Origin of the sequence: Delftia sp. K82, from assembly GCF_002193035.1 — a bacterium.
In the GTDB taxonomy this organism is placed as follows: domain Bacteria; phylum Pseudomonadota; class Gammaproteobacteria; order Burkholderiales; family Burkholderiaceae_C; genus Comamonas; species Comamonas acidovorans.
Genome location: NZ_MYFL01000003.1, coordinates 824,260 through 881,930 on the forward strand (window position 1 = coordinate 824,260; position 57,671 = coordinate 881,930).

The following is a 57,671-nucleotide window of genomic DNA, read 5'->3' on the forward strand; positions in this document are numbered from 1 at the left end:
CCAAGGTGGACAGCGCCGACACTTTCGAGCGTCCAATCTACGCAGGCAACGCCATTGCCACGGTGCAAAGCAGCGACAAGATCAAGGTCATCACCGTGCGCGGCACGGGTTTTGACGCAGCGGCCACCACGGGCGGCAGCGCCCAGGTGGAGCAGTTGGCCGCCGCTGGCGACAACGGCAAGAGCAGCTTCGTGGGTCGCGAGGTCACCAAGAACGACCGCCCGGAACTGACGGCCGCCAAGATCATCGTCTCCGGCGGTCGCGCGCTGGGCAGCAGCGAGAAGTTCAACGAAGTCATGACCCCGCTGGCCGACAAGCTGGGCGCCGCCATCGGCGCTTCGCGCGCAGCGGTGGACGCAGGCTATGCGCCCAATGACCTGCAGGTCGGCCAGACCGGCAAGATCGTCGCGCCCCAGCTGTACATTGCGGCCGGTATTTCCGGCGCCATCCAGCACTTGGCCGGCATGAAGGACTCCAAGGTGATCGTGGCGATCAACAAGGACCCCGAGGCACCGATCTTCTCGGTGGCCGACTATGGCCTGGAGGCCGACCTGTTCCAGGCCGTGCCCGAGCTGGTGCAGTCGCTGTAAGAACGCAAGGCACCGCACCGGGAGGCGGTGCCAGCGGGCCCGGGTGAAGTATCCGGGCCCTGGCCAGAGCGGCACACAAGGCATGTGCCCCGGCCCCACCTGGTTCAGAGATGCAGGAGACAGATATGCAGATTTCCATGGGCCGCCGCAGCCTTGCGCTTGCGGCTGTTGTCTTTGTGGCCACCACGGGCGCCAGCGCACCGGCATGGGCCCAGGCCAGCGACTTTCCCACGCGCCCGATCACGCTGATCGTGCCCTTCCCCGCAGGCGGCTCCACCGACCGCCACATGCGCACCCTGGCCGACATCGCGGGCAAGCAGCTGGGCCAGGCCATCATCGTGGAGAACAAGCCCGGCGCGGGCGGCACGCTGGGCCCGGGCAACATGTCCCGCACGGCCAAGCCCGATGGCTACACCATCACCCAGTTCCCCATGTCCATGCTGCGCATGGCGCACATGCAGAAGACGGCCTGGAACCCGGTCACGGACTTCACCTACATCATCGGCGTCTCGGGCTACACCTTCGGCTTCACGGTGCGCTCGGACTCGCCCTACAAGAGCTTCAACGAGTACATTGCCGCCGCGCGCAAGAGCCCCGGCAAGATCGAGTACGGCTCCACCGGCATAGGCTCCTCGCCCCACCTGCTGATGGAGGAGCTGGCCGAGAACGCCAAGGTCACGCTCAACCACGTGCCCTTCAAGGGCAACGCCGACCTGCAGCAGGCCCTGCTGGGCGGCCACGTGGCCGCGCAAAGCGATGCCTCGGGCTGGGACACCTATGTGGATGGCGGCCAGATGCGCCTGCTCATGACCTTCGGCGAAAAGCGCACCCAGCGCTGGCCCGAGGTGCCCACGGCCAAGGAGCTGGGCTATGGCGTGGTCTCCACCTCGCCCTACGGACTGGCCGGCCCCAAGGGCATGGACCCGGCCGTGGTGCGCAAGCTGCACGACGCCTTCAAGAAAGCCATGGATGACCCGCGCCACATCGAGGTGCTCAAGCAGCTGAACCAGGACGCCTGGTACCGCTCCGGCGCCGACTATGCGCAGTGGGTGCGCGAGGCCTATGCCAAGGACAAGGTCCTGATCGACCGCCTGGGCCTGGCCGCCAAGTAGGCCTGTCCTCCAATGCGCCCGCAGGGCCAGGGGCTCGCGGGCGCAGTCCGCTTGAGATTCGTGAATACGTGAGTTCGTGAAACGGAGTCCCTCATGACTGTTTCCCTGCCTTCCCCCGATGCGCCCTTCACCACGCTGGCCGAGCTGATCCGCAGCCACGCGCGCCAGCAGCCGGCCCATGCCGCGCTGCGCGACGACCAGCAGACGCTGAGCTACGCGCAGCTTGACGCCCTCATGGACCGCGTGGCCGCCGCGCTGCAGCGCGACGGCGTGCAGCCTGGCCAGGCGATTGCCATCTGCGCGTTGAACTCGGTGCGCTATGCCGCCCTGTTCCTGGGCGCCTTGCGCGCGGGCGTGGTGGTTGCGCCGCTGGCGCCGTCCTCCACGGCCGACAGCCTGGCCTCCATGCTGCGCGATGCCCAGGCGCGCCACCTGTTCCTCGACAAGGCGGCCCAGGACCTGGTGCCTGCCGACGGCGCCCTGCAATGCATCTCGCTGGACGGTGCCGCGCCCGGCCGGGCCTTTGACGACTGGCTGGCGCCCGAAGGCGCGCAGCCCGCGCCCGTGAGCGTGGAGCCGGCCGCGCCGTTCAACATCATCTATTCCTCGGGCACCACGGGGGTTCCGAAGGGCATCGTGCAGTCGCACGGCATGCGCTGGGCCCACATCAACCGGGGCAGCGTCTACGGCTATGGCCCCGAGGGCACGACGCTGCTAGCCACGCCGCTGTACTCCAACACCACGCTGGTGGTGTTCTTCCCCACGCTGGGCAGCGGCGGCTGCGTGGTACTGATGCCTAAATTCGACGCGGCCCGCTACCTGCAGCTGGCCCAGCAGCACCGCGTCACCCACACCATGCTGGTGCCCGTGCAGTACCAGCGCATCATGGCGCTGCCGCAGTTCGGCGAGCATGACCTGTCCAGCTTCCGCGCCAAGTTCTGCACCAGCGCGCCGTTCCGGGCCGAGCTCAAGGCCGACGTGGTGGCGCGCTGGCCCGGCAGCCTGACCGAGTTCTACGGCATGACCGAAGGCGGCGGCACCTGCATCCTCGAAGCCCATCTGCACCAGGACAAGCTGCACACCGTGGGCAAGCCCGCCGAGGGCCATGACATCCGCCTCATCGACGAGGACGGCCGCGAGGTTGCCCCGGGCGAGGATGGCGAGGTCGTGGGCCATTCGGCCAGCATGATGACCGGCTACCACGGCCAGCCCGCCAAGACGCGCGAGGCCGAATGGTTCGACCCCACGGGCAAGCGCTTCATCCGCACGGGCGACGTGGGCCGCTTCGATGCCGATGGATTCCTCACCCTGTTCGACCGCCGCAAGGACATGATCATCAGCGGCGGCTTCAACATCTACCCCAGCGACCTGGAAACCCAGCTGCGCGCCCACCCGGCAGTGGACGACGTGGCCGTGGTCGGCGTGCCGTCCGAGCAATGGGGCGAGACGCCCGTGGCCTACGTGGTGTCGCGCGCGGGGCAGCCGGCCCTGCCCGAGGACATCATGGGCTGGTACAACCAGCGGGCCGGCAAGACCCAGCGCCTGGCGGACCTGCGCTTCATTGCCGAGCTGCCGCGCAGCGCCATCGGCAAGGTGCTCAAGCGCGAGCTGCGCGACCAGTACGCGACGGGGCGCTGAACCGGCGGATGCTTTCTCCAAACGATGTCCACCACGATGTCCACCAAGAGGTACACCCCATGAGCAACGACACCACGATGTCCGAGGTCCGCCGCCAGGTGACGGCCGAGGAATGGCAGACCCGCATCGAGCTGGCCGCCGCCTACCGGCTGGTCGCCCACTTCGGCTGGGACGACCTGATCTTCACCCACATCTCGGCGCGCGTGCCGGGCCAGCCCGACCAGTTCCTGATCAACCCCTACGGCATGCTGTTCGACGAGATCACCGCGTCCAGCCTGGTCAAGGTGGACCACGAGGGCCGGCCGCTGATGGAGACCGAGTACGACGTCAACCCGGCCGGCTTCGTCATCCACAGCGCCATCCACGACGGCCGTCCCGAGGTGCAGTGCGTGCTGCACACGCACACGCGCTACGGCGTGGCCGTCTCGGCGCAGAAGGAGGGGCTGCTGCCCATCTCCCAGCAGTCCATCTTCCCGCTGGCGCGCCTGGCCTACCACGACTATGAAGGCGTGGCCCTGCGCGACGACGAGAAGCCGCGCCTGGTCGATGACCTGGGCGCCAGCAACTTCCTCATCCTGCGCAACCACGGCCTGCTGACCTGCGGCCGCAACGTGGCCGAGGCCGTGCTGGCCATGTACACGCTGGAGTCGGCCTGCCGCATCCAGATCCTGGCGCAGTCGGGCGGCGGCGAGCTCACGCGCATCCCGCAGGACATCATTGCCGACGCGGTCAACCAGTCGCGCCAGGTCACCAAGGGCAAGGGCGCAGGCCTGGCCTGGCCCGGCCTGCTGCGCCGTCTTGATCGAATCGATCCTTCTTACAAGCAATAGCACCCCCTGAGTCGCTGCGCGCCTTCCCCCGTTGCACGGCGCCTCTCTACTCGCTGCGCGAGGGAGGGGGACGACACCCTCGCGGCGGGGCGGCGCGGCCGGCATAGGCCCTTGCTCGGTGTCCCGCGCTGGGGCTGCTGCCGTTTCGCAGGCAGCGAACAGTGCTCAGATTCATGGAGAAATCAATGGGAATTCTGGTCAACATCCATCCGAGCATGGGCGCGCCCATCATCGACTCGCTGCGCGCGCTGGCGCCCGGCGTGCAGGTCTGGGGCCACCGCGAAGAAGCGCCGGCCGACGCGGTCGAGGCCATGCTCGCCTGGAGCCTCAAGCCGGGCGTGCTGCCGGCCTATCCGGGCCTGAAGCTGCTGTGCGCGCCCAGCGCGGGCGTGGACAAGCTGCTGGCCGTGCCCGACCTGCCGGCCGGCCTGCCCGTGGCGCGCACCGTCGATCCGCAGCAGCATGTGGAGATCGCCCAGTACGTGGTGGGCACCGCGCTGCGCCACACGCGCGAGCTGGACCTGTTCGCGCGCCAGCAGCAGGCCGGCGACTGGCTGCGCCGCCCCGTGCGCGCCAGCGCAGACTGCCGCGTGGGCATCCTGGGCCTGGGCGAGGTCGGCCGCTTCGTGGCCGGCGCCATGCAGGCCATCGGCTACCCCGTCGCAGGCTGGAGCCGCAGCGCCAAGAGCATTGCAGGCCTGGCCACGCACAGCGGTGCCGAAGGTCTGAAGCAACTGCTGTCCATCAGCGACATCCTGGTCTGCGCCTTGCCGCTCACGCCCGAGACGCGCGACCTGCTGGACCGCCGCACCCTGTCCCAGCTGCCGCGCGGCGCCTACTTCATCAACGTGGGGCGCGGCGAGCAGGTGGTGGAAGACGACCTGCTGGCCTTGCTCGACGAAGACCATCTGGCCGGCGCCGCGCTGGACGTGCTGCGCGACGAGCCGCCCCAGCCCGGCAACAAGGTCTGGGGCCATCCCAAGGCCTTCGTCACGCCGCACATCGCGGCCCAGGCCTCGGCCGACACCGTGGCGCGCCAGTGCCTGGAGAACCTGCGCCGCCTGCGCGCGGGCGAGCCGCTGCTCAACCTTGTGGATGTGGCGCGGGGGTATTGAGCCTTGTTTTCCATCCGACGCTGCGCTGTTGCGTGGCGTTTTTTCATCGCCGGGCCGCCCCAAGATGAAAAGCGGCCCCCTTGGGGGGCAGCGGACCTTGCGCAGCAAGGGTAGCGTGGGGGCCATTTTTCAACTGAGAAGAATCCAGAGACACCATGCCTTCGACTTCCCGCCGCGGCTTTTTGCAATCGACCGCTGCCGCCGCTGCAGCAGCCACCACCGTGCTGGCTCCCTCGGCCTGGGCCCAGAGCCCCTGGCCCTCCAAGCCCATCCGCATCATCGTTCCCTACACGGCAGGCGGCTTCACCGACCAGATGGCGCGCCTGCTGCAGGCCGGCCTGCAAAAGGCCCTGGGCCAGCCCGTCATCGTGGAGAACAAGCCTGGCGCCAACAGCATCATCGGCGTGGACCAGATCGCCAAGGCCGCGCCGGACGGGCACACCTTCGGCGTGGTCATCGCGGCCTATGCGGCCAACACCACGCTCTATCCCAAGCTGCCCTACAACCCGAAGAAGGACCTGGTCGGCGTCTCGCTCATGGGCGTCTCGCCCCTGGTCGCTGCCGTGGCCATGAACGCGCCCTTCAAGACCACGCCCGAGCTGATCGCCTATGCCAAGGCCAATCCCGGCAAGGTGGGCTTCGGCTCCTCGGGCAGCGGCTCCAGCGCCCACCTGACCACCGAGCTGATGAAGCTGCTCACCAGGACGGACATGGTCCACGTGCCCTACAAGGGCGCCGCGCCTGCGCTGGCCGACCTCATGGGCGGCCAGATCCCACTGTTCCTGGACCCGCCGCCCAACCTCATCCAGCCCGCCAAGGCCGGCCGCATCCGCCTCATCGGCGTGGCCAGCGACAAGCGCCTGGCCGCGCTGCCCGACGTGCCCACCTTCGTGGAGCAGGGCTACGACGGCTTGCTGGGCAGCACCTGGGCGGCCATGATCGCGCCGGCCGGCGTGCCGCGCGAGATCGTGCAGCGCATGTCTGCCGAGGTGTCGCGCATCATCCGCAGTGCCGAGGTGTCGCAGCGGCTGGAGCAGGTGATGGGGACGTTTGCGGAGGGGTCCACGCCTGAGGAGTGCGATCGGTTCATTGCTGCCGAGACGGAGAAGTGGGGGAGGGTGATTCGGGAGGCGAAGGTGACGGTGGACTAGGTTTTGCTGGTCCGTTGACCCTTTTGTTCGTCGGTCTGTTTTTCTGTTTTTGCCCCTGCCGGGTGGTTGTTTTTCGAGGCCGGGTTTCGGCCCGGCGGCCGACCCGCTTTCTTGTCGCGCGACAAGAAAGCGGGGCAAAGAAGCGCGCCCCGAACTGCCCACGACCCTTCGCTTCGCTGCGGGCGACCTGCGTTGGGCGGGATGCGGGGTGCGCCGTGAAACTCGTTGCGCGCTGCGCGCTTCACTCAAACATCACGGCGAGCTAGACAACGAAGCAAGCCTGTCCTTCGGCAGGCTTGCCACCCCGCATCCCGCCCAACGCAGGCGTGGGCAGAAGGGGGGAGGCTGGGGGGCAGCCAACAGCCAGAAATACAAACAGCCGATGCGCATTGGTGCGCTCGGCTGTTTTCATGGAGTTGGGTGCGGCGTCAGGGTTCGGGCCTGGCGGTGTTGCGCAGGACGTGGATTTCGTCGTCCATGGAGGTGGCCAACCGTTCGGCGCTGTGCTGGATGGTGCGCAAGGCGCTGATCACCACATCCGGATCGCGCAGGCCTTCTGGCGTCTGCAGCCATGACTGCGCGAGCTGGGATAGTGCAGAGACCTCGTTGCAGCCTGATTGAACCATGGCGTTCATCTCGGCGACGGCCATGGTCAGTTGCGTGGTTCTGGCGCTGCTGGGTCGGAATTCCTGCTTCATGGCATGGCCCTCCATGTGAATGTGAGGGCGCTCTGAATCATCGGCGCTGTATGCATGGTTCCGTGCTCCTTTGAGAGACTTGAAACCACCAATCCGCGTTCTTACGCGCAGACAGGTGGACGGGATGTTAAGAACACGCTCAAAGCCGTGCGGACGCCCTTGCGGGTAGCCCCATCCCGTCCATAACCGTAGGGACGTGGGCGTACACCCACGATCCGGCAATGCAGACGTGACAAGGCCTCGTTAACGGGGAGGCCGCACCGCTTTGAGAAAAGGTGTTCTTACGCACCAGCCCCTGTACTGGGGGCCACTCGGAATGATAGAGGCTTTGAATGAAAGCGAGGCCAAAGTCCCAGGCCGAGCGCAGCGACCGCCACGACGCAGGTTGCCCGCAGCGAAGCGGAGGGTCGCGGACATTCGGGTCGCCTTCTTTGATCTGACCTCTCTTGGCGAATCAAGAAAGGGCAGTCGGCTGCCGGGCCGAGACCCGGCCTCGAAAAGACCCCCCCGGCAGGGGCAAAAACAATCAGGCAGCCCCCACCCTCCACCGCCTCCTGGGCGCCCTCAACGCATGCCTTTCCCGATAGGCAGCAGGCGCCATCCCCACATACCGCAAGAACACCCGCCGAAACGCCGAGGCATCCCCATACCCGCAGGCCAGCGCCACGGACGGCACGCTCTCCAGCGTGATCTCCAGCAGCACCCGGGCCCGTGCGCATCGCAGGCGGTGCAGGTGGTCCAGCGGGCTGTGGCCCAGTTCCTGCTGGAAGTGGCGCAGCAGGGTGCGCGGGCTGGTGGATGCCGCGTCCGCGAGGGCCTGCAGGTCATAGGGCTGCTCCACGCGCGCCTCCAGCCAGGCGATGGCATGGGCCAGCACGCTGTTGCGCGTGGCGGGAATGCGGCGGTCCTGCAGGGCGGCCCGGGTGGCGCGTTCACGCTGGGCATCGGGCTGCAGCACGGCGGCCAGCGCTGCGGCCAGGTCGTCGCCGAAGGCATGGCGTGTGAGCGCGACGGCCATGGGTGCCAGGGCCTCGGGGTGGGAGGCGCTGAGCCAGGGCCTGTCGTCCATGAAGGGCTGGCCCTCGGCCAGCTCGATGCCCGGGAAGTCCAGGCCAAAGCCGCCCATGAAATACCAGGGCAGGGCCACGCGCCGGCCCTGGCAGCGGCCGCCGGCTGCCGCAAACCAGGCGGCGCTGCCCAGCGTGCATACGGCCAGGCCCTGGTCGAAGGCCGTGGTGATGCGCCGGGTGAGGGCAGGATGCGCGGCGACGATGTCGCGGATGGAGGGAATGTCGGGGCAGTGCAGCGCGCTCACGAAGACGGCCTGCGCGGGTCCCTCGGCTGCCGCGCCTTCGGCCGCATGCGGCATGGCAGGCAGGGGACGGCCCTGGCCGTCGACCCAGCGCCAGCCAAAGCGCGGTGCGCGCCGGCCCAGGCGCAGGCTGGCGACCAGGTTGGCGCTGCGCAGCATCTCCACCAGGTGCGCGGCATGGCCGATGGCGCTGTGCTCCAGGCAGGGCAGCTCGATGATGAAGGCTCGGGGCATGGCGGTTCTGGCTCCTCGAATGGCGATTTTGACGTGCCCGTCATACGTGCTTCACTTTTAGCATGGCTGCTTGTGCCACTTTCCAGGACCACGAAGATGCTCCACACCAGCGCCGAGACAAAGCCTTCCTCCTTCCCGCGCACAGGCCTGCGCTCCATCGCCCTGGCCGGGCTGCTGGCCTGCGGCCTGCCACTGGCGGCCAGCGCCCAGGGGCTCGATGCACAGGGCCTGGCGGCCCTGGATGCCGCCATCCAGCCGCTGGCGCCCAAGATGGTGGATTGGCGCCGCGACATCCACCAGCACCCTGAACTGTCGGGGCAGGAAGAACGCACGGCCAAGCTGGTGGCCGATCACCTGCGCCGCCTGGGCATGGAGGTGCAGACCGGCGTGGGCGGCACGGGCGTGGTGGGCGTGCTGCGCGGCGGCCAGCCGGGCAAGACCGTGGCGCTGCGTGCCGACATGGATGCGCTGCCCGTGGCCGAGAAGACCGGCCTGCCCTTTGCCTCCAAGGCCAAGGCCCAGTACATGGGCAAGGAGGTTTCGGTCATGCATGCCTGCGGGCACGATGCCCACGTGGCCATGCTCATGGGCGCGGCCGAGGCGCTGGCCGGCATGCGCGCGAAGCTGCCCGGCACGGTGAAGTTCATCTTCCAGCCCGCCGAGGAAGGCGCCCCGGTGGAGGCCGATGCCCACGGCCATGTGCCCAGCTTTGGTGCCAAAGCCATGGTGGAGGCCGGCGTGCTCAAGGACGTGCAGGCCATCTACGGCCTGCACATCACGGCCAACCTGCCCTCGGGCATGGTGGGCTATCGCAGCGGGCCGCTGATGGCGGGTTCGGACAGCCTGAGCATCCAGGTCGAGGGCCGGGGCGGCCATGGCTCGTCGCCGTGGAATGCGGTCGATCCCATCGTCGCGGCCAGCCAGGTGGTGCTGGGCCTGCAGACCGTGGTCAGCCGCCAGCTCAACATCAGCCTGGAGCCGGCCGTGCTGACGATCGGCTCCATCCAGGGCGGCACGCGCTACAACATCATCCCGGACAACGTGGAGATGCAGGGCACGCTGCGCACCTTCGACGAGGACATGCGCCAGGAGGCGCACAAGCGCATCACCGCCACGGCCGAGCAGATCGCGGCCTCCAGCGGCGCCAAGGCCAAGGTGCGTTTCGGTCCCGTGGCCTATCCGGTGACCACCAACCCCGCCGCGCTGACCGAAGCCTCGCTGCCCGCGCTCAAGCTGGCCATGGGCGGCAAGGCCATGGTGATTCCCAAGGTCAGCGGCTCCGAGGATTTCTCGGAATTCCAGAAGGTGGTGCCGGGCTTCTTCTACTTCCTGGGCGCGCCGCCGGCAGGCCAGGACTTTGCCAAGGCACCGTCCAACCACTCGCCGCTGTTCGACATCGACGAGAAGCAACTGCCCACGGGCGCGCGTTCACTGGCCGCGCTGGCCGTGGACTACCTGCAGCGCAACCCATAGTTATTGGACTCCCCGGAGCGGCGGACGCCGCTTCCCGTTGCACGGCGTCCCCTCTCTCGCCGCGCGGGAGGGGGACGGCACCCTCGCTGCGGGGCGGCGCGGCCGGCGTAGGCCCTTGCTCGGTACCCCTGGCTTGAGATCGAGTCCGTGCGAACCGCGTCGGCTTTATTTGGCGCTAGCGATTGCCGATGGGCCTTTCCACCACCGGGCGATGGCGAGCCGGAAGGGCAGCAGCAGCGCCACGCCCAGCACCAGCTTGACGCCCAGGTCGCCCAGGGCCCAGGTCACCCAGGGCTCGGCGGCGCCTGCGAAGGCGATGCTCCAGAACAGGAAGGTGTCCAGGCAGGCGGCCAGCAGCGTGGCCACCAGGGGTGCACGCCACCAGCGGCCTGCACGCAGGCGGTGGAACACGCCGATGTCCAGCCACTGCGAGGCAATGAAGGCCGCGCCCGAGGCCAGCGCGATGCGCGGCGGCGCCAGCACCAGCGAGGCGGCAACGGCCACGGCAAAGCCCACCCAGGCCACGCGCCGGGCCTGCTGCGGGCCGAAGCTGCGGTTGACCAGCTCGCTCACCAGGAAGGCGAACGGATAGGTGATGGCACCCCAGGTCAGCCAGTCGTTGATGGCGTACTGCACCAGGATGTTGGACGACAGCACCACCACGCCCATGGCCGCAATGGCGGCCAGCAGCTGGGTGCGCGAGGGGGCGGCGAAACGGTGCGGACGCGGTGTCATGCTGCGCCACCGGAGCCGCGTGCGCCCGACGAGGGCAGGGGCAGCCCGAGGATGGCGCAGGCCACGGCCTCGCCCACCTTGACGCCGTCCACGCCGGCCGACAGGATGCCGCCCGCGTAGCTGGCGCCTTCGCCGGCCGGGTACAGGCCGCGCGTGTTCAGGCTGTGGAAGTCCGCGCCGCGCTCGATCTTCACGGGCGAGGAGGTGCGCGTTTCCACGCCGGTGAGCACGGCGTCGTGCATGTCGTAGCCGCGGATCTTCTTGCCGAAGGCGGGCAGCGCCTCGCGCATGGCCTCGATGGCGTAGGCCGGCAGCACGTGGTGCAGGTTGGTCAGCGTGATGCCGGGCTGGTAGGAGGGCTCGACCTCGCCCAGCGCGGCCGATTCCTTGCCCGCGATGAAGTCGCCCACCAGCTGGCCCGGCGCGTTGTAGTTGCGTCCGCCCAGCAGGTAGGCCTTGGTCTCCAGCTGGCGCTGCAGCACGATGCCCGACAGCGGGTGCAGCTCGCCGTCCTTGAGGTCTTCCACGCCATGGGTCTTGCCGTCGAAGGCCCAGGCAAAGCTCTTGGCATCGCGCGGATAGTCGGAGGGGTCGATGGCGCAGACCATGCCGGCGTTGGCATTGCGCTCGGCGCGCGAGTACTGGCTCATGCCGTTGGTGACCACGCGCTCGGGCTCGCTGGTGGCCGCCACCACGGTGCCGCCCGGGCACATGCAAAAGCTGTAGACCGCCCGCCCGTTGCTGGCGTGGTGCACCAGCTTGTAGTCGGCCGCGCCCAGCAGCGGGTGGCCGGCATGCCTGCCCCAGCGCGCCCGGTCGATCAGGCCCTGCGGATGCTCGATGCGAAAGCCCACCGAGAACGGCTTGGCCTCCATGTGCACGCCGCGTTCGTAGAACATGGCGAAGGTGTCGCGCGAGCTGTGGCCCAGGGCCATCACGGCATGGTCGGTCTCCAGCCACTGGCGCTCGCCGCTGTCCTGGTCCAGCACCTCCAGGGCGGTGAGATGGCGGTCCTCGCCCTCGCCCTCGATGCGCATGTCACACACGCGCTGGCCGAAGCGGATCTCACCGCCCAGGCGGATGATTTCCTCGCGGATGCCCTCGACCACCTTCACCAGCTTGAAGGTGCCGATGTGCGGGTGCGCGGCATAGAGGATCTCGGGCGGTGCGCCGTGGGTGACGAACTCCTGCATCACCTTGCGGCCCAGGTGGCGCGGGTCCTTGATCTGGCTGTAGAGCTTGCCGTCGGAGAAGGTGCCTGCGCCGCCTTCGCCGAACTGCACATTGGACTCGGGCACCAGCTCGCGCTTGCGCCACAGGCCCCAGGTGTCCTGGGTGCGCTCTCGCACCGAGCGGCCGCGCTCGATCACGATGGGCCTGAAGCCCATCTGCGCCAGCACCAGGGCCGCAAAGATGCCGCAGGGCCCGAAGCCCACCACCACGGGCCGGCGCTGCAGGTCGGCAGGCGCCTGGCCCACGGCATGCCAGCGCATGTCGGGCGTGGGGTTCACATGGGCATGGCTGGAGAACTGCTCCAGCAGTGCGGCTTCCTGGCTCTCGTCGGCCAGCGTCAGGTCCACGATGTAGACCGCCAGCAACTCGGACTTGCGCGCATCGAAGCTACGCTTGTGCACGTGCACGGAGGCAATGGCCTCCTCGGCAATGCCCAACTGGCGCGCGGCCAGGGCGCGCAGCGGCTCAAGGGGCAGATATTCGGTGTGGCTGTCGGGGTGGTATTGCACCGCCGACAGGGGCAGTTTCAGTTCAGAGACGCGGATCATGGCTTGTACCTATCAAGCAGAGGGCCGGCGATGGTAAGGCAAAGCAGCGCCCGGCACAGGCGGCGGCGGCTACATCCATGGAGCGTGCTCGGGTTCGCAAAGGCCAGGCGGGCGTGCGTGCGGGGCAGGCGGCCGGCGGGCCTGAAACACTGAAACACCAAGGGACTGGGACCGGGCCGCAAACCTTCGATGCATTGGCCCAGGCTTGCGGGAAATGCAAGGCATGCGAATGCATGTGCCCGATGACTGCAATAGTCGCTTTGCTGGTGGTATCAATAGCATGCCAATCAATAGGCGAACTCCTGATTCTTACCATGAGAATCAGAAAATTCCTAGAAGGAAAATCCCATTGTCAAAAAAGGTGTATTGGCTGAATCGGTGATTTCCTTGATCATTTGCTCCCTCCATCAGTTTCCTGCGGGCATAGCCGGAAGCTTTTGGGGCTTTTTCAAGAGAGGGTTGCCGGCAAGGGAAGCCATATGCGGGCAATGGAGTTCAACCAGATTGACATGCTGGCCTCAATTCCGGGTGCGCGGGTATTGAGGCTGGTTACGCCATATGAAAAAAACAATGGGAAGCGCCGCGCTCCGCGGCGCATTGGGAGTCATAGTCTGCGGGCTGGCAGGGGTGGGTACCGTCTGGTCGGAAGTGGTATCCCGGGTCACGGCCCTGCCAGATTCCGCCACGCGGGTGAACATGGGTGATGGTGGCCGCGTGCAGGTCACGCCGGCCCAGGTCACGGACGGTGTTTCATACAACGGCTTCAGCCAGTTCGATGTGGGCAAGGCTGGACTTACCTTCTTGAATGAGGGAGTCAAGGCGCGGACCATCGTGGCCGAGGTGTTTTCCGCTGCGCCCTCGCATATCACAGGAACCATCGATGTCAATGGCCCCCGCGCCAATCTGATTTTTGCGAATCAGAACGGCATCCGCGTCAATGGCGGCAGCTTTGTCAATTTCGGCAGCGTTGCGCTGACCACGGGCGCCGTGACGCTGCGCGATCAATTGCAGCCCTCGGGTTATGTCCAGCGGCTGGTGGATGTCCATACCAGGCAGGGCGAGATCGTGATTGGCGAGCAAGGGGTGTCAGGCAATCTGATCCGTCTGGAGATGATTGCCAAGAGCATTGCCCTGCAGGGTGCCGTCACCAACGAGTTCTCATCATCAAGCGCCCTGGTCCGCATGGTGGCCGGGGAATCCACGGCCCAGTTCGATACGGCGGCGTCGCCAACGGACAACTTGACGCCATGGGTCTACTACGAGGGAGGGAAGGCGCGCAGCACCGCATTGGCGGTGGACCTGAATGCGGATTCCAAGGTCACCTCCGGGCGTATCGAGATTCTGGTGACCGACCAGGGCGCCGGTGTGCGCAACCAGGGGCAGATGGTGGCCTCGGCCGGGGATTTCCGGCTGACCAGCACGGGACAGCTGGAGCAGATCGGCGGCAAGGTGCAGGCCCAGGGGCAGGTGGACATACGCTCCCGGGATATCGCGCTCGTTTCGCGCGGCGACGAGACCAGCCTGCTGGCGGCCGGCAGCCGTGTCCGCCTCCAGGCCGAAGGGGCCATCCGCAACCTGGGCGGCGAGATCTCCGGCCAGCAAGGCGTGGGCGAGGCAGAGGATGCCCATGCCGTCGTGCTCAAGGCCGGTGGCGGCATAGAGCACAGGACGCCCGTGGGGGCCGCGAAAGCCGCGCTGATCTTCGGCAGGGAAGGCTCCGTGCTGCTGGACAGCGGGCAGGGCGTGGATTCCATCAACGCACGCATCGTATCCAACAGCGATCTGGTCATTCGGGGAGCTGCGGATGTGCGCAACGAAAGCGTGCACATCGCCGGTGCCGGCCTGGAAGATTGGGCATCGCACAGCGTCTTCAAGCGCAGGAAAGGCTACAGCGTGGACATGGGCGAGCTGGCCGATCCTGCCAACCAGGCCTACTGGGTGGCGCAAGGCGATGTGCAGGTCAAGGCACGCAACTTCACCAACCTGGGCGGCCATGTGTTCTCCAACCAGGGCGGGATCAGGATAGAGGCAGACAACAACGTCCTGACCCAGGCGCACAGCATTGGCGGATTCGAGTACCGGCAAAGCTGCTTCCTGTTCGTCTGCAGGCGCACGGCCTCTTCCAACGAGGCGCTGGTGGGCGGGCAGATCATGGGTGCCGAATCGGTGGACATCCGTGCCGGCGGGCAGATCCTCAACGATGCCGGCCAGGTCTACGCAGGCAAGGGCATGACCCTGGAGGCTCCCGAGATCATCGCGCGAGGGCGCCCCGTGCATACCGTCATCCTGCGCGACAAGGGCCTCAAGGCCCTGTTCGGCGACACCTGGGCCAGGATCTATGCCACGGACCAGGGCGGCAGCTACACCGTCCAGCAAGGACGGCTGGTTCTGAAGGGGCTGGCATACCAGGACGGCGGGGTGTTGCAAGCCTCCGAAGGCGTGGACGGCGCCATCGAGGTGATTCGCAAGCCTTCCCGAGATGCGGTGCGCATCGAGGACCACCTCGGCATCTTCTGGTGGTGAACCGCATGAGCCACTGGATCTCCGCCGCGGGCATCTGCGCGCTGGCCCTCAGCCCGATGCTCGTCCATGCACAGTCCGTGTCTGCGCGCGACCCCAACGACCAGATCATCCGCGAGCAGCAGGAAAAACTGCGCGAGGAAATGCTGCGCCGCTCCGCACCCGCCAGCATTGAATTCGAGCAACCCGCTGCCGCAGCCGCAGGCATGGAAGACCGATTCCCCGAAGGCCTGCAGCCCCAGGGACCGGCCTTTCCCATTCATACCATCAGGCAAGACGGCATGGCGTTGCTGCCGGAGGCTGTCTTTGCCAGGGTCACCGCGCCCTTTGTCGGCCGCTCGATCGGGGTCGAACACATCAACGTGCTGCTGGAGCGTGTCAACCGGGCCCTGATCGCTGCGGGCTACACCACCTCGCGTGCCTACGTGGGCAACCAGAGCCTGCAGGAGGGCGTGCTGTCCCTCACCATCGTGCCGGGCCGCATCGAGCAATTGCTGTTCAACGGCACCCCCGTCGGTCCCGGCGACGATCAGGCGCTGGGCGTGCATCTGGCCCTTGCCATGAAGCAGGGCGACGTGCTGCGCCTGCGCGACATCGAGCAGTCGGTGGACCAGTTCAACCGCCTCAGGCGCAACAACGTGCAGGTGCAGATCCGCCCGGGCACGCAGCCGGGCGGCTCCATCGTCGAGTTCGTCAACCAGGCGGGCCAGGCCGCGCGCTACAACGTCTCGCTGGACAACCAGGGCGCGGCCGCCACCGGCCGCCTTCGCGTGCAGCTGGGCCTGGATGCCGGCAATGTGCTGGGCCTGATGGAGTCGCTGGGCGCCGGCCTGACCACCAGCACGGAAACCAACGCCCTGTATGGCACCTTCTCCGTGCCGCTGGGCTACGCCACGCTGTCGGCCATGGCTTCCGTGTCGGAATACCAGAACCTCATTGGCGACACCGCCCTGGTCCACGGCACATCGAAGACCTACACGCTGTCGCTGAGCCGCCTGCTGCAGCGCGACCAGAACAGCAAGACGGCCATGGACCTGAGCTTCTCGCACCGCAAGTCCGAGCGTTCCGTCAACAACATCTCGCTCAGCCCGCAGACCCAGGCCGTGCTGCGCCTGGGCATCAACCGCCTCACGCGCTTTCAGGCCGGCGAGGGGCTGGGCCAGTGGACGGTGGATGCGGGCATCTCGCGCGGCATGCCCTGGCTGGACACCAACCGCGACCCGGCCGACCTGCCCCGGGAGGCCGCCCGCTACCGGTTCACCAAGCTGGAGCTGTCGGCATCGGTGGAGCGGCCGTTGGGCAGCCTCCTGACCTGGCGCTCGCGTGCGTTGGGCCAATGGAGCCGGCATCCGTTGTACTCGTCCGAGCAGATCTTCGCCGGAGGCGTGGGCAGCGTGCGCGGATTTCCCGAATCGGCCGTTGGCGGCGACAAGGGCATGGTCTGGCGCAATGAATGGGCGTTGCAGCGGCCGCCCCAGATCCTGGGCGGGCAGATCCGCTACGAGCCTTACCTGTTTGTGGATGCGGCGCGGCTGTCCACCGTTGCAGACAGCCGTTCGCATGCCCTGGCCAGCGCGGGAGGCGGGCTGCGCATCGCCTTCGCGGGCGGCTTCGCCGAGCTGATCGCGGGCAAGCCGTTGCGCACACCCAGTGAAATGCCCAAGCCCGGCTGGCGTGTCAATGCCAGCCTGGCCTACCAGTTCTAGCGCTGTACCGCCCGCACAGGCGCACCGACCGCAAGACAGCAGCAACACAGAGACAGACAAGACAGAGCAATGAAGAGGGAGCCCAGCATGCATGCACCGACCATGAGCCAGCAAAACCAACAGTCCTCCCCTGTGCCCGAGGAATCGAGAACCGCGCACCGCGCCCCTCGTTGGGCCCGGCGCACGGCGGCGTTCATGGCCGCTGTTTTTTGGCTGACTCAACTGCAACTGGTCATGGTTGGCACCGCGCAGGCCCAGCCGCAGCCGCCGGCCGGGGCCATCGCAGGCCCATTCGGCGGGCCCATTGCCGACCCGCGCGCGCCGATGGCCTTCCAGCCGGGCATCCAGTCGCTGCCGGGTGGTGGTGCCCTGGTCAACATCACGGCGCCCAATGCGGCCGGAACCTCGCTCAACCAGTACGAGCGCTTCGATGTGCCCACGTCCGGAGTCGTTCTCAACAACAGCCTCATCGGTGGCACCCCGCTGCTGGGCGGCAATGCTGCTGCCAATCCAAACCTGTCCGGTGGACGCGCGGCCAACACCATCGTCAACGAGGTCACCGTCACCGGAACACCCGGCCAGATGCGGGGCACGGTGGAAGTCTTCGGCGCGCCCGCCACCGTCATCATCGCCAACCCCAACGGCATTACCTGCGATGGTTGTGGCGTGGTCAATACGCCCAGGCTTACCCTGAGCACGGGCCGGCCCACCTGGCTGGATGCCAGCGGCCAGGGCAGCACGTTCCAGGATGCCAGGAAACAGGGCTTCGACGTCACCGGTGGCCGCATCGAAGTGCGCGGCTCGGGCATCGAAGGCACGGTGGGACAGCTGGACCTGATCGGCGAGATGCTGAGCATCGACGCTCCCCTGCGCGCCCACTACCTGAACCAGGACATCTCCAGCATCAACCTGACGGCTGGCAAGACGCCCGCCATGCCGGGCTCCGCGCGTGCCGCTTCCGAATCCCCGCAGTCCCCGCAGACCCCGGCTCCGGCGCAGTCCGGCCGGGCCCTGGCCATCGATGCCACGGCCCTCGGTGCCATGACCGCAGGCCAGATCCGTGTCATCTCCACCGATGCCGGCATGGGCGTCAACCTGCAGGGCCCGCTTCTGGCCTACCAGCGCGACGTGGAGATCCAGAGCGCCGGCCGCGTCAGCACGGGTTCCCTGGCATCGGCGCGGGACATCCGCATCGACAGCGATGGCTATGTCAGCGTCGGGGGCGAAGTCTCCGCCGGCAAGCAACTGCAGGTCAGCGGCCGCGACGGCATGCAATTGAACGGGCCGCTCCAGTCGCAGGGCGACATCCAGCTGCAAAGCGGCAAGGGCGGCATTGCCGTGAACGGCGATCTCGTGACCGCCGGCAGCCTGCAGGCGCGTGCGGGTGGTGACCTGCAGATGGGTTCTGGCGCAAGCACCGTGCAGGTTGCGGGCGCCACCACACTGGGTGGCAAAAACGTCCACCAGACCGGCAAGCTGCTGGTGGGTGGCGACCTGGCCATCGACGCGGGCGAAGGTGCGTCGCTGGGCGGCGTCACCGCAGTCGCGGGCAACCTGGACATGCGGGCCGGCCAAGGTGCGTTGCTGTCGGGGCAGTTGCAGGTCAACCGCAGCGCCAAGGTTTCGGCCGACACCATCGACGTCACGGGACGCAGCGTCGTTGGCGAGAACTTCCAGCTCGACGGTGTTCGATCGGTTGACCTCATCGGCAGTGCCCAGGTGGGCCAGTCGCTGAGCATGAAGGCGGGCACCGTGGGCATCAACGGTGACATCTCGGCCGGCGAGACCAATGTGGACGCCAGCCGGGTCGATCTCGGCAGCATGGAAAAAGGCCTGTCCATCGGCGGCGACCTGAACCTGCGCGTCGGCGACTCCCTGCATGCGCGTGGCGATGTCAGTGTCACGGGCAGCGCGAATCTTTCCAGCGGGGGCGACGCCCGGTTCGACGGTGCCATCACTGCCGGGCGCGACCTGGGCCTGAGCGCAGGTGGCGACCTGACCATGGCCGGCCCGGTCACATCGGGCGGCAAGGCCAGCTTCAATGCCGCAGGCAATCTCACGGCGCACGGCGACATCCTTGCGGGCGGCGGCATCACGGGCAAGGCGGGCGGGGACATCCGCCTGGGCGGGCAGGTGGGCTCGGCCGGTTCCCAGCAATGGAGTGCGGGCGGCGACTTCTCCGCCGACAAGGGCATGGAGGCTGCGGGCCTGTCCGTCGAGGGCCGCAATATCCGCATTGCCGGTGATGTGCTGTCGCAAGGCGCCGTCAACATGAAGGCAGGCCAGAAGCTCCAGCTGGGAGGCGACTTGCGCTCGGCAGGCAGCACCACCCTGAGCGCCGGCGCCGAAGGCATCACCGCCAAGTCCATCCTCACCAACGAAGACCTCGACATCCGCAGCCAGGGCAACATCTCCCTGGAGCAGGCGCAGGCCGCGCGCGACGTGCGCCTGGAATCCTCGACGGGCAGCATTGCAACGGGCAACCTGCTGGCCGGGCGCGATGCCGGCGTGACTGCGGCGGGCAATGTACTCGTCGATGGAACACTGCATGCCGGGCGCGATGCGCGCATTGCCGCCAAGGGTGATACCACCGTGCGCGGCGATGCCTTCGCCGGGCGCGACGTGGCGCTGTCAGGCAGCTCCATCAGCCTCGACAAGGGCCTGCAGGCCGGTGGAGGCATGCAACTGGAGGCCGGGGATGGCGGCATCGCCAGCCGGGGCCAGCTGGTTGCCAACCGGGGCATCACCGCCCTGTCCGCAGGCCAGATCGACGTCCAGGGGCCGGTGCTTTCCGGCGAGAACCTGCAACTGCGCGCAGGCCGTGACATCACGGTGGCGGGCGACATCGCGGCCATGGGCACCATGGACATCCGGTCGGCACAGGCCCTCAAGGCCGAACGCCTGCAGGCCGGTGCCGATCTTGACGTTGCGGCTGCATCCGTCCACACCCGCAGCGTGCTGGCGCAGGGCCAGGCCACGCTGCGCGCCGACGATGCCCTGCGCATCCAGGGCGACCTGATGGGCGCCGGCATCGACGCCGCGGCGCGCACGGGCGCCATCACCATCAGCGGCACGATCGCCACGCCGGGGGCGCTGAGCCTCAAGGCCGGCACCGATGCCGAGGCCGGCAAGGTGGTGGCCGGCACGGCCGATGGCCAGGCTGCAGTGATCGACGCGGGCGGCAACATCCGCCTGCAAAGCCTGGAGACCGGCGGCGCCTACCAGGCCCGCGCGGGAGGCAGCCACGAGGTGGCAGGCGCGGCCACCGTCCAGGGACCGGCCGACATCGCCGCTGGCGCGGACATCACCGTGGGTGCAGATGCAGCCTTCGGCCAGGGCCTGGCCGCGAATGCCGGCGGACGCGTTGCCGTGGCCGGCGACACCCTGGTGCTGGGCGATGCACGCCTGCAAAGCGGAGCGGGCCAAAGCTACGGCGAGACTTCGGGCGGCAAGGCGGGCGGGCAGATGCGCGTCACCGGCAGGCTCGATGCCAGCGCCGGCCAGGGCTTCGCCGTGGGCAAGGAGCTGCGCGTCAACGACGGCATGGACATCGAGGCCAAGGCCGGTGCCATCGACGTGGGCGGCGGCCTCGCCACGCTGGGCGATGCGCGCCTGCAGGGCTCGGACGGCGTGCGCGTGGGCGGCGACCTGCAACTGCGCAAGGGTGAGCTTGCCAGCTCCGGCGGCGCCATCGCCATTGCAGGCAAGGTCTCTGCCGAACAGGACCTGGGACTGAAGTCCCGGGGTGACATTGCCATTGGCGGTGCCACCGTCGCGCAAGGCCGGCTCACCGCCCGCAGCGAGGCCGGCAGCATCGGCTTTGGCGGCAACCTCGACGTGGCCGGCGACTTCGACGCCCATGCGGCGCAGAACCTGAGATTTGAAGGCAACAGCCTCTTCCTGGGCGAGGCCCGGCTCAAGGCGGACAACGGTGCCATCCGCAACCGGGGCGACATGACCTTCGCCAAGGCGGTGGACATCGACACCGGCGGCGATCTCTCCAACGAAGGCCTGATCCAGTCGCGGCAGGACATCTCCATCCGCGCCCGCAATATCGACAGCAACCTGGCCCGCGCTGGCGGCATCGTCACACCGGGCCAACTCACCGTCCAGGCCGGGGGCGCCACGCGCCTGGGCAGCCAGGGCAAATTCAGCGCTGGCCAGGACATGGCGCTGCAGGCGGCCGGCGGCACCAGCAGCCAGAGCACCCTCCAGGCGGGTGGCAAGCTCACCCACACCGGCTCCCTGTCGAGCAGCGGCAGCGTCGTGGCCGACGACATCACCATCGACGGCGCGCTGGGCAACCAGGGCGGCAGCGTCTATGCCCAGGGCAGCCTGGGCGTCTCGGGCAGCACCAGCAACAGCGGCAACATTGCCGCCAGCACCATCACCATGGCCGCCTTGGACAACAGCGGCCAGATCGGTGCGCAGGGCATCTCCCTGGGCGCCACCGGCAACTCGGGCAGCATCTCCGGCTCCAGCGTGGGCATAGATGGCAGCCTGAGCAACAGCGGCAGCATAGGCGCCAGCGGCTCGCTCGGCGTCTATGGCGGCTCCATCTCCAACAGCGGCTCCCTGGCGGGCGGCGACGTCACCCTCAGCGGCAGCAGCATAGGCAACGATGGACAGATCCAGTCCTCGGGCTCCCTGAGCATCTCGGGCGGCAGCTTCGACAACGGGCTGACCGAATCGCGCAGCTGTGTCTCGGCCAGCGGCTGCGGCGCGGGCTCCGCCCCTGAAGACTGGCGCTACAGCCAGACCCCGGGCACCGTGCATGCGGGCGGTGCGCTCACCGTCAACGTCGGCAGCATGACCAACAAGGGCGTGGTCAGCGCAGGCAGCAGCGTCAATATCCAGGGCAGCCTCAACAACACGCGCAGCGTCAACGACCCCTACACTTCCGCAGGCGCCAGTGGTGGCGCCAGCACCGGCATCATCTCGGCCGGTGGCGACCTCACCATCTCGGGCCCCTCCGTGCAGAACGCGGGCGGGCAGATGCAGGCAGGCGGCGCCGTCAACATCACATCGGCCGGTGCCTTCAGCAATGGCGCCCCTGCCGAAGGGGTGACCGGCCAGATCCAGGGCAGCAGCGTCACCATCAACGCCGCCAGCATCGACAACCAGGGCACGCTGCTGGCCAAGAGCGGCGATGCGAAGCTCACCGCCAGCTCCGGCGGCATTGCCAACACCGGCACGGTGGCCGCCAGCGGCGGCCTGCAACTGCAGGCCAGCGGCGCGGTCAGCAACGGCGACGGTGCCAACCTGCTGGGCCAGGACATCCGCATCAAGGGCTCGGGTTTCAGCAACCAGGGCACGGTCTATGGCCAGGGCGGCGCGCCCGGCGAGATCGACATCAACACCACGGGCGGCTTCAGCAACAGCGGCGGCACCCTCGTCGCGGGCGGCAAGCTCAACATCCAGTCCGGCGGCTACAGCAACAGCGGCGGCACCGTGGGCAGCCTGGGCGACGTCACCCTCACCATGGCCGGCGCCTATGGAGCCACCGGCAACGAACTGCTGGCCCTGGGCCACCTTCAGCTCAACGTGGGCGGCATCAACGTGGGCGCCTCGGAAAGCTGGTCCTATGGCGGCAACTCCGTGGCCTGGACCGGCACCCTGCACAACCAGGGCAGCGTCGCCATCGCCGGCAGCGCCAAAGGCAGCATCCACAACGAAGCCACGGGCACCCGCAGCGGCAGTGGCGAGCCCGACGTGCGCGATGGCACCTACGAGGTGCCCGAATACCCGGCCGCGCTGGCCGAGCTCAAGGAAGTGCGCGTCGTCGGCTACACCGACGTGGCGCAGCGTGCGCAGCTGTACATCGGCGGCGGCTTCGACGGCTCCCTGGTCAATGAGGCCTCGGACGCCAGCGTGGGTGGCGGCAGCATCGAGCAGCGCAAGAAGAACCAGACCATCACCTGGGAGGGCAAGAACGCCGACGGGGACATCGTCACCGTCGAAGGCCTGGCCCGCAGCGTGCCGCGCCTGAACACTGGCAGCGGCAGCTCCACCATCACTCTGGTCGGGCCCGATACCGGCACCATCGTCGGCGATGCCATCACCATCAATGGCGGCACCATCACCGTACGGCCCGGCATTGATCCCGCCACGGGCCTGCCCCTGGTCGTGGAAGCCCGCAACCGCGAGGTCAAGCCCGGCGACGTGGCCAAGGGCCCCGACGGCCAGGCCGTCAAGGGCGACGTCAAGACCGGCGATGCCGACAAGGCCGACGCGCCCAGGGAATTCAAGGTCCTGGGCGGCGACCCCGGCACCATAGGCGCCGGCGACACCAAGGGCCAGGGCAGCGACATCAAGGGCCCGGGCGACGAAGGCCTGCCGCCCCGGACCTCCAGGCCGCTGGACCTCTCGCGCCCTGAACTGGCCACGCCCGAAGGCGGCGTGGCCGCCCTGCTGGGTGGCGGCAAGAGCGTGGCCTGGCCCGACTGGAAGCAGATGCAGATCGTGCCCGGCGGCATCAGCGCCAACGACCTGGAACTCAACCTCAACGGCCAGTTCATCAACCGGGGCCAGCTGGAAGTCACCAACAACCTGGCCATACGCGCCGCCGAAGGCATAGACAACTTCGGCGCCAGCATTCGCGCGGGCGGCTACACCAGCCTCAGCGGCGGCAGCCTCGACAACCGGGACGGCAAGATAGAGACCGGCACCCTGCTGACCTCCCTCAAGGGCGACATCGACAACAGCCGCGGCAGCATCGTCGCGCATGACGGCGGCTACCTGCAGGCCAGCGGCAACATCACCGCCACCGATGGCCGCTTCGTCAGCGACGCGGGCAAGATCGTGCTGGACGCGGGCGGCAACATCGACCTGGTCGCCAGCAAGGTCGAAGGCAAGAAGGGCGCGGGCCTGTATGCCGACGGCGACATCCGCCTGGGCGCCACCGCCAAGGCCGAAAGCACGCACACCAAAGAGGACCAGATCCTCATCGCCCAGCACTACGACGCGGACAACAACCTCACCAACCCCGAGATCCGCATCAAGATCGGCGAAACCCAGCGGCGCACCGACACCCTGACCCACACCGGCACCACCATCGATGGCGGCGAAGGCGGCGTCACGCTGCGGGCCAAGGGCGACGTGGTGGCCCTGGGCTCGCGCATCAAGGCCGGTGAGGACGTTCTGGTGCAAGGCGCCAGCGTGCGCGTCGAAGCCCTGGTGGACAAGGCCAGCAGCCTGGAGGAAGAGCACCGCAAGAACTACGACCATGCGCTGTTCCAGCGCAGCGAATCCCTGTCGGGCGGAGAAATCGAGGCAGGCCGCAACCTGAGCATCGTGGCGAACGGCAAGGCCGACGCAGGCAAGGGCGACATCACCCTCAAGGGCGCCACCGTCACCGCCAAGGGCGACGCCAGCCTCATCGCCAGCCGCGACGTCAACCTGCAGGACATGCAGACCGAGCACGGCCGCTTCGAGGAAACCTACAGCAAGAAAAGCGGCTTCCTGAGCAAGAAGAGCACGCACACCGTGGAGGAAGGCGCCAGCAGCCTCAGCGAAGGCAGCGTGCTCAGCGCCAACAACATCTACCTGCAGGCCGGGCGCGACATCAGTGTGACCGGCTCGCACGTGGTGGGCCAGGGCGATGTGGGCCTGGTGGCCGGGCGCGACGTGCAACTGCTGGCGGGCCAGGACAGCGCCGCCGCCACCAGCCACAGCCAGACCAAGAAATCGGGCCTGTTCAGCGGCGGCGGCTTCGGCATCACGCTGGGTTCCAAGTCCGTCACCATCGACCGCAGCAACGAAAGCGTGCGCGCGGCCGGCTCCAGCGTGCAGGCGCAGGGCGGCAACGCCTCCATCGTGGCGGGCAACCAGTACCGCCAGACGGGCTCGGCCGTGCTGGCGCAGGGCGATGTGAACATCGTCGGCAAAAGCGTTGAGATCAACGAGGCGCGCGAGCTCGAGCGCGACAAGTTCGAGATGCGGGCCAAACAGAGCGGGCTGAGCGTCAGCATCAGCAACCCCGTGGTCAATGTCGTGCAAGGCGGCGAGACGGTCGCCCGCATTGCCGGGGCGACCGGCAAGACCAGCGATGCTCGCATGCAGGCCCTGGGTGCGGCCGCTGCCGGCATGGCGGCCTATGAAACCTATGGCAAGGCCAGCCAGCTCATCGCAGACCCCAGCAGTGCCACCAGCGTAGGCATCAGCCTCAGCCTGGGCAAAAGCTCCAGCCGCAGCACCAGCGAATACCAGGTCAACAGCGCCGTAGGCTCCCTGGTCAAGGCCGACGGCAACGTCAGCATCACGGCCACCCAGGGTGACGTCCATGTGCGCGGCAGCAGCGTGGAAGCCGGCAAGGACGTACGCCTGGCTGCGGACAAGGGCAACATCGTCCTGGAAGCGGCAGAAAACCGCTTTGCCGAGCAAAACAGCCAAAGCAGCAGCTCGGCCAGCGTGGGCGTGGCCTTCACCCTGGGCAGCAAGAACGGCTTCAGCGTCAATGTGGGGCTCAGCCAGGGCAAGGGCAGTGGCAGCGGTGAAAGCCTCAGCCACACCAACACCCACATCAAGGCAGGCGGCACGGCCAGCGTGCAAAGCGGCGGCGACACCACGCTCAAGGGCGCCACCATCGTGGCCGACACGGTAAAGGCCGACATAGGCGGCAACCTCGCCATCGAAAGCCTGCAGGACAAGAGCACCTACAACGAGAAAAGCAGCAGCGCAGGCCTCAACGTCAGCCTGTGCGTGCCTCCCCTGTGCTACGGCCCCTCCAGCGTGGGCGGCAGCGCCGGGCGCACGCGCATCGACAGCGACTACCAGAGCGTGGTCGAGCAAAGCGGCATCCGCGCTGGCGACGGTGGCTTTGACGTCAAGGTCAAGGGCGACACCACGCTCAAGGGCGGCGCCATCACCAGCACCCAGGTGGCGATGGACGACGGCAAGAACCGCTTTGAAACGGGCGGCAAGTTGACCACCAGCGACATTGAAAACCATGCGAAATATGACGCCAGCGGCTGGAGCGCAGGCGGCAGCGTGGGCTTCCAGGCAGGTGACCAGAGCACAGCCAAGACGGAAGAACAAAAAAAGGCCGCACTCGACACAGGCAAGGGCCTGACGGGCGGCAGTGCCGGCGTGGGCAGCGACAGCGGCAATGCCAGCAGCACCACCAAGGCAGGCATCAGCGGCGTGGCGGGTGACAGCGGTGCGCGCACGGGGGACAAGGAGACGGGCCTCAAGCCCATCTTCGACAAGGACAAGGTGCGCGAGAACGTCAATGCGCAGATTGAGATCACGCGGGAGTTTGGCAAGCAGGCCACCCGCGCGGGAGCCCAGTACGCGCAAGATCAGCTAAACAAAGCAGGCGGACTGCGGAAGATAGCCGAACTTGAGCCGGACGAAGCCAAACGGGCCTCCTTATTGGCAGAAGCTGACCAAATTGAGAATGATTGGAAAGAAGGCGGAACAAAAAGAACGCTCATGCACGCGGGCATAGGCTTGCTCACGGCGGGTGGGGTTGCCGGCGCTGTGGGCGCGGGAGCCAGCTCCGCAGCCACCGCGCAGATGAAAGACTTCCTGGAGAACAAAGAAATACCGCAAGCCATCCGCGACGGAATCCTCATGGCTGCAGGGGCAGCCATCGGTGCGGCAGCCGGTGGTACCGAAGGCGCAGTCACAGGGGGTAATGAAGCTGCCAATAATGCTGCGGGCACAGTCCTAAAAAGATTGGGGGTTGGCGGTATTGGGGTGTGTCTTAAGAATGAGGCCTGCCTGGCCTTGACAGGTGCTACAGGATTGGAGTTGATGCGTCTCGCAAACATTGCGAAGGAGAGGAGTCCGGGTATAGATGAAGATGGGGCAATGGCGATTGCTATTGCGGACTACCTGGGAGATCAGGTGAGAGGCAAGCCTGTGACGTCGGCGCCTGGGCCAAGTCACACTGGAGGGGATCAGACGAAGAATCCAAATCCTGATGGCAGCTCTATTACTACGCCTAATGATGGGCCAAAGGGTGGGTTGGATCCTGATGGAAAGCCTATAACAGGCCCTGCAGATACTACAACTGTCACCCCGATTCCAGAACTGCAAGGACCGCAGCTTGTTCTAAGTGAAAATAAAAATGGCGGTAGCGTGAGCGCCTTGCCAGGGGCTGCACCTGGCGTGAACGAGATAAAGGGGGCTGATGCACTTGCTAATAGTGGGCTAAATGTAGTTCATCAACCGACTAATGAATATCAAAATATGCCGGGGCGTAAGGCTGATTATTACGTGGAAGGAGTTGGTCAAGTAGATGAATACACTCCAAATGCCGGTGCTACTACAACAAAAATCGCGCGTGGCATTGAGGGAAAAAAGGATCAAGCTAATGGTGTCCTTGTTCAGGCAGATATTTCGGATCAGGAAATGAATGAGGTCGCGGGTAGAGTATGGGGGAAGCCCAATACTGGAAATATTGATACAATAATATTCAATTCTAAAGGGCAGGTCAGAATATTTAAAAGGCCAAAGTGAGATTTTATGTCTAAATATGTATGCAAATGCGGTTATATTTTTATATTGTCGACTGGCAATGAAGACTATGATTGTAGGATTATCAAAAATTCAAAAATAGAAGAAATTGGTGGATTTTTAAATAATGGAAATATGAATGAGGAAGAGTTTTATAATAAAATAGATTCAGGGGCGTTAACGGTCTATATATGCCCTGAATGTGAACGTGTTCATATTTCAAATCCTGATTTGTACAGTAGATTTTTCTCGGTGTATAAAAAAGAAGATTGAGTGCTGAAAAATTAAGTGCCGAAGTTCGGGGTGCATGCCGGTCATTTTGCCTTGAAGTAAATAATTTAAATTGTAGTTGAATATTATTTGATTAATTACTTGAGTAATAGTGTATTTCGAGTAATGTCTAATTGATAGCTGATCGAATGCTGACATTGAAGTGGGGAGTTGGCTTGCCGGATTCCGTTTTGAAGTTGGTGAAGAAGACGGGAGTTGAGTAATATTTCCTTTACCTTAACGATTGATTTTTCAGATATTTTGCCGGTGCAGGAATTTATTAAGTTGTAAGAAATTTCATGTCTTTGTCGTATTTTTGGAAACATTGGTTTTGAGTTGGGGTTTCAGAATCCTTACCTAAAGCGATAGGGGAGGTGGAAGGGTGGACGGCCAGTTTAATTGATGAAAGATCGTGGACGAGCGGCCGGTGGTCTATATGCGCATTATTGCTTTTCCATGCTTTCAATAGAACCTATTCGGCAAGGGGTTTATAAAATCATTTCGCTTAAATTCTTTAATAGAAGCTGTGTCTGGGCCAGGAAGCCGCTCAATGGAGGGGAGTACAATTGAAATTCAGCGACCAGACGGAAGGTCGGTGGTGAAAATCAGGTATTCTGAAAAATGACATAGTATTATATCGACTATCTATGAAGGGTAGTTATGTCTGATGCTGAATTTAAGAGAGTGCCTTGGATAATAGACGAGGAAAGAAAATTCTATTATCTAAATGATTCTAGTAAGATAAATGATGTCATCTGTTTTCGAGATATTGTTGATAATCATTTTGGCGCAATGATATCTGCGGATTATGTGGATTTGAAAGGCTGGAGTGTTGGAATAATATCATGCAATGATGGAGATTTAGAGGGTTATTTTGTCGATAAGCTTTTTAATATTTTGGAAAATAATTTTGAAGAGTATGCATATGCTTTGCCATCGAAATCTTTTTCGAAAAAAGATCGCAATAAAATTCCTGAGATTGAAATGTTTTCTCCAGCATTAATAGCGAATTTTTATTTAAATATTGAGAATGTCAAGATAATTCGCAGAGGGATGATTCCTTTGTATGACGGCTCATACTTCATTTTTCCTGAATCAAAGGAATTTTGTTATCTAAATGTGTGCGATGAATACCATATGATAGCAGGAGAGAAGGAGTTGGTGATCGAATCTTTTGGATCTGATATTAAAGGATTGTGGAAGAGAGCTATTGATATTAGTGGAGTCGGCAGTAGCTCTGAAGCAGATATTGTTCGTGCGGCTCGGTCATATGGATATATATAGGATATTTACTGAATTGATAGGAACAAGATACTGACAACGTTGAAGCGGGCATCAAGGTAACTTCGAAGCTTGCTGGAGCCCGTGGTGGATGCTTTGGTGCAAGGCTATGCGTTGGGTGCTGGCGCCAGCATTGGCGGTGCACCCGGTGCAGCTACTGGCGCGAATGAAGCGTCAAACAACGCGGTGGCACCCTTTGCCATAAATGTGTTGCTGAAGGGAGGCTCACTGGCCTTGATCGGATGCTACGCGATACCTGCATGCGCGAAGAATTTTGTACCGCAGATGGCGCAGTATCTGTCCAGTCTGACCAAGGAGCAGATTGCCAGTGCCGTTGGCCAGTCGTGGATGCGCGGATGTGGGCTGATCCCCATGTGTACGCTGTCGCTTATTGCGCAAGGTGTGGATCCTCGACTATTGGGGGGGCAAGGTAAGCCGGAAACGCCTGCTCCAGGGCCGAATCACACTGGTGGGGATCAGACTGGAAATCCGAATCCTGGTGGCGGCACTACTACGACACCTAATGATGGTCCGAAGGGTGGGTTGGGTCCTAATGGAAAACCGATAGCAGACCCTTCAGACACTACAACTGTTACCCCGATCCCAGAACCGCAAGGGCCGCAGCTTGTTCTCAGCGAGAACAAAAATGGGGGTAGCGTCAGTGCTTTGCCCGGGGCTGCGCCTGGAGTTAACGAGATAAAAGGGGCTGATGCACTTGCGGATAACGGTTTTAATGTGGTTCATCAGCCGACTAATTCATCGCAAATCAGCCAGGACGGAAAGCTGATTATTATGTGGAAGGAATCGGGCAAGTTGACGAGTACAGTCCGGATCCATCTACGGAGCTGCCTAATATGGCACGTGCCATAGAGAAGAAGAACAAGCAGGGAAATGGGGTGATGGTGCAGAAGGATTTGACTGATTATGAAATAGAAATTTTGAGTAACATGGTTTTGGAAAAAACCTAATGCAAAAAATATTGATACATTGATATTTAGTTCAAATGGTAAGCTAAAGGTGCTTAAAAGGCCAAAATAAATTATGCCTAAATATAGATGCTTGTGTGGGTATGTATTTCATCTTTCTACTGGGAGAGAGGGTTATGATTTGATGTTAATTAAGAATGCAAATGTAGAGGATATTGGCAACGCTATTGTTAAAAATAAGGGGATTGATGTGGATTCATTTTTCGAAAAAATTGATCTAGATTCAAGAACTGTTTATTGGTGTCCAAGTTGTAGAAGACTACACGTATCAACACCTGATTTGTCTAGCAATAATTTTGAGATATATAAGAGGGAGGTATGAATTTCATCTGGAAGTGAAGTTGCGAAAATTGCCAGTATTAGAACTATCGTTTTAAGGACTTACACAAACAGGATGCGACAACGTGCTGCGCCCTATGGCAAGCCGCGCGCTTTGTTCCTTCTTACGTAAGTCGTGGTTTTATATCAATAGAACTAAGCCTGCACAGTTTAAATTTCCTAGAAAATAGAATGAAGTATGAATTGTTGTTGGGTTATCAGCGAAATCTTATTGCTGCCTCATTAGATGATATATCAGGCGTCAGTATTCTCTCTGGATGGTGTGGTGGTCAGTATGGGGCTAATCAGGATAAGTGGAGAAACGCCGTTTCAAGGTTTGTCTTTAGAAATTATTCATCAGGATTGATTGGTTGTGTAAATCCGGATATTTATAAGATCAAAGACATTGTGAAGTTTTCAAAAAAATATGAAACTTTAGAGGTCGATGGAAATGAGGAATCTCTTGTATTGTGGAATGGAGTTATATATTCAAGTACCAAAAAGCTTGATGAATTAATTGAGAGATATGGCCTTGGTGATTGGAGGTATCTTGATTTTGATGTGAATCATGATTTTATGAGCGAAATAATATCTATATATAAGGATTTTGGTTCTGATGTGAGCGATATTTCATTGTGCTAAGGATGATCTGTAAAACTCATTCCTGCATTCAATCGATCGCAACTTGTTGATCTGATCTGGTTGAATTTTCAGAAAGCGAGGTTTTGCAGAGAATCCCTAGGCACGTATTAAATTAAGGTTCAGATAAAGAATCATTAAGAGCGGCTGTTGGAAATGATTTATGGAAAAAAGAGTTTCATATTCGATGATGAAATCATGGGCATTTGAATGCTATTACGAGGGGTGCAGGGATCATGCGATAAAGAAAGGTTGGGGACATGATGAGATTATGGGATATGTAATATATAACTTTCAAGACTCTTTTACCTTGCCTATGGAAGTTTTTATGTGGAAAATCGTGATTATTATATTATCTGGGGGATGGAATAAAGAATTTCATATGCGAAATATTGAGTCGTTGGCGAGATTTATGGATGAAAATCCTATCGATGAAATTCTTAAGGATGTACCTGAAGATGAATTTAAGAATTTTATGCATGATTTGAAGATATTAAATATTGAAAATATTCAACCCTGAAGTGTAATTTATGCGATCGCGTAATCTCGGTGTATGCATCATGAATAATTTGATGAATAAAGATTTTGATGCTTAAAAATCACTGGTTTGAGCGGTTTTTTTCAATAAATATATTTATTGAAGCATGCTGTGAAAATCTTTGATTGAATGTATTTTCAAAGTTTCTGTGGATATTTGATGGCTGCCAGTGATATTGATGATTTGTGTTTTCATTGGTTTAAGTGAAAATGCGGGATAAATATGAGTGAAATGCATTATTCTGTATTGATGCTTTTTGTGGGCGCTTTACTGGCTGGCTGCGCCATCGAGCCTCGCCGCAACTACACACCACAGCCCAAAGACGCCACATTGCATCTTCGCTCCACAGGCATGCCCATGTCGGCAGGCTTTTCCATCAGCTCCGCCAGCACGGCGTGCGAAGGCTTTGAATTCGCAGGATCTGTCCGCGATGGAGGCGAGGGCGTGCTGCTGCCCTGGATTGCAGCGTTGAGCAACAAGCTCAGCGGCGTTCCAACTGTGCGAGAGGCCGTAGTGCCTGCAGATGCACCAGTACAGGTCAAAGGCTTCTCCTCCTGGCAAGACCAGTACAGCAGAGGGTCCTGTGGGCCGGTAACCAAGCTGTTCACGCCCACTGCCGATAGCGTCTACCGTGTGGATTTTGTCTGGGCTGGCGTGCGCAAGTGCGGGCTGCGTATTGTGGATATCAGCAGGCCTGATGAGCCCAGGGAAGTACCCGGCGTGCCGCTGATCTGTCCTCGTCCGCCTGGGTTGTAGTTCTACGGTCGGGTGTTTATAAGACAGCACATCCAGCAAGGATGATCCGGCAGGCGACCCTCATCGAGGGGATGTAGATCACTCCAAGCTAACTAATCCGGTATCAGCAGGTTTTGTTCACGGCCTGCGAATGAGGCCGTCAGCGCACGGCTGGAATGACGCTGATGTTTCGAGAGGGGAAAAAACATGTTCGTAGGTATCGATCTGGGCACCACGCACAGCCTTGTGGCGGTGTGGCAGGACGGCTGCGCCCGCCTGGTGCCCAATGCCCTTGGAAAAGTGCTGACGCCCTCCGTCGTCAGTGTGGACAGCGATGGCCGCCTGCTGGTGGGAGAGCCGGCGCGTGAACGGCTGCAGAGCCATCCGCACCTGAGTTGCGCCGTGTTCAAGCGCGATATGGGCACGGCGCGGGTGTTTCGGCTGGGTGAGCATCTGATGCGTGCCGAGGAGTTGTCGGCGCTGGTGCTGCGATCTCTCAAGGCTGATGTGGAAGCCGATCTGGGCGCGGTGGTGACGGACGTGGTGATCACCGTCCCTGCCTACTTTGCCGACGCGCAGCGTCAGGCCACGCGCGCGGCGGGCGTGCTGGCGGGGTTTGCGAACATCACCTTGCTCAACGAGCCCACGGCGGCGGCTCTGGCGTACGGGCTGCATCGGGATGAGGGGCGCTTTCTGGTCTTCGACCTGGGCGGCGGCACGTTCGATGTGTCGGTGCTTGAACTGTTCGAGGGCGTGATGGAGGTGCGCGCCACGGCGGGCGACAACCGCCTGGGCGGCGAGGATGTGGATGAGCTCATGGTGCGGCGCTTTGCGCAGCATGCGGGCATGTCCGAGGAGCAGTTGCACCAGCCTGAGGTGGGCGCGCGGCTGCGGCGTGCGGCCGAGGCCGCCAAGCGCAGGCTGGCCGTACAGGAAGCTGCCGTGATGCGCATCGATGTCGATGGCGAGTCGCTGGCGATGACCTGGACACTGCGGGACCTTGAAGCTGTACTTGAACCGTTGCTGGAGCGCATGCGCCAGCCGGTCGAGCGCGCCTTGCGTGATTCGCGCATTCGCCCGCAGGAGCTGGATGCCGTCGTGCTCGCCGGTGGGAGCACGCGTCTGCTGGCCGTGCGGCAGCTGGTGACGCGGCTGTTCGGGCGCTTTCCCGAAGTCTCGCTCGATCCCGATGAGGTCGTGGCACTCGGTGCTGCGGTGCAGGCCGCGCTGCGCGGGCGCGACAAGGCGCTGGCCGAGCGGGTGATGACGGATGTCTGTCCCTATACGCTCGGAATCCATGTCTCCAGGGAACTGGGCAACGGACATCGGCAGACGGGCTTCATGGCGCCGGTGCTGGAGCGCAACACCATTGTTCCAGCGAGCCGGGTGAAGCGTTTCTACCCGGTGTCGGCGGACCAAACGCAGATTGCTATCGAGATCTATCAGGGAGAGGCGCGTCGTGTGCAGGACAACACGGCGCTGGGCAAGCTCCTGCTGCCATTGCCGCGAGGCAAATTCGGCGATGTGGCGTTCGACGTACGCTTCACACTCGATGCCAACGGTCTGCTGGAAGTCGAGGCCTGGCCGCTGCGCGGCGAACAGCAGCAGGGGCAGGTAAAGCAACTGGTGATCGAGTCATCGGCCGAGCGGCTCTCTCCGGAGGAGCTGTCTAGATGCCTGGAAAGATTGCAGGGGCTCAAGCTGCACCCGCGTGACCGTCTGGAAGTGCGTGCGCTGATGGCGCGGGCCGAGCGGCACCACACGCAGTTGCTTGGCCAGTGGCGTAGCCTGCTGGCCGATGCAATTCTGGGCCTCGAGGTGGCGCTGGAGACGCAGGATGAGCGCAGGTTCGCACAGCCGCGCAAGCGGCTTGAAGACCTGCTGGCGAGTATCGAGGCTGACCAGTTCTTCCCTGATCTGGAGTAGCCATGACTCTGAGCGAGGCATTCGCACAACTTGGGCTGCCCCCCGACTCTGATGGGCGTGCAGTGCGCAGGGCTTACGCGCAGTTGCTCAAGGGCCTGGATCAGGTGTCCCAGCCACAGGCTTTCATGGAATTGCGCGCCGCTTACGAGCTGGCAATGGCCCATGTGCGGGCAAATGCAAATGTGCAGGAGCCTGGCGCCCAAGCGCAGCTGAATGAACCGCAGGCAGACGCATTTGTCCGAGACTCTTTGGCTTTCATTGCCAGGCCGGCACCTGGCCCGGATCGCCCTGAACATGCCGAGCCAACCAAACAGATGGAGTTGGCAGAAACTCCCGAGCCACCGGAGCCACCGGAGCCACCAGAGCCACCAGAGCCACCAGAGGATGTGGCCAACCGTGTGCTGGATGGATGGCAGTGTCGATTCCAGCCATGGGAGCTGGATGCCGCCACGCAGGAGCTTCGGATCCTGTTGAAAAGGCCGGAATTGCAGGGCTTCGACAACCGTGAGGCCTTCGAGCGGCAGCTCGCACGGCGCATCGCCGGCAGGACCTTCGGGGCGCGCAGCAGCGCCTTGCTGCTGGCCGCAGATGCCGTGTTCGACTGGCGCCGCCGAGGGGTGGGTGTGGAGCCACTCGAACACATACTGGATAGCCTGGCGCGGCTACCTCCCATGCTGCACAAAGTAGCGACAGGCTTGCTCGGCGAGCCCAATCCCGACTCTGCACGGGAGCTGCTGCTCACGCCGAGGTTTCTGGGTTACGTGGAACAGCAATGGCAATCATGGCTGAAGTGGTGGCTTCCCGAAGAGCAATTGCATCATTGGGGGTTGGCATGGCACCGGATTCCAATAGGCACGCGTGCCTCAATGGGGCTTGTGGCCGGGGCCAAGCTGGCGGGACTGGCTCTCAAGGTGCTTGGAGCGCGGCTGGCGATAGCCGGCCTGATCGTGGTGGCTGCGATTTTTGTGTTCCGCACCATTGCGGATCGCACGAGCGGAAAGCAGGTCGCGCAGGAGAAGCAGGCATGCGTCAACGCCTATGCGGATCGTCGATTGAATGGCTGGCATGACGTGCCGTCCAACAAGCTTTATTCGTTGAGGTCCTGCAGGTCGCAGGGAGTGCACACCATCCCGGATCAACGCGGCATGGATCAGGCCGAGCGCATCGCCAGGGTGCTGGTGGATCCATCGACGGGGTGGATCGATAGCAGTCCGCTCTGGGGAGACTATCTGCGCCTGAACACGAAGGATGGCCGAGCTTTCGGATTCGAGCGCGTGGGGTCGGTTCCCAGCTACTGCGCCAACATTCGGGCCTTTGCATTGGAAGGCATGTGGCTCAAGCTTGGAGACGTACCTGCGGCGACTGCCTTGGTACGGGAGGTGGCCTGGTGCCAGGCGCAGCTGCTCGCCGCCAAGAATGAGGGCCGAGACAACGCCAGGGAGAGGGTGACCTATGGAGAGCGGCATGAAAGCGATGCGCTCTGGGCATTTCTGCGTCATACGGACGCCTGGCCGGATGGGGCGCGACCTGCGTTGCCTCTCGAATCCTTGGTGCGTGGCAACACGGCAGCCGGTTTTGACTGGCGCCTGCCAACGTAGACTGTCCCGCAGACAACACAACACATGCGTCAAACATCGCAGCAGCGTTCCGAACGCTAGCGTCAGTTCAATTGCCTCGCATCCTTCATGCTCGCTAAAACAGTGCACACACTTGGTATGAAGTTTGCATGGATACCCGGTCGCTCAGGCGCCGGACGGACGTCCTGCACCGCGTGGCTGCATCTGCGCGAAGTGGTGGTGGAACGGATGTAAGCTCGCGGCAAGCCTGCGGGCGGGTGCTGCCCCAGGTGAACAAGATCAACGCATTCCACGCACCACAAGGAGACATTTCATGAAGCAACCCCCTTCCAGGCAACGCCTGCCTGCATGGCAGTGGATCGGCCTTGCGGCCGCCACGCCGCTGTTCCTCGCATCGTGCGGAGGCGGTGGCAATGGCGGATCGGGCCAGGACGACCTGGCCGCCTGCGCCATCACCTCGGGCGATGGCAGCGTGGTCGTGGGCTCGGGCCTGCCCGGTGATCCGGCCGCCCCCGAACCCTCGTCGGGCTACCGCCTCGGCAAGAAGGCCCTGCACACCTCCAAGTACATGGTGGTCACGGCCAACCCGCTGGCGTCCAAGGCCGGTTGCGAGGTGCTCAAGTCCGGCGGCTCGGCCGTGGATGCGGCCGTGGCCGTGCAGATGGTGCTGGGCCTGGTAGAGCCGCAGTCCAGCGGCATCGGCGGTGGCGCCTTCATGCTCTACCGCGATGCAGCCACGGGCAAGGTCGTGGCCTATGACGGCCGCGAGACCGCGCCGGCCGCCGCCACCGAAAACTACCTGCGCTACGTGGACGACACCGCCGACCAGACCGCGCCCAAGCCCTCGGCGCGCGCCAGCGGCCGCTCCATCGGCACGCCCGGCGTGGTGCGCATGCTGGAACTCGCGCACAAGGACTACGGCAAGACCGCGTGGCCCCAGCTGTTCAATTCGGGCATCGACCTGGCCAGCAAGGGCTTTCCCATCAGCGGACGCATGGCCGCCGCGCTGGAGGGCTCCAAGACGGAGCTGGCGCGCGATGCCGATGCCGCCAAGCTGTACTTCGATGCCCAGGGCAAGCCGCTGGCGCTGGGCGCCAAGTTCGTCAACCAGCCCTATGCCGACACGCTGCGCAGCATCGCCAATGGCGGCGCCGACGCCTTCTACCGTGGCGACTTGGCCCAGGCCATCGTCAGCAAGGTGGGCGTGACGCAGACCGTCTCGGACGGTGCGCCCATCACCCCCGGCAAGACCACGCTGCAGGATCTGGCCAGCTACGAGGCCAAGCGCCGCGAGGCCGTCTGCACCACCTACCGCGCGCGCTACATGGTCTGCAGCATGCCGCCGCCGTCGTCCGGCGGCATCGCCGTGGCCCAGGCCATGGGCATTCTGGAAAACTTCGACCTCAAGGCCTATGCGCCCACGGCCATCGATGGCGAAGGCGGCAAGCCCTCGGTGATGGGCGTGCACCTGGTCAGCGAAGCCCTGCGCCTGGCCTATGCCGACCGTGACAAGTACGTGGCCGACACCGACTTCGTGCCCCTGCCCGGCGGCTCGCCGGCCCTGATGCTGGACAAGAGCTACCTGCGCCAGCGCGCCGCCCTCATCTCCACGACCAAGAGCATGGGCACGGCCCAGGCCGGCAACTTCGGCACGCCTTCGCAGGGCGTGGTCGATGTCAAGGAGGCCGGCACCACGCACATGAGCATCGTCGATGCCAAGGGCAACGCACTGAGCATGACGACCACGGTGGAGTCCAGCATGGGCTCCTTCCACGTCACGCGCGGCTTTGTGCTCAACAACCAGCTGACCGACTTCGCTGCCATCCCCAGCACCGCCGACGGCCCGGTCGCCAACCGCGTGCAGCCGGGCAAGCGCCCGCGCAGCTCCATGGCGCCCACGCTGGTGTTCGACCTGAAGACCGACGGCACCGCCGGCGACTTCAAGATGGCCACGGGCTCGCCGGGCGGCAGCACCATCATCCAGTACGTGACCAAGACCCTGGTCGGCGCGCTGGACTGGGGTCTGGATGCCCAGCAGGCCACATCGATGGTGGACTTCGGCGCGGCCAACAGCCCGACCACCAACGTGGGCGGCGAGCACCCCAACATCAACACGGCCAATGGCGGCAACGACGATCCGCTGGTCAGCGGCCTGCGTGCCCTGGGCCATGTGGTGTCCATCAGTGCGCAGTCCAGCGGTATTGGCACCATCTTGCGGGTGCAGCGCAATGGGCAGGCGCAGCTGGAAGGTGGGGCTGATCCGCGCCGTGAAGGGCTTGTTTTGGGCGATACCGTTCGCTGATTTTGGTCTGATGATTGGCTGAGGAAGGCGCTGCTGGCAGGGATGCTGGTGGCGCTTTTCTTTTATGGGGTCCATAGCCTGCCCCTGCCGGGTGGTTGTTTCTCGAGGCCGGGCCGAGACCCGGCCTCGAGAAACAACCCCCCGGCAGGGACAAAAAAACATCCCTGAATGGCAGCTGCTCTGAAGGCATACGCCCCGTAGCTGTCACGTCAAAGACATGCCCCAATCACCGCGATGCGCACAAAAAGCAGCCCACAAACTCTGCAAACCAAGTAACCACGTCACCCTCCGCTATAGAGTTCCACTCCCCGCACCCACGCTGCGCGTTTTCCCCACAAGCCCCAACGCTACGGGCTTGCCCGAATCCATGGTTGGCATGCATCCATCTAAATTGAACAGCAGCAAGTTCGATGGTCGTGAGCCTCTGAGGAAGATGGAAATGCAAAGACGAGTGTTTGGCGCATGGATGTGCGCATCGGTCCTGATGACGGGCGCAGCATGGGCGCAGGACAGCTATCCCAGCCGCCCCATCAGCCTGGTCGTGCCCTACGGCGCGGGCGGCGTGACCGACGTGGTGGCGCGTGCGCTGGCCCAGGGCATGGGCAAGCAGCTGGGGCAGACCGTGGTGATCGAGAACAAGCCCGGCGCAGGCGCGTCCATGGGCGTGATGGAGATGCGCACGGCCAAGCCCGATGGCTACCGCCTGACGCTGGCGCCCGTGAGCATCTTCCGCCAGCCCCACATCCAGAAGGTGCAGTACGACCCGGTGCGCGATCTTAGCTACATCGCCACCTACATGACCTATGACTTCGTGCTGGCCGTGCCCCAGGACTCGCCGTTCAAGACGGTGCAGGATCTGGTCGAGTTCGCCAAGAAGAATCCGGGCGCCGTGGACTACGGCACGCCGGGCAAGTTCACGGCCAACCATGTGGTGATGGCGCTGCTGGAGCAGGCCACGGGCGCACGCTTCACGCACGCGCCCTTCAAGGGCGATGCCGAGGCGCTGAACTCGCTGATGGCCGGCCACATCAAGTCCGGCGTGTACGCCAACACGGTGCTGCCGTACCTGAGCTCGGGCAAGCTGCGCGCGCTGGCCTCGGCCTCCGAGGTGCGGCCCGAGGCCTTTGCCAACGTGCCCACGTTCCGCGAGGCCGGTTATGCCTTCGATGTGCCCTCGCCCCTGGGCATTGCCGGGCCGCGCGGCCTGCCGCCAGAGATCGTGCGCAAGCTCGAAGCCGCCATCAAGGCCGCTATGGACGACCCGGCCTTCCGCCAGGTCGTCGGCAACTACGGCGTGCGCACGCAGTTCCGCGGCAGCCAGGAGTACACGGCGTTCGCCAGGAAGGCGTTCGAGGACGAGAAGAAGATCGTGCAGAACATAGGCCTGGAGGATTGAGGCCGCTACGCGGGCGGCAGCCCGGCCATGGCCCGCAGGTCCACCAGCCGGTCGTACTCGGCCGCCGTGATCAGCCCCAGCTCCACGGCCGCCTCGCGCGGCGCAATGCCGCGTGCCATGGCCTCGCGCGTGATGCGCGCCACGGCGTCATAGCCCAGCACCGGGTTGAGCGCGGTGGCCTGCAGCAGCGAGTGGCTGACCTGCTGCTCCAGCCGCTCGGTGTGTGCCTGCAGGCCGGCCACCAGCTTCTCGGCAAACACGCGGCTGGCGTCGCCCAGCGCGCGCATGGCGCGCAGCAGGTGGTGGATCAGCACGGGCTTGGCCACGTTGAGCTCGAAGTGCCCGGCCGAGCCCGCCAGCGTGACGGTGAGGTGGTGGCCCATGGCCTGGTAGGCGGCCTGGACCACGACCTCGGCCACGGTCGGGTTGCGCTTGCCCGGCATGATGGAGGAGCTCAGCCCATCGTCGGGAAACACCAGCTCCCCCAGGCCGCAGCGCGGGCCTGAGCCCAGCAGGCGGATGTCATTGGCCATCTTGGTCAGCGAACCGGCCACCACGTTGAGTGCGCCCGAGACCTCGATGAGCGCATCGTGCGCGGCCATGCCTTCGAACTTGCAGGGGTTGGGCGTGACCGCCAGGCCCGTGAGCGCCTGTATCTCCTCGCAGAAGACCCGGTCGAATCCGGCCGGCGCGTTGAGCCCCGTGCCGGCCGCCGTGCCGCCCTGGGCCAGGCTCCACAGCCGGGGCTGGGTGGCCTGCAGCCGGTGGATGCCGTGGCCCACCTGGTGGGCGAATGTCTCGAAGCTCTGGCCCAGCGTCATGGGCACGGCGTCCATCAGGTGCGTGCGCGCCACCTTGAGCACGCCGGCAAAGGCCAGGGCGCGTTCCTGCAGGCGCTGCTGCAGCCGCTCCAGGGCGGGCAGCAGGTGGTCGCGCAGCTCCAGCGCCGTGGCCAGGTGCATCACCGTGGGAAAGCTGTCGTTGGACGACTGCGAGGCATTGGCATGGTCGTTGGGGTGGACCGGGCTGCGCGTGCCCGGGGGCTGGCCCAGCATCTGGTTGGCGCGGTTGGCGATGACCTCGTTGGCATTCATGTTGGTCTGCGTGCCCGAGCCCGTCTGCCAGATGGTCAGCGGGAAATGCGCGTCCAGCAGGCCGTCGCGCAGTTCGGTGGCCGCGGCCTCGATGGCCGCGCCGCGCTCGTCGTCCAGCACGCCCAGGCGCCGGTTGGCACGCGCTGCCGCCAGCTTCTGCAGCCCGAAGGCGCGGTACAGGCCCTGCGGAAAACGCTCCTCGCCAATGGTGAACAGCTCCAGCGCGCGCTGGGTCTGCGCGCCCCAGAGTCGGTCGGCAGGGATGTGGACGGGGCCGAAGGCATCGTGCTCGATGCGGGTATGAGCTTGGGTCTGTGCCTGGGCCTGGGTGCGTGTCTGGTCCATGGGCTCAGTCCAGCGAGATCTTCGCGTCGGCCGCCACCTTGCGCCAGCGCTCCACCTCGGCTGCCGTGTGGCGGGCCAGGGCTTCGGGCGCGTATTGATCTGCGGGCAGCAGGCGTATGCCCTGGGCGGCCATCCTGTCGGTCCAGGCCTTGTCGGCCAGGGCCTTGGTATAGGCCTGGTAGACCTTTTGCACCACGTCGCGCGGCGTGCCCTTGGGCGCGTAGATGCCGTACCAGGTGGCGGTCTCGAAGCCCGGCAGCAGCTTCTGGCCCAGCGCTGCCGCGCCCGGGAACTGGGGCATGGGCTTGTCCGAGGTGAGCGCGATGGCGCGGATGCGCTCGCCGGCCAGCTGGGGCAGGGCGGTGTTGGTCTGGTCGAACATGGCATCGACCTGGCCCGAGATCACATCGGTCATGGCCGGCGCCGCGCCCTTGTAGGCCACCTGGGTGATCTCCATCTGCGCGCGGCTGGCGAACAGCGCCGCCACCAGGTGCGAGGTCGATCCCACGCCCGCGTTGCCGAAGTTCAGCCGGCCCGGGTTCTGCTTGCCGAAGGCCACCAGCTCCTCGGCCGTCTTGTACGGGGAGTTCTTGCCCACCAGCAGCACCAGCGGCGTGTCGGGGAAGCGGAACACCGCCTCGAAGTCCTTGACCGGGTCATAGGCCAGCTTCTTGTACAGCGACGGCGCCGCGCCCATGTAGCCCATGTGGCCGACCAGGAAGCTGTAGCCGTCGGGCGCCGAGCGCGCCGCCTTGGCCGCGCCGATGGTGCCCCCCGCGCCCGGAACGTTCTCGATGATGATCTGCTGGCCCAGCTGGGTGCTGGTGCGCTGGGCGATGTCGCGCGCCATGGCGTCCGTGGGGCCGCCGGCCGCGAAGGGCACGATCCAGGTCAGCGGCTTGGCGGGGTAGCCGCCCTGGGCGTGCGCGGCCAGGGCGAAGGTGGCGGCGGCCAGGGCAAGGGCCAGGCGTGGCAGGCGGGGAAGATGGAAAGGCATGGTGTTGTCTCCTGTAGTGCTGTGTTCTGTCCTGGGCCGGGGTGTCAGCGGCCGCTGGCTGTATGGGCGCGCGACAGCGCAAGGGCGCGGTCCACCATTTGCGGGGCCTCGCCCAGGTAGTTGCGCGGGTCGGTGAGGCGCTGCAGCGCCGCGCGGTCGAAATGGGCCGTGACTTCGGGCAGTCGGGCCAGCGCATCGGCCAGCGTGCCGCCCTCGGCGTTGACGCTGCGGCACGCGGCATAGACGATGTCGTGCGCCTGCTGGCGGCCCGTGTGCGGGGCCAGGCCCATCATCACGGCCTCGGCCACGATCAGGCCGTCGGTCATGTCCAGGTTGCGGGCCATGCGTTCGGGATCGACGATGAGGCCGCCCAGCATGAAGCGCGCCTGGTGCAGGGCGCCGGCCGAGAGCACGAAGCTCTCGGGCAGGGCCACCCATTCGGCGTGCCAGGGGCCGGTGGCGCGCTCCAGGTCCTGGACCATGGCGTCCAGCATCAGGCCCGCATGCTGGCGCACGGCCTTGGAGGCGGCCAGCATCAGCTCGCTGGAGATGGCGTTGCGCTTTTGCGGCATGGTGCTGCTGGCGCCGCGCCCCGTGACGAAGGGCTCGAACACCTCGCCGAACTCGGTGGAGGACAGCAGCATCACGTCGTAGGCGATCTTGCCCAGCGAGCCGGTGACCAGGGCCAGGAAATTCACCGCTTCGGCCAGGCCGTCGCGCGCCACATGCCAGGTGGTGGCGGGCACGCCCAGGCCCAGTTCTTCCATCAGCAATTGCTGCACTTCCAGGCCCCGTCCGCTCAGCGAGGCCAGCGTGCCTGCCGCCCCCGCGAACTGGCCCACCAGCACGCGCGGGCGCAGTTCCAGCAGGCGCTGGGCATGGCGGTCGAACATGGCCAGCCAGATGGCGGCCTTGTAGCCGAAGGTGATGGGCAGGGCGTGCTGCAGGTGCGTGCGGCCGGCCATGGGCGTGTCGCGGTGGCGTTCTGCCAGGTCGGCCAGGATGGTGCGCAGCGCGGCGATGTCGGCATCGACCAGGTCCAGCGCATCGCGCACCTGCAGCACGGTGGCCGTGTCCATGATGTCCTGGGTGGTGGCGCCCCAGTGGATGTAGCGGCCCGCCTCGCCGCACTGTTTCACCAACTGGTGCACCAGCGGCAGGATGGGGTAGCCGACAATGTCGGTTTCCTTGCGCAGCAGCTCGAAGTCCAGCGCGTCGAGGCTGCAGCGCTGCGCGATCTCGTGTGCGGCCTCGGCCGGAATCACGCCGCAGCGGCCCTGGGCGCGCGCCAGCGCGACCTCGACCTCGATGTAGCGCGACACCAGCGCGCTGTCGGCGAAGATGGCGCGCATGGCGGGGGTGCCGAAGGCGTCGCGGAACAGCAGCGAATCGATGGCGGTGCTGGAGGTGAAGGACGGAAGGGTCATGGTGCGCAATTGCAATTAAGTTCGGACATATCGATATTTTTATTTATGTACGTACATTACGAACATCCGGGTTTGCCTGGGGTGAGGGCCTGCGCCCATGGCTGAGACACGCTATGCCCAGGTGGCGCGCGACCTGTCCGAGCGCATTGCCTCGGGTGAATACGCCGTGGGCGCCCTGCTGCCCACCGAGCTGGAGCTGTGCGACCGCTATGGCGTGAGCCGCCACACCGTGCGCGCGGCGATTGCCGAGCTGCAGCAGTCAGGGCTGGTATCGCGGCGCAAGAAGGTGGGCACGCGCGTGGAGGCGGCGCAGCCCCATGCGCACTACCGCCAGGCGCTGACCTCGCTGGAAGACTTGGTGCAGTTCGGCGCCACCCATGTGCGCGAGGTGCGGCGCATCGAAGAGGTGGTGCTGGACCAGGACCTGGCCGCCGAACTGGACTGCCCGGCCGGCAGCCGCTGGCTGGCCATCTGCAGCCTGCGCCGCGACGGCGCCGCGCCACACCTGCCCATTGCCTGGACCGTGGTCTATGTGGATGCGCAGCGCTTTGACACGCAGGAACTGGCCGAGCGCGTGCGCGCCGCGCCCGAGTTGCTGGTCAGCAGCCTGCTGGAGCAGCAGTACGGCCTGCGCATCGCGCGGGTGCGGCAGGCCGTGGTGGGGGCGCTCATTCCGGATGCGCTGTCGGAGGAATTGCAGGCCCCGGCAGGGTCAGCGGCGCTGAAGATCGTGCGCCGCTACCTGGATACCGATGGGGAGTTGATGGACCTCAGCGTGACCTTGCACCCGGCCAGCCGCTACACATTGCATACGCAGCTGGACCGGGATCTGGCGAGCGTCTAGCCGTTGGCGTTGGCAGCTTCCGAGCCCTGCTCTGCGAGGAAGCCGCCGCTCTGATGCGACCACAGCTTGGCGTAGATGCCGCCCAGCTCCAGCAGTTGCTGGTGCGTGCCCTGCTCGACGATGTGGCCCTGGTCCATGACGATGAGCCGGTCCATGGCCGCGATGGTCGACAGGCGGTGGGCGATGGCGATCACGGTCTTGCCGTGCATGAGGCTGTCCAGGCTTTGCTGGATGGCCGCCTCGACCTCGCTGTCCAGCGCGCTGGTGGCCTCGTCCAGCAGCAGGATGGGCGCGTCCTTGAGCATGACGCGCGCAATCGCCACGCGCTGGCGCTGGCCGCCCGACAGCTTGACGCCGCGCTCGCCCACCTGGGCGTCGTAGCCGCCACGGCCCTTGAGGTCGGTCAGCGTGGCGATGAAGTCCGAGGCCTCGGCCTTTTGCGCGGCGGCCAGCATCTCCTGCTCGGTCGCGTCGGGGCGGCCGTAGAGGATGTTGTCGCGCATGGAGCGGTGCAGCAGCGAGGTGTCCTGCGTGACCATGCCCACCGCGCCGCGCAGGCTGTCCTGCGTGACGGTGCGTATGTCCTGGCCGTCGATGGTGATGCGCCCGCCCTGGGCTTCATGGAAGCGCAGCAGCAGGTTCACCAGCGTGGACTTGCCCGCGCCCGAGCGGCCGATCAGGCCGATGCGCTCGCCGGCGCGGATGTGCAGGTTCAGGTGGTCGATCACCTGCTTGCCGCCGTCCTTGTAGGCAAAGCTCAGGTCCTCGAAGGCGATGGCGCCGTGCGTGACCTGCAGCGGCCTCGCGTCGGGTGCGTCCACGATGGTGCGCGGCTTGGTCAGCGTGAGGATGCCGTCCTGGATGGTGCCCACGTTCTCGAACAGGCCCGTCATCTGCCACATCACCCAGTGCGAATAGCCCATCAGGCGCAGCGCCATGGCGATGATGGCCGCAACCACGCCTGCGCTGGCCTGTCCGGCCGACCACAGGTACAGCGCCGTGCCCGCCGAGCCCACCAGCAGCATCGTGATCATCAGGTGGTTGACGATCTCGAACTGGCTGACCAGCCGCATCTGCGCATAGCCCGTGGACTTGAAGGCCTCCATGGCGTTGCGCGCGTACTCGGCCTCGCGGCGCGTGTGGGCGAACAGCTTGACGGTGGCGATGTTGGTGTAGGCATCGGTCACGCGGCCCGTCATCATGGAGCGTGCATCGGCCTGCTCCTTGCCGATCTTGCCCAGGCGTGGAACGAAGTAGCAGCAGGCGCCGATATAGGCGGCCAGCCACAGCGCAAACGGAATCATCAGCCGCCACTCGAAGCTGGCCGCCAGGATCAGGATGCCGATCATGTAGACGCTCACGCCCACCAGCACATCGACCACCATGAACACCACTTCGCGCACCGACAGCGCGGTCTGCATGATCTTGGTGGTGATGCGGCCCGCGAACTCGTCGGCATAGAACGACATGCTCTGGCCCAGCATCAGCCGGTGGAACACCCAGCGCAGCCGCATCGGGAAGTTGATGGCCAGCACCTGGTGCATCACCGCCGTGTGAAAGGCCAGCAACAGCACGCTGGACAGCAGGACGGCGGCAATGCCCCACACCGTGCCGCGCTGCTCTGCCCAGAAACCAGCCGGCGACACCGTGGACAACCAGTCCACCACATGGCCCATGAGGGCGAACAGCGCCGCCTCGTAGACGGCCAGCAGCGCCGAGGTGCAGGTCAGCAGCGCGATCCAGCCGCGCATGCCTTGCGTGCAGGCCCAGATGAAGGCAAAAAAGCCCTTGGGCGGGACCGTGGGCTCGACGCTGGGATAGGGCGGAACGCGTTTTTCAAAGAAACCGAACAAGATTTTTTTACTCCTTGGTCAGACCATCGTAGGCCAGAGTCGGGTTTGCCCGATGCGCGTTCAGCATGACCTTGGGCCGCAACATGTTTTGTAAGAAATCTCCACACAACTGTCATACGCCGGGCTGGGCGTCACGTCTCCGCTACACACAGGCGGCGGTCCGGGATGCGGTCGCGGCGCCAGTACGGATTGTCCAGGCCCAAGGCTGTTCACTTTGTGCGCGTGCAGACAACGCAGCATGCAGCGGCCAGCAACAATGCACGCCGCTGCGGTTGCCGGCCCTAGCTCTTCATGGAGTGGATCATGCGCAGTGCGCGTGCCTTGCTCGCCCCGAGCGTGCCATGCACAGCGCCGCCACGGCCGCCAGCATGGCCAGGCCGGCGGCAACCCGGCCCGTGGACAGAGGGCCTGCGGTCTGCAGTGCCCATCCGCCCAAAAGGGCACCCAGCGCAATGCCGGCATTGGCGGCCGAGACATTGGCCGTGCCCGCCAGGGCCTGCGCCTGGGGTGCGGATTGCATGACGCGGATCTGGCAGACCGGGTACAGGGCCGTGTTGGCCACGCCCCAGACGGCCAGCGCGACCACCAGCCAGGGCAGGGCCTGGGCCAACTGCACGGTGGCCGCCATGCCCAGGGCCAGTACCAGGCACAGCGCCGCTGTGACTCTCAGCGCGTGGCGCTCGGCCCAGCGCCCGCCCAGCCAGTTGCCGGCCAGGCCGACGGCGCCAAATCCCATCAGCCACCACCCCACGCGTGCGGGCGCCACGCCGGCGGCGCGCTCCAGGATTTCGGCCAGATAGGTATAGGCCGTGAACATGGCCGTGAAGACCAGCACCGACAGCGCAATCTGCGCCAGGAACCGGGGAGTGCGCAACACGCGCAACTGCTGCGCCAGGGGCATGCGGGGCGCGCCTTCAAGCGCCGGCATCTTCCATTGCAGGGCCAGGGCCACCAGCAGCGACAGCAGGGCCAGCAGGCCGAAGGCGCCGCGCCAGCCCACGGCATCGGCGGCCAGCGTGCCCAGGGGAATGCCCAGCAGCAGCGCCGCAGAAATGCCCAGGTAGACGCTGGCCACGGCACGGCCTGCGCGTGACGGTCCTGCCAGTTGCGCGGCGGTCTCGCTGGCCGTGCCCCAGAACACCGGCAGCGCCATGGCCGGCAGCAGGCGCGCCAGTGCCAGCACGCCCAGGCTGGGCGCCACGGCCGCCAGCGCATTGGAGCCCGCAAACAGCAGGGCAATGGCCACGAACAGGCGCTTGCGGCCCACCGGTGCCAGCCAGGCCGTGAGCGGCGGACCGGCCAGCGCCACGACCAGGGCGAACAGCGTGACCAGCTGGCCGGCCGCCGCAGCGCTGGTGCCCAGGTCGCGCGCCAGCGCCGGCAGCAGGCCGACGATCAGGAACTCCGTTGTGACGATGACGAAAGCCGCCACCGCCAGCACGGCGGTGGCGGCCTTGCCTTGGGTGGCAGGAATGGAGGGGCGGGCATCGCGGTTCAGGGATGGGGCAGAGGACATGCGCAAAGACTCCGGGGAAAAGAAACAACAGGCCCGCGAGCTTATTTAAGATATGAATTCTTATCTCGGATGAATTTTCTGCAGATACTGGAAATGGATTCTTGAATGAAAGCCGCCATCGCCATGTTTCCTTCGGAGCGTCTCAAGGGCCTCGAGGCCTTTGTCTGTACCGCAGACGCGGGCAGTTTCACGGCTGCTGCCGAGCGGCTGCACCTGACAGGCTCGGCCGTGGGCAAGGCCGTGGCCCGGCTGGAAGCCCGGCTGGCGACGCGCCTGTTTGAACGTACGACGCGGCGGCTGCGGCTGACCGATGCCGGCGAGGCCTTCTACCGCACCTGTGTGCGCGTGCTGGGCGAGCTGGAGTCGGCCGAGCAGGTGCTGGCCGCCGAGCACCTGGAGCCCGCTGGCAGGCTGCGCGTGGACCTGCCGGCGCTGTACGGACGGCTCAAGGTGATGCCGCTGCTGCTGGAGTTTGCACAGCGCCATGCGGCGGTGCAGCCCCAGGTGTCGTTCACGGACCGCTTCGTGGACGTGGTGGACGAAGGCATCGACGTGGCCGTGCGCATAGGCGGCAGCGTGCAGCTGCCTGCGGGACTGGGCCAGCGTCTGCTGGGGCGGGAGCGGCTGGTGTTCTGCGCATCGCCTGCCTATCTGGAGCGGCGCGGAGCGCCTGACAGCCTGCAGGCACTGGCCGGCCATGATGCCGTGGCCTATGGAAGGACCGATGCAGGCATGAGTGCATGGCAGAGCAGTGCCGGCGCCATTGCGGTGCAGCCGCGCATGGTGCTGGGCGATGGCGAAGCGGTGGTGGCTGCCGTGATGGCGGGCTGCGGCATCGCCCAACTGGCCACGTGGATGGTTGAGGCGCCGCTGCGCGATGGCCACCTGCTGCGGCTGCTGCCCGGCGCCGAAGTCGATGGCCTGCCGCTGCACCTGGTCTGGCCGCGCAGCCGCCAGTTGCTGCCCAAGGTGGATGCGCTGCTGCGGCACCTGGCTCAGGGCCTGACGATCTGAACGGCTCTGCCATGACAAAAGGCCCGCGAAGGGCCTTTGGCTTGCTCAGGGTGCAGGGCGGTCAGGCCGGCAGGAAGCCTTCCACCGACAGGTAGCGTTCGCCCGTGTCGTAGTTGAAGCCCAGCACCTTGGCGCCTGCGGGCAGCTCGGGCAGCTTTTGCGCAATGGCGGCCAGCGTGGCGCCCGAGGAGATGCCGACCAGGATGCCTTCCTCGCGGGCCGAGCGGCGTGCGTACTCGCGCGCGGGTTCGGCCTCGACCTGGATCACGCCGTCCAGCAGGCTGGTGTCCAGGTTCTTGGGCACGAAGCCTGCGCCAATGCCCTGGATGGGGTGGGGAGAGGGCTGGCCGCCCGAGATCACGGGCGATGCGGCAGGCTCCACGGCGAAGACCTTGAGCTGGGGGAACCTGGCCTTGAGCACCTTGGCCACGCCTGTCAGGTGGCCACCCGTGCCCACGCCGGTGATCAGCACATCCAGGCCTTCGGGGAAGTCGGCCAGGATTTCCTGGGCCGTGGTGCGCACATGCACGTCGATGTTGGCGGGGTTCTCGAACTGCTGGGGAATCCAGGCGCCGGGCGTCTGGCTGGCCAGTTCCTGGGCGCGGGCGATGGCGCCCTTCATGCCCTTTTCCTTGGGCGTGAGGTCGAAGCTGGCGCCGTAGGCCAGCATCAGGCGGCGGCGCTCGATGCTCATGCTCTCGGGCATGACCAGCACCAGCTTGTAGCCCTTGACGGCGGCCACCAGGGCCAGGCCGACGCCGGTGTTGCCGCTGGTGGGCTCGATGATGGTGCCGCCGGGCTGCAGGGCGCCGGACTTCTCGGCGTCCTCGACCATGGCCAGGGCGATGCGGTCCTTGATGGAGCCGCCGGGGTTGCCGCGCTCGGACTTGATCCACACATTGGCACCGGCGCCGAACAGGCGGTTGATGCGCACATGGGGCGTGTTGCCAATCGTTTGCAGGATGTTGTCAGCTCTCATCGGACCTCCGCGAGTTGGGGTGGTGGTTGGACAGTCGGGGGTGGCGCGCAGACACTGCGCGAAAACCAGGCATTCATTGTGCACGCAGCTGTTCTATGCATGGGCTATATCGATATGGCCTGGACGGCTAACATCGCCGCATGAATCTACGGTTCCTGGAAACCTTTGTCTTGCTGGCCGAGCTGCGCAATTTCCGCATGACGGCCGAGCGGCTGTACACCACGCAGGCCGCCGTCTCCAGCCGCATCGCCACGCTGGAGCAGGAGTTCGGCGTGCGCCTGTTCGACCGTGGCGTGCGCGAGGTCACGCTGACGGCCGACGGCGCCAAGGCCCTGGTCCATGCCGAGCGCATGCTGCGCCTCATGCGCGAGATGCGCGAGGACATGCTGGACAAGCAGGCCTATGCCGGCGTGATCCGCATCGGCGCCATCGAGTCCATCGTGCACAGCTGGTTTCCCGATTTCCTGGCGCTGCTGCAGCAGCGCTATCCGCGCCTGCAGGTGGAGATCGCCTGCGACACCACGCTGCACATGTCCGATCAATTGGTGAAGGGCCAGCTGGACCTGTCGCTGCAGGCCAAGCCCGTGACGGCGGCCGGCGTGGGCCATCTGTCGCTGGGTGAATTTCCCATGGCCTGGGTGGGCAGCCCCAAGCTGGGCATTGGCGACGAGACCCTGAGCCTGGCCGAGCTGGCGGCCTTTCCCATCATGTGCTTTGCGCGCGGCTCCGAGCCGTATGCGGTGATCGAGCAGTTGTTCTCCACAGAAAGCAGCGCCTCGGTGCACCTGAACTGCATTGCCTCGGTGGCGACCATGATCCGCGTGGTCTGCGACGGCCTGGGCGTGGCCGCCGTGCCGCCGGCCATCATCCAGCGCGAGCTGGCCGAGCAGCGCCTGCGCCTGCTGCGCGTGGACCGTGAGTTCCCCTCGCTGCCGCTGGTGGCCTGCTTTCGCAATGACCACCAGAACCCGCTGACCGAAGTGGTGGCGCGCGCGGCCGAGGAGACCGCCGCCGCCTTTGCGCTGAACCACGGCCAGGCCGTGGCGCGGCTGCCGGGCAGCGGCCTGGGCGGCTAGGCCCGAGGCCGCCTGGTCGATCAGCCCTGCGCCGAAGCCAGCAGCTGCTCCACGGCCAGGGCCACGGACAGCAGTCGCCGGTCCTGCCCGCCGAGGCCGGCCAGGCTCAGGCCCACGGGCGCCTCGCCTGCGCGGTGGCAGGGCAGGGAGATGGCGCAGCCGTCGAGGAAGTTGATCAGCGTGGGGTTGCGCAGGATCAGGCCGTTGGCGCCGAAGTAGGCTTCGTCGCTCTGCGTGAGGTCGGCGATCTTCGGGGCGACCACGGGCACGGTGGGCATGACGATCAGGTCATGGTCGGCCATCTGGGCGCTGACGGCGGCAATCCACTGCCTGCGGCGTGCCAGCAGGTCGATGTAGTCGGCCGCGCTGATGTCCTTGCCGCGCAGGATGCGCGTGCCCACGCGCGGGTCGTACTCGGACAGGCGCGTGGCGATGTGGTGGCGGTGCCAGGCCCAGGCCTCGGCGGCCGTGAAGCCGCCCTTGGAATTGATGTCGGCCAGCTCGCCGAAGGGCGCGACCACGGCATGGGTGATGTGGGCGCCCGCCTGCGACAGCAGGGTCAGCGTGCGCTCCCAGGCGGCGGCCACGGTAGCGTCCATGCCGTCCAGCACCACGTTGGTGGGTGCCAGCAGGCGCAGGCCCTGTAGTGGCGCGGCATGCAGCTCGCCCAGCGGCTCGCCGGAGAGGATGGCGTCCAGCGTGGCGCAGCAGCGCACGCTGGGGGCCAGCGGGCCGATGGAGTCCAGGTTGGCCGACAGCGGCAGCACGCCCTCCATGCTCACGCGGCGCGCCGTGGGCTTGAAGCCCGTGAGCCCGCACAGCGCCGAAGGAATGCGCACCGAGCCGCCCGTGTCCGAGCCGATGGCCGCCATGGCCATGCCGTCGGTGACCGAGATGGCCGCGCCCGAGGACGAGCCGCCCGGGATGCGGCCGCCGTCCTCGTCACGCTGCCAGGGATTGCGCGGCGTGCCGTAGTGCGGGTTGATGCCCAGGCCCGAGTAGGCGAACTCGGTCATGTTGGTCGTGCCCACGATGACGGCGCCGGCCTGGCGCAGGCGCTGCACCACTTCGGCCGTGCGCTGCGCGGGCGGTGCGTCGGCCAGCAGGCGCGAGCCGCCCAGCGTGGGAAAGCCGGCGATGTCGAACAGGTCCTTGACCGAGACCGGCAGGCCCTCGATGGGCGAGCGCGCCAGGCCGGCCGCACGCAGCACGTCGCTGGCGCGGGCCTCGGCCAGGGCCGCGCCCTGGAACACGCGCGTGAACACCTTGGGGCCTTCCCCCGACATGGTGCGGGCCAGGGCCTGCTCGGTCAGCTGCACCGAGGTGGTTTCGCCGCCATGCAGGCGCTGTGATGCCAGTTCCAGGCTGGGCAGGGGGAGGGCTTGGGTCATGTGGGAAGTCCTGTGGGTGAAGGCGGGCGTGGGCGGATCGGAGTCGGGGCTCAGGCCACGACGTCCAGCAGTTCGCTGCGGTAGCTGTGGCGGATGGAACGCTGGCTGCGGGGATCGTACAGCTCCATGGAGAACTGCGTCGAGGGGCGGATGCCACCGATGGCGCCCACCGTGCCGCAGGTCATGCCGCAGCCTGCGGGCAGCAGATCCTTGCCGCCCGTGAAGCCTGCGATCAGGTCCTGGGGCGTGCGCAGGCTGGCCAGCGTGCCTTCCTGGTAGAGCACCTCGCGGCCGTCTTCCACGATCCACGAGCGCACGACCAGCTCATCCCAGTGGCCGGCCACGTCGGCAAAGCGCCAGGCCTGGGTGGCCACGGGCTTGACGCAGGCCTGCTTGGAAAAGGCCACGCTGTAAGCTTCCAGCTTGCGGTCCGTGTGGTCGGAGGCCAGGCTCACGAACATCTCGCCTTCGTGCGTGAACACGAAGACCTCGACCTCGCCCGAGGAGTCCGGGCCCAGCACCTGCAGCGCGCTGCGCTGGCTCAGCTGGTTGCTGGAGATACGGTAGTACAGCGGCACGGCGCTGGGGCGCGGGATGCCGATGGCGGCGAGCTCCTCGATATGGTGCTCGATGGCCTCGCGGTCGCGGCCGGCCCAGCCGGCGACGATCAGGGTGTCGAATTCAGGGGCGAAGGTCTGGCCCTCGGGGGTGGTGAACTGCAGTTGCATGGCAGGCGATCCAGGAAAAAGGCGGGGCCGCAGGCCCCGGTGGGAAAGAGGAGGGGGCAGTGGCGCGCGCGGTGCGGCGCGCAGGCATCACTGCTTCTTGACGAAGAGCACGACCAGGAAGGCGGCCATGAATTCCAGCGCGGCCACGAAGTACAGGCCCGAGGACAGCGACCCCGTGCTGGTCTTGAGCGCGCCGATCATGTAGGGCGCTACGAAGCCGGCCAGGTTGCCGATGGAGTTGATCAGCGCAATGCCGCCGGCCGCCGCCGTGCCGGCCAGGAAGGCGGCAGGAATCGACCAGAACACGGGGAATGCCGCGAGGATGCCGATGGAGGCCAGCGTCAGCGCGCACAGGGCGAGCACGGCGTTGTGCAGGAACAGGCCCGTGAGGATCAGGCCCGCCGCAGCGATCAGCGCGGACAGGGCGCAGTGCATGCGGCGCTCGCCGGTCTTGTCCGAATGCATGCCGTTCCAGACCATGGCCAGCGTGCCGGCCAGGAAGGGAATGGCCGAGATCAGGCCGATCTGCAGCGTGTTCTGGATGCCGATCTCCTTGATGATGGACGGCGACCAGAAGGCAATGGTGGCGTTGCCGCTGACGATGCAGAAATACACGGCAGCGCACAGCCACACGCGGTAGTTGCGGCAGGCGTCCAGGAAGGACACATGCTTGTGGCCCCCCAGGTTCTCTGCCTCCACGGCGGCGGTCACGGCGCGCTGCTCGGCCGGGCTCAGCCACCTGGCGTTGGCGGGCTTCTCGGGCAGGTACAGCAGCACGAAGAAGCCGGCGATCACCGAGGGAATGCCTTCCAGGATGAACAGCCATTGCCAGTTGGACAGATGGCTCACGCCCTGCATGCCATTCATGATGGCGCCCGCAATGGGGCCGCCCACCGCGCCTGCAATGGCGAACGAGGTCATGAACAGGCCGTTGACGCGCGCCCGGTGGCGGGCCGGGAACCAGTAGGTCAGGTACAGCACCACGCCGGGGAAGAAGCCGGCCTCCACCACACCCAAGATGAAGCGCAGCACGTAGAACATGGTGGGCGTGGTCACATAGGCCATGGCCATGGAGGCCGCGCCCCACAGGATGGTGATGCGCGCCAGCGTCTTGCGTGCGCCGATCTTCTCCAGCAGCAGGTTGCTGGGCACTTCGAACAAAAAGTAGCCGATGAAGAAGATGCCGGCACCCAGGCCGTAGATGGCCTCGCTGAACTGCAGGTCGTCCAGCATCTGCAGCTTGGCGAAGCCGACGTTGACGCGGTCTATCCACGCCAGGATGAAGAGCAGCACCAGAAAGGGAATCAAGCGCCAGGCGATCTTGCGGTAGGTGGCGTCCATGTCGGGCGGCGATGCCTGGCCGGCGCCGTGGGCGGGGGAATGTGCGGCGGATGCCGGACTGCTCATGGGGTGTCTCCTGTCTTCGACGGTGCAGCGGGCACACGGACCGGGGCGGGGCCCGTGTGTCTTAGGGGCTTCAGGCGCTGGCGGGTCTGCAGTGAGACCGGCCGGGCGTCTGGAGCTGTTCCTGTGGCGGCAGTATCGAAAGGCGGGACAGGGCTGTCCAACAAGAAATTATGAGCAGGCCTGAATGCAAATTCTTATGGGCAGAGCTGGTGCGGGCGCCGCACCGGCATGCAGCATGCGTGCACCATTTGCGCTCGGGAAAACCCTGATTTTTTCAGGCGGTGGCGGCGGCACGCGGTGCGCGCAAAGGCTGCTTCCACAGCTCGGCCAGCAGCAGGCCGCCAATGGTCAGCACGCCGCCCACGGCGTGGTAGGCCGCCAGGGGCTCACCCAATGCCATGAAGGCGATCACGGCCGTGAAGATGGGCACCAGGTTGAAGAACATGCTGGAGCGGCCCGGGCCGATGCGCGCCACCGACATCATCCACAGCAGCGGCGCGGCGATGGAGGCCATGATGCCCGCAAAGCCCACCAGCGGCAGGTTGGTCGCGTTCAGCCCCGTGCGCGGCGCCATCAGGAACAGCGGCAGCTGCGCGATCACGGCCACCAGGATCTGCAGGTACAGCAGTTGCACCGTGGCCAGGCGCGGCATGGGCCAGCGCTTGAGCAGTATGTTGTAGACCGCATAGGCCAGCATGGCCACGAACATCAGCGCATCGCCGCCATTGAGGCCCTGGGTGAGCAAGGTGGCAGGCTGCCCCGAAGACACCACCAGGGCCACGCCCGCAATCGCCAGCACGCAGCCCAGCACGGCGCCCCGGCTCAACGCCTGGCCCAGCATGGCGGTGGACAGGCCCAGCACCATCATGGGCGTGAGCGAGCCGATCAGGCCCATGTGCGTGGCCGATGTCATATGGGCCGCGTAATAGGCCAGGCTCTGGTAGATCACCATGCCCAGCATCCCCAGCACGATGAGGCGCGGCAGCAGCGGCCGGATGTCGGCGCGCTGGCGCCAGATGGAGGGCAAAAGGAACGGCGTGAACAGCACGGCCGCCACCAGCCAGCGGTAGAAACCGATCTCGGCCGCGCCGATGCTGTCGGCCGCCATCTTGCTGACCACGGTATTGACCGACCAGATGAGCACGGCGATCAAAGGGAAAAGGTAAGACCCCATTGGAAGACTCCTAAGACTGGTCCTATGATCGTTCTGTCCGACTTGGAGTGCATCCCTGGTTTCGGACAATCGATAGCGCAACCCGGACCATCCGCCATGCCCCGTCCCAGCAAGCCCATGCACATCCAGAACGTCGAGGATGTGCCGGGCGAGTACTACTTCCGCTACGACGAATTCGGCGCCGACACCGAGGTGCCGCCGCACAGCCACAGCTGGGGCCACCTGAACTACACGCCCCACGGCAGCATGTGCATGGACACGGCAGGCCAGCACTGGGTCTCGCCGCCGCAGTACGGCGTCTGGGTGCCGCCCGGCGTGGTGCACAGCTGCCATGTGGCGCACGCCGTGGTCTACCGCTCGGTCTACCTGGCGCCTGCGCTGTGCAGGGAGCTGCCGGCGCAACCGTGCTCCATGCGCATCGGCGCCATCGTCAAGGCCATCCTGGCCGACTTTGCCGTGCGCGACGTGCACATTCCCGCCACGGATGCCGACCTGCGCCTGGCCCGTGTGCTCTACGACCAGTTGCGGGCCGTTCCCGTGGAGCCCGGCTATCTGCCGGCCGCCGAACACCCTGCCCTGGTCGAAGTGCTGACCCGCATGCGCGCTGCGCCCGAGGACCACCGCAGCCTGGCCCAATGGGCCGCCAGCGTGCACATGACCGAGCGCACCCTGGCGCGCCACTGCCAGCGCGAGCTGGGCATGGGCCTGGGCGAATGGCGCCAGCGCATGCGCTACCTGCTGGCCATCGACGCGCTGGAGGCCGGCCTGAGCGTGCAGCAGATCGCCTATGACCTGGGCTACAGCACGCCCTCGGCCTTCATCGCCATGTTCCAGCGCGAGGCCGGCACCTCACCCGAACAATTCCGCCGCGAGTTCTGCATGCCGCCGTGAGGCTGTTGCGCCATCTGCCTGCAGCCCGGCCCAAGCCGCGAGATAATGCCGCCCGTGAAGCACGCCAGACCGCCGCTGGTGCAATCGTGGAAACACGGCACTGGAGGAACGTCCGGACTGCACAGGGCAGCGTAGCAGCTAACGGCTGTCCACCGTGAGGTGAGGATCAGAGCAACAGAGACGAGTCGGGGACATGTGCCGCCAACTTGGTGTTCTATGGGGTGCCAGCGCAAGCTGGCGACGGCTGGCGCAAGCCAGACGCCCAGGCGAAAGCCTGGGCCCCATAGCCACCCGGGGACGCGGAACGCGTCCCCGGGTGAAACGGGCAATCTCTACGCGCAGCAATACCAAGTAGGCACACGTTGACGGGGCCCCCGGAGTGTGCGGGTAGGTAGCACCGAGCCGGGCGGCGACGCCCGGCCCAGATTAATGGCGGTCACATGCGGGCAACCGCGTGCACAGAATCCGGCTTATCGGCGCGCTTCACACTTTCTTTCATGCCCCGCCACCGGCGGGGCATTTTCATGGGCGGTTCAGAACTGGTATTTGGCCGTCAGCAGCAGCCTGCGCGGCACGCCGAAATAGTTGCCGCCGTTGTTCGTGCCCAGGGTCTCGAAATAGCGGCGGTCGAACAGTTTGACCATATGTTCCGCACCGAGATACGCGGGACTACGCCAGCCCTCGCCGCAGCGAGTTTTCCTAGGGATGACGCGGATTCACCATATCCCGGTGCTTTCTGCAACCCGACCTGATTCCCGTTCGCCAGGCTCCTACTTGGCCCCTGGAATCGGTCATCCCTAGGAATATTTATGGCCAAGATCAAGCTCACCAAATCCGTGGTCGATTCGGCGGAACCCGAAGCCCACGACGTTGAACTGCGCGACACCCTCGTGCCCGGCTTTCTCTGCAAGGTCACGCCTGCCGGGCGCAAGGTGTTCATGCTCCAGTACCGTACCAATGCCGGCGACCGCCGCAAGCCCTCGCTCGGCCTGTTCGGCGAACTGACCGTCGAGCAGGCCCGCGCCAAGGCGCAGAACTGGCTGGCGGAAGTCCGCCAGGGCCGTGACCCTGGAGCGGCCAAGACCGAGGCGCGCAAGGTGCCGACGATGAAGGAGTTGTGCAAGCGATTCATGGACGAGCACTCCAAGCGCCACAACAAGAAGTCGTCGCAGAAGACCTACCAGACCTACATCGACAACCACATCATCCCGAAGCTCGGCAAGCTCAAAGTCTCCGAGGTCAAGCGCGCCGACATTGCCGCGATGATGAAGAAGATGGAGCACATCCCGACCTGCGGCAATCGCACCTACTCGCTGCTGCGGGTGATGTTCAACCTGGCCGAAGTGTGGGGCTACCGGCCCGAAGGCTCCAATCCGTGCCGCCACATCAAGGGGCTGCCCGAGAAGGGCGAATCGCGGCTCATCACCGACGAGGAAATGGGCAAGCTGTTCGGCTACCTCGACCAAGCGGAAATCGAGCGCACCGTCCGCCCCGAAACCCTGCTGGCGATCCGCCTGCAATTCGAGTTCGCGGCACGCATGTCGGAAGTCCTCGCTCTCCAATGGGACTGGATCGACTTCGAGAACCGCCGCATTAACTGGCCGGACAGCA

The 57,671-nt window shown here is 65.1% G+C and carries 39 protein-coding genes and 1 other RNA gene (1 of these 40 running past the window's edge); 26 read left to right on the top strand and 14 right to left on the bottom strand.

From position 1 onward, the window contains the following. From KDK82_RS20615 to KDK82_RS20640, 6 genes are all read left to right on the top strand, one after another. The coding region (locus tag KDK82_RS20615; RefSeq protein ID WP_218827089.1) for an electron transfer flavoprotein subunit alpha/FixB family protein at positions 1-590 on the top strand (590 nt) is incomplete at its 5' end. 125 nt (positions 591-715) lie between these two features. Continuing rightward, a complete protein-coding gene (locus KDK82_RS20620) occupies positions 716-1,702 on the top strand; it encodes a tripartite tricarboxylate transporter substrate binding protein (RefSeq protein ID WP_088166067.1) in 987 nt (328 codons plus the stop codon). A 93-nt stretch (positions 1,703-1,795) separates the two neighbouring features. Continuing rightward, the gene (locus KDK82_RS20625) at positions 1,796-3,340 is read left to right on the top strand and encodes a class I adenylate-forming enzyme family protein (RefSeq protein ID WP_088166068.1); all 1,545 of its coding nucleotides are present in this window, start codon (positions 1,796-1,798) and stop codon (positions 3,338-3,340) included. A gap of 59 nt (positions 3,341-3,399) precedes the next feature. Next, the gene (locus KDK82_RS20630) at positions 3,400-4,170 is read left to right on the top strand and encodes a class II aldolase/adducin family protein (RefSeq protein WP_047326158.1); all 771 of its coding nucleotides are present in this window, start codon (positions 3,400-3,402) and stop codon (positions 4,168-4,170) included. Positions 4,171-4,355: 185 nt separating this feature from the next. After that, the gene (locus tag KDK82_RS20635) at positions 4,356-5,285 is read left to right on the top strand and encodes a glyoxylate/hydroxypyruvate reductase A (protein ID WP_088166069.1); all 930 of its coding nucleotides are present in this window, start codon (positions 4,356-4,358) and stop codon (positions 5,283-5,285) included. 155 nt (positions 5,286-5,440) lie between these two features. Then, positions 5,441-6,436, top strand: a complete 996-nt coding sequence (locus KDK82_RS20640; protein WP_088166070.1) for a tripartite tricarboxylate transporter substrate binding protein — start codon at positions 5,441-5,443, stop codon at positions 6,434-6,436. A 428-nt stretch (positions 6,437-6,864) separates the two neighbouring features. Here the strand turns inward: KDK82_RS20640 and KDK82_RS20645 are convergent, their stop codons facing one another. Together KDK82_RS20645 and KDK82_RS20650 are read right to left on the bottom strand one after the other, a co-directional pair. Further along, positions 6,865-7,134 carry a hypothetical protein gene (locus KDK82_RS20645; protein ID WP_088166351.1) on the bottom strand — a complete coding sequence of 90 codons (270 nt, stop codon included), beginning with the start codon at positions 7,132-7,134 and terminating at the stop codon, positions 6,865-6,867. A gap of 526 nt (positions 7,135-7,660) precedes the next feature. Continuing rightward, on the bottom strand, positions 7,661-8,680 hold the full coding sequence (locus tag KDK82_RS20650; protein WP_088166071.1) for a GlxA family transcriptional regulator: 1,020 nt from the start codon (positions 8,678-8,680) through the stop codon (positions 7,661-7,663). A gap of 96 nt (positions 8,681-8,776) precedes the next feature. Between KDK82_RS20650 and KDK82_RS20655 the strand changes: the two genes are divergently transcribed. Next, positions 8,777-10,153 carry an amidohydrolase gene (locus KDK82_RS20655; protein WP_071954393.1) on the top strand — a complete coding sequence of 459 codons (1,377 nt, stop codon included), beginning with the start codon at positions 8,777-8,779 and terminating at the stop codon, positions 10,151-10,153. Between the two features lie 165 nt (positions 10,154-10,318). Here KDK82_RS20655 and KDK82_RS20660 read toward each other — a convergent pair whose 3' ends face one another. Continuing rightward, entirely contained in the window at positions 10,319-10,888 is a 570-nt protein-coding gene (locus KDK82_RS20660; protein ID WP_034390445.1) for a VUT family protein, read from the bottom strand. Continuing rightward, positions 10,885-12,669 carry an NAD(P)/FAD-dependent oxidoreductase gene (locus tag KDK82_RS20665; protein WP_013804133.1) on the bottom strand — a complete coding sequence of 595 codons (1,785 nt, stop codon included), beginning with the start codon at positions 12,667-12,669 and terminating at the stop codon, positions 10,885-10,887. Before KDK82_RS20665 ends, KDK82_RS20660 begins: the two co-directional genes overlap by 4 nt. A 696-nt stretch (positions 12,670-13,365) precedes the next feature. Here KDK82_RS20665 and KDK82_RS20670 point away from each other — a divergent pair. The 13 genes from KDK82_RS20670 (at position 13,366) to KDK82_RS20700 (ending at position 39,324) form a co-directional block, all read left to right on the top strand. Beyond that, positions 13,366-15,192: a filamentous hemagglutinin N-terminal domain-containing protein gene (locus tag KDK82_RS20670; protein ID WP_088166072.1), complete on the top strand. Its 1,827-nt coding sequence runs from the start codon at positions 13,366-13,368 to the stop codon at positions 15,190-15,192. 5 nt (positions 15,193-15,197) lie between these two features. After that, positions 15,198-16,895 (top strand): ShlB/FhaC/HecB family hemolysin secretion/activation protein, encoded by a 1,698-nt coding sequence (locus KDK82_RS20675; RefSeq protein WP_088166352.1) that lies wholly within the window; start codon positions 15,198-15,200, stop codon positions 16,893-16,895. 195 nt (positions 16,896-17,090) lie between these two features. Then, positions 17,091-27,359 carry a hemagglutinin repeat-containing protein gene (locus KDK82_RS20680; protein WP_179217953.1) on the top strand — a complete coding sequence of 3,423 codons (10,269 nt, stop codon included), beginning with the start codon at positions 17,091-17,093 and terminating at the stop codon, positions 27,357-27,359. Between the two features lie 6 nt (positions 27,360-27,365). Then, complete coding sequence (locus tag KDK82_RS32175) at positions 27,366-27,629, top strand: hypothetical protein (protein ID WP_143343496.1); 264 nt, start codon at positions 27,366-27,368, stop codon at positions 27,627-27,629. A 657-nt stretch (positions 27,630-28,286) separates the two neighbouring features. Next, on the top strand, positions 28,287-28,910 hold the full coding sequence (locus KDK82_RS32180) for a hypothetical protein (protein WP_143343497.1): 624 nt from the start codon (positions 28,287-28,289) through the stop codon (positions 28,908-28,910). An 84-nt stretch (positions 28,911-28,994) separates the two neighbouring features. Continuing rightward, positions 28,995-29,777, top strand: a complete 783-nt coding sequence (locus KDK82_RS32185; RefSeq protein WP_143343498.1) for a hypothetical protein — start codon at positions 28,995-28,997, stop codon at positions 29,775-29,777. A gap of 626 nt (positions 29,778-30,403) precedes the next feature. After that, complete coding sequence (locus tag KDK82_RS32190) at positions 30,404-30,853, top strand: hypothetical protein (protein ID WP_143343499.1); 450 nt, start codon at positions 30,404-30,406, stop codon at positions 30,851-30,853. A 160-nt stretch (positions 30,854-31,013) separates the two neighbouring features. Continuing rightward, positions 31,014-31,370, top strand: a complete 357-nt coding sequence (locus tag KDK82_RS32195; protein WP_143343500.1) for a hypothetical protein — start codon at positions 31,014-31,016, stop codon at positions 31,368-31,370. 240 nt (positions 31,371-31,610) lie between these two features. Beyond that, positions 31,611-32,144 (top strand): hypothetical protein, encoded by a 534-nt coding sequence (locus KDK82_RS32200; protein WP_143343501.1) that lies wholly within the window; start codon positions 31,611-31,613, stop codon positions 32,142-32,144. A gap of 186 nt (positions 32,145-32,330) precedes the next feature. Beyond that, positions 32,331-34,049 carry a molecular chaperone HscC gene (locus KDK82_RS20685; RefSeq protein WP_088166074.1) on the top strand — a complete coding sequence of 573 codons (1,719 nt, stop codon included), beginning with the start codon at positions 32,331-32,333 and terminating at the stop codon, positions 34,047-34,049. A gap of 2 nt (positions 34,050-34,051) precedes the next feature. Continuing rightward, a complete protein-coding gene (locus tag KDK82_RS20690; protein ID WP_088166075.1) occupies positions 34,052-35,647 on the top strand; it encodes a molecular chaperone DnaJ in 1,596 nt (531 codons plus the stop codon). A gap of 292 nt (positions 35,648-35,939) precedes the next feature. Then, positions 35,940-37,928, top strand: a complete 1,989-nt coding sequence (ggt, locus tag KDK82_RS20695; protein ID WP_088166076.1) for a gamma-glutamyltransferase — start codon at positions 35,940-35,942, stop codon at positions 37,926-37,928. A gap of 439 nt (positions 37,929-38,367) precedes the next feature. Then, a complete protein-coding gene (locus tag KDK82_RS20700; RefSeq protein WP_012203366.1) occupies positions 38,368-39,324 on the top strand; it encodes a tripartite tricarboxylate transporter substrate binding protein in 957 nt (318 codons plus the stop codon). Between the two features lie 5 nt (positions 39,325-39,329). Here KDK82_RS20700 and KDK82_RS20705 read toward each other — a convergent pair whose 3' ends face one another. From KDK82_RS20705 to pcaB, 3 genes are read right to left on the bottom strand one after another with little or no spacing between them, the layout of a single operon-like run. Next, positions 39,330-40,763: a lyase family protein gene (locus KDK82_RS20705; protein ID WP_088166077.1), complete on the bottom strand. Its 1,434-nt coding sequence runs from the start codon at positions 40,761-40,763 to the stop codon at positions 39,330-39,332. Positions 40,764-40,767: 4 nt separating this feature from the next. Continuing rightward, positions 40,768-41,760, bottom strand: a complete 993-nt coding sequence (locus tag KDK82_RS20710) for a tripartite tricarboxylate transporter substrate-binding protein (protein ID WP_088166078.1) — start codon at positions 41,758-41,760, stop codon at positions 40,768-40,770. Between the two features lie 44 nt (positions 41,761-41,804). Then, positions 41,805-43,187 carry a 3-carboxy-cis,cis-muconate cycloisomerase gene (gene pcaB / locus KDK82_RS20715; RefSeq protein WP_088166079.1) on the bottom strand — a complete coding sequence of 461 codons (1,383 nt, stop codon included), beginning with the start codon at positions 43,185-43,187 and terminating at the stop codon, positions 41,805-41,807. Between the two features lie 97 nt (positions 43,188-43,284). Between pcaB and KDK82_RS20720 the strand changes: the two genes are divergently transcribed. Then, the gene (locus KDK82_RS20720; RefSeq protein ID WP_013804129.1) at positions 43,285-44,031 is read left to right on the top strand and encodes a GntR family transcriptional regulator; all 747 of its coding nucleotides are present in this window, start codon (positions 43,285-43,287) and stop codon (positions 44,029-44,031) included. Here KDK82_RS20720 and KDK82_RS20725 read toward each other — a convergent pair. Together KDK82_RS20725 and KDK82_RS20730 are read right to left on the bottom strand one after the other, a co-directional pair. Next, positions 44,028-45,884 carry an ABC transporter ATP-binding protein gene (locus tag KDK82_RS20725; RefSeq protein ID WP_013804128.1) on the bottom strand — a complete coding sequence of 619 codons (1,857 nt, stop codon included), beginning with the start codon at positions 45,882-45,884 and terminating at the stop codon, positions 44,028-44,030. The genes KDK82_RS20720 and KDK82_RS20725 overlap by 4 nt on opposite strands. 301 nt (positions 45,885-46,185) lie before the next feature. Continuing rightward, a complete protein-coding gene (locus tag KDK82_RS20730; protein ID WP_088166080.1) occupies positions 46,186-47,400 on the bottom strand; it encodes an MFS transporter in 1,215 nt (404 codons plus the stop codon). A gap of 105 nt (positions 47,401-47,505) precedes the next feature. Here KDK82_RS20730 and KDK82_RS20735 point away from each other — a divergent pair, with 105 nt between their 5' ends. Then, positions 47,506-48,414 (top strand): LysR family transcriptional regulator, encoded by a 909-nt coding sequence (locus KDK82_RS20735; protein WP_088166081.1) that lies wholly within the window; start codon positions 47,506-47,508, stop codon positions 48,412-48,414. A 61-nt stretch (positions 48,415-48,475) separates the two neighbouring features. On the opposite strand, the gene cysK is transcribed toward KDK82_RS20735, so the two are convergent. Beyond that, a complete protein-coding gene (cysK, locus tag KDK82_RS20740; protein WP_013804126.1) occupies positions 48,476-49,393 on the bottom strand; it encodes a cysteine synthase A in 918 nt (305 codons plus the stop codon). Positions 49,394-49,533: 140 nt separating this feature from the next. Here cysK and KDK82_RS20745 point away from each other — a divergent pair, with 140 nt between their 5' ends. Then, positions 49,534-50,469: a LysR family transcriptional regulator gene (locus KDK82_RS20745; protein WP_034390463.1), complete on the top strand. Its 936-nt coding sequence runs from the start codon at positions 49,534-49,536 to the stop codon at positions 50,467-50,469. Positions 50,470-50,489: 20 nt separating this feature from the next. On the opposite strand, the gene KDK82_RS20750 is transcribed toward KDK82_RS20745, so the two are convergent. The 4 genes from KDK82_RS20750 to KDK82_RS20765 form a co-directional block, all read right to left on the bottom strand. Further along, on the bottom strand, positions 50,490-51,860 hold the full coding sequence (locus tag KDK82_RS20750) for an amidase (protein ID WP_088166082.1): 1,371 nt from the start codon (positions 51,858-51,860) through the stop codon (positions 50,490-50,492). 50 nt (positions 51,861-51,910) lie between these two features. Continuing rightward, complete coding sequence (locus KDK82_RS20755) at positions 51,911-52,588, bottom strand: DUF2848 domain-containing protein (protein WP_013804123.1); 678 nt, start codon at positions 52,586-52,588, stop codon at positions 51,911-51,913. An 87-nt stretch (positions 52,589-52,675) separates the two neighbouring features. Continuing rightward, positions 52,676-53,995, bottom strand: a complete 1,320-nt coding sequence (locus KDK82_RS20760; RefSeq protein WP_088166083.1) for an MFS transporter — start codon at positions 53,993-53,995, stop codon at positions 52,676-52,678. A 274-nt stretch (positions 53,996-54,269) separates the two neighbouring features. After that, positions 54,270-55,169 (bottom strand): DMT family transporter, encoded by a 900-nt coding sequence (locus KDK82_RS20765; protein WP_012203377.1) that lies wholly within the window; start codon positions 55,167-55,169, stop codon positions 54,270-54,272. Between the two features lie 96 nt (positions 55,170-55,265). Between KDK82_RS20765 and KDK82_RS20770 the strand changes: the two genes are divergently transcribed. The 3 genes from KDK82_RS20770 to KDK82_RS20780 all read left to right on the top strand — a co-directional run. Next, entirely contained in the window at positions 55,266-56,060 is a 795-nt protein-coding gene (locus tag KDK82_RS20770) for a helix-turn-helix domain-containing protein (RefSeq protein ID WP_043780839.1), read from the top strand. A gap of 56 nt (positions 56,061-56,116) precedes the next feature. Continuing rightward, an RNA gene (gene rnpB, locus KDK82_RS20775) (RNase P RNA component class A) lies at positions 56,117-56,549 on the top strand. A 320-nt stretch (positions 56,550-56,869) separates the two neighbouring features. Further along, positions 56,870-57,671, top strand: the 5' portion of a protein-coding gene (locus tag KDK82_RS20780) for a site-specific integrase (RefSeq protein ID WP_088166084.1). It continues 488 nt past the right edge of the window; 802 of the gene's 1,290 nt are visible here — the first part of the coding sequence; the start codon lies at positions 56,870-56,872; the stop codon falls past the right edge of the window.

Coding starts and splice junctions, on each gene's coding strand:
- KDK82_RS20620 (WP_088166067.1), top strand. CDS start 716: ATGCAGATTTCCATGGGCCGCCGCAGCCTTGCGCTTGCGGCTGTTGTC.
- KDK82_RS20625 (WP_088166068.1), top strand. CDS start 1,796: ATGACTGTTTCCCTGCCTTCCCCCGATGCGCCCTTCACCACGCTGGCC.
- KDK82_RS20630 (WP_047326158.1), top strand. CDS start 3,400: ATGAGCAACGACACCACGATGTCCGAGGTCCGCCGCCAGGTGACGGCC.
- KDK82_RS20635 (WP_088166069.1), top strand. CDS start 4,356: ATGGGAATTCTGGTCAACATCCATCCGAGCATGGGCGCGCCCATCATC.
- KDK82_RS20640 (WP_088166070.1), top strand. CDS start 5,441: ATGCCTTCGACTTCCCGCCGCGGCTTTTTGCAATCGACCGCTGCCGCC.
- KDK82_RS20645 (WP_088166351.1), bottom strand. CDS start 7,134: ATGAAGCAGGAATTCCGACCCAGCAGCGCCAGAACCACGCAACTGACC.
- KDK82_RS20650 (WP_088166071.1), bottom strand. CDS start 8,680: ATGCCCCGAGCCTTCATCATCGAGCTGCCCTGCCTGGAGCACAGCGCC.
- KDK82_RS20655 (WP_071954393.1), top strand. CDS start 8,777: ATGCTCCACACCAGCGCCGAGACAAAGCCTTCCTCCTTCCCGCGCACA.
- KDK82_RS20660 (WP_034390445.1), bottom strand. CDS start 10,888: ATGACACCGCGTCCGCACCGTTTCGCCGCCCCCTCGCGCACCCAGCTG.
- KDK82_RS20665 (WP_013804133.1), bottom strand. CDS start 12,669: ATGATCCGCGTCTCTGAACTGAAACTGCCCCTGTCGGCGGTGCAATAC.
- KDK82_RS20670 (WP_088166072.1), top strand. CDS start 13,366: ATGGGTGATGGTGGCCGCGTGCAGGTCACGCCGGCCCAGGTCACGGAC.
- KDK82_RS20675 (WP_088166352.1), top strand. CDS start 15,198: ATGAGCCACTGGATCTCCGCCGCGGGCATCTGCGCGCTGGCCCTCAGC.
- KDK82_RS20680 (WP_179217953.1), top strand. CDS start 17,091: ATGGCCGCTGTTTTTTGGCTGACTCAACTGCAACTGGTCATGGTTGGC.
- KDK82_RS32175 (WP_143343496.1), top strand. CDS start 27,366: ATGTCTAAATATGTATGCAAATGCGGTTATATTTTTATATTGTCGACT.
- KDK82_RS32180 (WP_143343497.1), top strand. CDS start 28,287: ATGTCTGATGCTGAATTTAAGAGAGTGCCTTGGATAATAGACGAGGAA.
- KDK82_RS32190 (WP_143343499.1), top strand. CDS start 30,404: ATGAAGTATGAATTGTTGTTGGGTTATCAGCGAAATCTTATTGCTGCC.
- KDK82_RS32195 (WP_143343500.1), top strand. CDS start 31,014: ATGGAAAAAAGAGTTTCATATTCGATGATGAAATCATGGGCATTTGAA.
- KDK82_RS32200 (WP_143343501.1), top strand. CDS start 31,611: ATGAGTGAAATGCATTATTCTGTATTGATGCTTTTTGTGGGCGCTTTA.
- KDK82_RS20685 (WP_088166074.1), top strand. CDS start 32,331: ATGTTCGTAGGTATCGATCTGGGCACCACGCACAGCCTTGTGGCGGTG.
- KDK82_RS20690 (WP_088166075.1), top strand. CDS start 34,052: ATGACTCTGAGCGAGGCATTCGCACAACTTGGGCTGCCCCCCGACTCT.
- ggt (WP_088166076.1), top strand. CDS start 35,940: ATGAAGCAACCCCCTTCCAGGCAACGCCTGCCTGCATGGCAGTGGATC.
- KDK82_RS20700 (WP_012203366.1), top strand. CDS start 38,368: ATGCAAAGACGAGTGTTTGGCGCATGGATGTGCGCATCGGTCCTGATG.
- KDK82_RS20705 (WP_088166077.1), bottom strand. CDS start 40,763: ATGGACCAGACACGCACCCAGGCCCAGGCACAGACCCAAGCTCATACC.
- KDK82_RS20710 (WP_088166078.1), bottom strand. CDS start 41,760: ATGCCTTTCCATCTTCCCCGCCTGCCACGCCTGGCCCTTGCCCTGGCC.
- pcaB (WP_088166079.1), bottom strand. CDS start 43,187: ATGACCCTTCCGTCCTTCACCTCCAGCACCGCCATCGATTCGCTGCTG.
- KDK82_RS20720 (WP_013804129.1), top strand. CDS start 43,285: ATGGCTGAGACACGCTATGCCCAGGTGGCGCGCGACCTGTCCGAGCGC.
- KDK82_RS20730 (WP_088166080.1), bottom strand. CDS start 47,400: ATGTCCTCTGCCCCATCCCTGAACCGCGATGCCCGCCCCTCCATTCCT.
- KDK82_RS20735 (WP_088166081.1), top strand. CDS start 47,506: ATGAAAGCCGCCATCGCCATGTTTCCTTCGGAGCGTCTCAAGGGCCTC.
- cysK (WP_013804126.1), bottom strand. CDS start 49,393: ATGAGAGCTGACAACATCCTGCAAACGATTGGCAACACGCCCCATGTG.
- KDK82_RS20745 (WP_034390463.1), top strand. CDS start 49,534: ATGAATCTACGGTTCCTGGAAACCTTTGTCTTGCTGGCCGAGCTGCGC.
- KDK82_RS20750 (WP_088166082.1), bottom strand. CDS start 51,860: ATGACCCAAGCCCTCCCCCTGCCCAGCCTGGAACTGGCATCACAGCGC.
- KDK82_RS20755 (WP_013804123.1), bottom strand. CDS start 52,588: ATGCAACTGCAGTTCACCACCCCCGAGGGCCAGACCTTCGCCCCTGAA.
- KDK82_RS20760 (WP_088166083.1), bottom strand. CDS start 53,995: ATGAGCAGTCCGGCATCCGCCGCACATTCCCCCGCCCACGGCGCCGGC.
- KDK82_RS20765 (WP_012203377.1), bottom strand. CDS start 55,169: ATGGGGTCTTACCTTTTCCCTTTGATCGCCGTGCTCATCTGGTCGGTC.
- KDK82_RS20770 (WP_043780839.1), top strand. CDS start 55,266: ATGCCCCGTCCCAGCAAGCCCATGCACATCCAGAACGTCGAGGATGTG.